Source organism: Streptomyces sp. NPDC048560 (assembly GCF_040650955.1).
Lineage (GTDB): Bacteria > Actinomycetota > Actinomycetes > Streptomycetales > Streptomycetaceae > Streptomyces.
Map to the genome: position 1 here is coordinate 385,029 of NZ_JBEZIJ010000001.1, position 56,786 is coordinate 441,814.

At 71.3% G+C, this 56,786-nt stretch carries 49 protein-coding genes and 1 tRNA gene (2 of these 50 cut by a window edge); 29 read left to right on the forward strand and 21 right to left on the reverse strand.

Annotated features, from left to right (window positions below; translation table 11 throughout):
* The 7 genes from rho to AB0C82_RS01665 form a co-directional block, all read right to left on the reverse strand.
* Nucleotides 1-1,184 carry the 5' portion of a transcription termination factor Rho gene (gene rho / locus AB0C82_RS01635; protein ID WP_362835187.1) on the reverse strand. It extends 910 nt beyond the left edge of the window, so only the first 1,184 of its 2,094 coding nucleotides appear in the window; its start codon is at nt 1,182-1,184; its stop codon lies off the left edge, out of view.
* Nucleotides 1,185-1,574: 390 nt separating this feature from the next.
* On the reverse strand, nt 1,575-2,492 hold the full coding sequence (gene thrB, locus AB0C82_RS01640) for a homoserine kinase (RefSeq protein WP_362835189.1): 918 nt from the start codon (nt 2,490-2,492) through the stop codon (nt 1,575-1,577).
* Nucleotides 2,493-2,836: 344 nt separating this feature from the next.
* Entirely contained in the window at nt 2,837-3,907 is a 1,071-nt protein-coding gene (thrC, locus tag AB0C82_RS01645) for a threonine synthase (RefSeq protein WP_362835191.1), read from the reverse strand.
* Between the two features lie 6 nt (nt 3,908-3,913).
* On the reverse strand, nt 3,914-5,215 hold the full coding sequence (locus tag AB0C82_RS01650; protein WP_362835193.1) for a homoserine dehydrogenase: 1,302 nt from the start codon (nt 5,213-5,215) through the stop codon (nt 3,914-3,916).
* Between the two features lie 95 nt (nt 5,216-5,310).
* Nucleotides 5,311-6,702 (reverse strand): diaminopimelate decarboxylase, encoded by a 1,392-nt coding sequence (gene lysA / locus AB0C82_RS01655; RefSeq protein ID WP_362835195.1) that lies wholly within the window; start codon nt 6,700-6,702, stop codon nt 5,311-5,313.
* Nucleotides 6,703-6,726: 24 nt separating this feature from the next.
* Nucleotides 6,727-7,788, reverse strand: a complete 1,062-nt coding sequence (gene nrtL / locus AB0C82_RS01660; protein WP_362835197.1) for an ArgS-related anticodon-binding protein NrtL — start codon at nt 7,786-7,788, stop codon at nt 6,727-6,729.
* Nucleotides 7,789-7,843: 55 nt separating this feature from the next.
* A complete protein-coding gene (locus AB0C82_RS01665) occupies nt 7,844-8,326 on the reverse strand; it encodes a response regulator (RefSeq protein ID WP_362835199.1) in 483 nt (160 codons plus the stop codon).
* Nucleotides 8,327-8,429: 103 nt separating this feature from the next.
* Here AB0C82_RS01665 and AB0C82_RS01670 point away from each other — a divergent pair.
* The 4 genes from AB0C82_RS01670 to AB0C82_RS01685 all read left to right on the forward strand — a co-directional run bounded on the left by AB0C82_RS01670 (nt 8,430) and on the right by AB0C82_RS01685 (nt 15,870).
* Nucleotides 8,430-8,501, forward strand: a tRNA-Arg gene (locus tag AB0C82_RS01670).
* 359 nt (nt 8,502-8,860) lie between these two features.
* Complete coding sequence (locus AB0C82_RS01675; RefSeq protein WP_362836971.1) at nt 8,861-10,966, forward strand: LamG domain-containing protein; 2,106 nt, start codon at nt 8,861-8,863, stop codon at nt 10,964-10,966.
* 449 nt (nt 10,967-11,415) lie between these two features.
* Nucleotides 11,416-15,381 (forward strand): SGNH/GDSL hydrolase family protein, encoded by a 3,966-nt coding sequence (locus AB0C82_RS01680; protein ID WP_362835201.1) that lies wholly within the window; start codon nt 11,416-11,418, stop codon nt 15,379-15,381.
* Between the two features lie 90 nt (nt 15,382-15,471).
* Complete coding sequence (locus tag AB0C82_RS01685) at nt 15,472-15,870, forward strand: hypothetical protein (RefSeq protein WP_362835203.1); 399 nt, start codon at nt 15,472-15,474, stop codon at nt 15,868-15,870.
* A gap of 25 nt (nt 15,871-15,895) precedes the next feature.
* Here the strand turns inward: AB0C82_RS01685 and AB0C82_RS01690 are convergent, their stop codons facing one another.
* On the reverse strand, nt 15,896-17,074 hold the full coding sequence (locus AB0C82_RS01690) for a P1 family peptidase (RefSeq protein WP_362835205.1): 1,179 nt from the start codon (nt 17,072-17,074) through the stop codon (nt 15,896-15,898).
* A 212-nt stretch (nt 17,075-17,286) separates the two neighbouring features.
* Between AB0C82_RS01690 and AB0C82_RS01695 the strand changes: the two genes are divergently transcribed.
* Complete coding sequence (locus tag AB0C82_RS01695) at nt 17,287-17,967, forward strand: CoA pyrophosphatase (RefSeq protein WP_362835207.1); 681 nt, start codon at nt 17,287-17,289, stop codon at nt 17,965-17,967.
* Nucleotides 17,968-18,054: 87 nt separating this feature from the next.
* Here AB0C82_RS01695 and AB0C82_RS01700 read toward each other — a convergent pair whose 3' ends face one another.
* Both AB0C82_RS01700 and AB0C82_RS01705 read right to left on the reverse strand, forming a co-directional pair.
* Nucleotides 18,055-18,900 (reverse strand): enoyl-CoA hydratase/isomerase family protein, encoded by an 846-nt coding sequence (locus AB0C82_RS01700; RefSeq protein ID WP_362835209.1) that lies wholly within the window; start codon nt 18,898-18,900, stop codon nt 18,055-18,057.
* An 8-nt stretch (nt 18,901-18,908) separates the two neighbouring features.
* On the reverse strand, nt 18,909-19,691 hold the full coding sequence (locus AB0C82_RS01705; protein ID WP_362835211.1) for a phytanoyl-CoA dioxygenase family protein: 783 nt from the start codon (nt 19,689-19,691) through the stop codon (nt 18,909-18,911).
* Nucleotides 19,692-20,168: 477 nt separating this feature from the next.
* Here AB0C82_RS01705 and AB0C82_RS01710 point away from each other — a divergent pair, with 477 nt between their 5' ends.
* The 8 genes from AB0C82_RS01710 (at nt 20,169) to AB0C82_RS01745 (ending at nt 32,040) form a co-directional block, all read left to right on the forward strand.
* A complete protein-coding gene (locus AB0C82_RS01710; RefSeq protein WP_362835213.1) occupies nt 20,169-21,617 on the forward strand; it encodes a radical SAM protein in 1,449 nt (482 codons plus the stop codon).
* A gap of 2 nt (nt 21,618-21,619) precedes the next feature.
* Nucleotides 21,620-23,044 (forward strand): aldehyde dehydrogenase family protein, encoded by a 1,425-nt coding sequence (locus tag AB0C82_RS01715; RefSeq protein WP_362835215.1) that lies wholly within the window; start codon nt 21,620-21,622, stop codon nt 23,042-23,044.
* A gap of 38 nt (nt 23,045-23,082) precedes the next feature.
* Entirely contained in the window at nt 23,083-24,192 is a 1,110-nt protein-coding gene (locus AB0C82_RS01720) for an AMP-binding protein (protein ID WP_362835217.1), read from the forward strand.
* Between the two features lies 1 nt (nt 24,193).
* Nucleotides 24,194-25,600 carry an asparagine synthase C-terminal domain-containing protein gene (locus AB0C82_RS01725; RefSeq protein WP_362835219.1) on the forward strand — a complete coding sequence of 469 codons (1,407 nt, stop codon included), beginning with the start codon at nt 24,194-24,196 and terminating at the stop codon, nt 25,598-25,600.
* Nucleotides 25,572-26,975 (forward strand): radical SAM protein, encoded by a 1,404-nt coding sequence (locus tag AB0C82_RS01730; protein ID WP_362835221.1) that lies wholly within the window; start codon nt 25,572-25,574, stop codon nt 26,973-26,975. Before AB0C82_RS01725 ends, AB0C82_RS01730 begins: the two co-directional genes overlap by 29 nt.
* Nucleotides 26,976-27,027: 52 nt before the next feature.
* Nucleotides 27,028-29,073 (forward strand): cobalamin-dependent protein, encoded by a 2,046-nt coding sequence (locus AB0C82_RS01735; protein WP_362836973.1) that lies wholly within the window; start codon nt 27,028-27,030, stop codon nt 29,071-29,073.
* On the forward strand, nt 29,070-30,533 hold the full coding sequence (locus tag AB0C82_RS01740; RefSeq protein ID WP_362835223.1) for an MFS transporter: 1,464 nt from the start codon (nt 29,070-29,072) through the stop codon (nt 30,531-30,533). The genes AB0C82_RS01735 and AB0C82_RS01740 overlap by 4 nt, the downstream gene beginning before the upstream one ends.
* A gap of 121 nt (nt 30,534-30,654) precedes the next feature.
* A complete protein-coding gene (locus AB0C82_RS01745; protein WP_362835225.1) occupies nt 30,655-32,040 on the forward strand; it encodes a LysR family transcriptional regulator in 1,386 nt (461 codons plus the stop codon).
* A 51-nt stretch (nt 32,041-32,091) separates the two neighbouring features.
* On the opposite strand, the gene AB0C82_RS01750 is transcribed toward AB0C82_RS01745, so the two are convergent.
* The gene (locus tag AB0C82_RS01750) at nt 32,092-32,763 is read right to left on the reverse strand and encodes an HAD family phosphatase (RefSeq protein ID WP_362835227.1); all 672 of its coding nucleotides are present in this window, start codon (nt 32,761-32,763) and stop codon (nt 32,092-32,094) included.
* A gap of 217 nt (nt 32,764-32,980) precedes the next feature.
* Here AB0C82_RS01750 and AB0C82_RS01755 point away from each other — a divergent pair, with 217 nt between their 5' ends.
* Nucleotides 32,981-33,775 carry a phytanoyl-CoA dioxygenase family protein gene (locus tag AB0C82_RS01755; protein ID WP_362835229.1) on the forward strand — a complete coding sequence of 265 codons (795 nt, stop codon included), beginning with the start codon at nt 32,981-32,983 and terminating at the stop codon, nt 33,773-33,775.
* The gene (locus AB0C82_RS01760) at nt 33,772-34,728 is read left to right on the forward strand and encodes a GNAT family N-acetyltransferase (RefSeq protein ID WP_362835231.1); all 957 of its coding nucleotides are present in this window, start codon (nt 33,772-33,774) and stop codon (nt 34,726-34,728) included. The genes AB0C82_RS01755 and AB0C82_RS01760 overlap by 4 nt, the downstream gene beginning before the upstream one ends.
* 60 nt (nt 34,729-34,788) lie before the next feature.
* On the opposite strand, the gene AB0C82_RS01765 is transcribed toward AB0C82_RS01760, so the two are convergent.
* Nucleotides 34,789-35,571 carry an enoyl-CoA hydratase/isomerase family protein gene (locus AB0C82_RS01765; RefSeq protein ID WP_362835233.1) on the reverse strand — a complete coding sequence of 261 codons (783 nt, stop codon included), beginning with the start codon at nt 35,569-35,571 and terminating at the stop codon, nt 34,789-34,791.
* 141 nt (nt 35,572-35,712) lie between these two features.
* On the opposite strand from AB0C82_RS01765, the gene AB0C82_RS01770 reads away from it, so the two are divergent.
* The gene (locus AB0C82_RS01770; RefSeq protein ID WP_362835235.1) at nt 35,713-36,807 is read left to right on the forward strand and encodes a hypothetical protein; all 1,095 of its coding nucleotides are present in this window, start codon (nt 35,713-35,715) and stop codon (nt 36,805-36,807) included.
* 8 nt (nt 36,808-36,815) lie between these two features.
* On the opposite strand, the gene AB0C82_RS01775 is transcribed toward AB0C82_RS01770, so the two are convergent.
* The 4 genes from AB0C82_RS01775 to AB0C82_RS01790 form a co-directional block, all read right to left on the reverse strand.
* Nucleotides 36,816-37,355 (reverse strand): DUF1697 domain-containing protein, encoded by a 540-nt coding sequence (locus AB0C82_RS01775; protein ID WP_362835237.1) that lies wholly within the window; start codon nt 37,353-37,355, stop codon nt 36,816-36,818.
* A gap of 140 nt (nt 37,356-37,495) precedes the next feature.
* A complete protein-coding gene (locus tag AB0C82_RS01780) occupies nt 37,496-37,870 on the reverse strand; it encodes a type II toxin-antitoxin system VapC family toxin (protein WP_362835239.1) in 375 nt (124 codons plus the stop codon).
* Nucleotides 37,870-38,136 carry a prevent-host-death protein gene (locus AB0C82_RS01785; protein ID WP_362835241.1) on the reverse strand — a complete coding sequence of 89 codons (267 nt, stop codon included), beginning with the start codon at nt 38,134-38,136 and terminating at the stop codon, nt 37,870-37,872. Before AB0C82_RS01785 ends, AB0C82_RS01780 begins: the two co-directional genes overlap by 1 nt.
* Nucleotides 38,133-38,768 (reverse strand): ATP-binding protein, encoded by a 636-nt coding sequence (locus AB0C82_RS01790; RefSeq protein ID WP_362835243.1) that lies wholly within the window; start codon nt 38,766-38,768, stop codon nt 38,133-38,135. The genes AB0C82_RS01785 and AB0C82_RS01790 overlap by 4 nt, the downstream gene beginning before the upstream one ends.
* Before the next feature lie 189 nt (nt 38,769-38,957).
* Between AB0C82_RS01790 and AB0C82_RS01795 the strand changes: the two genes are divergently transcribed.
* Both AB0C82_RS01795 and AB0C82_RS01800 read left to right on the forward strand, forming a co-directional pair.
* Complete coding sequence (locus tag AB0C82_RS01795; RefSeq protein WP_362835245.1) at nt 38,958-39,830, forward strand: helix-turn-helix transcriptional regulator; 873 nt, start codon at nt 38,958-38,960, stop codon at nt 39,828-39,830.
* Nucleotides 39,827-40,030: a DUF397 domain-containing protein gene (locus AB0C82_RS01800; RefSeq protein ID WP_362835247.1), complete on the forward strand. Its 204-nt coding sequence runs from the start codon at nt 39,827-39,829 to the stop codon at nt 40,028-40,030. The genes AB0C82_RS01795 and AB0C82_RS01800 overlap by 4 nt, the downstream gene beginning before the upstream one ends.
* On the opposite strand, the gene AB0C82_RS01805 is transcribed toward AB0C82_RS01800, so the two are convergent.
* Nucleotides 40,011-40,490, reverse strand: coding sequence for a hypothetical protein (locus AB0C82_RS01805; protein ID WP_362835249.1), 480 nt, complete (start codon nt 40,488-40,490; stop codon nt 40,011-40,013). The genes AB0C82_RS01800 and AB0C82_RS01805 overlap by 20 nt on opposite strands.
* A gap of 131 nt (nt 40,491-40,621) precedes the next feature.
* Here AB0C82_RS01805 and AB0C82_RS01810 point away from each other — a divergent pair, with 131 nt between their 5' ends.
* Nucleotides 40,622-42,262: a hypothetical protein gene (locus tag AB0C82_RS01810; protein WP_362835251.1), complete on the forward strand. Its 1,641-nt coding sequence runs from the start codon at nt 40,622-40,624 to the stop codon at nt 42,260-42,262.
* Between the two features lie 91 nt (nt 42,263-42,353).
* Here the strand turns inward: AB0C82_RS01810 and AB0C82_RS01815 are convergent, their stop codons facing one another.
* Both AB0C82_RS01815 and AB0C82_RS01820 read right to left on the reverse strand, forming a co-directional pair.
* Nucleotides 42,354-42,998: a hypothetical protein gene (locus tag AB0C82_RS01815; protein WP_362835253.1), complete on the reverse strand. Its 645-nt coding sequence runs from the start codon at nt 42,996-42,998 to the stop codon at nt 42,354-42,356.
* On the reverse strand, nt 42,988-43,563 hold the full coding sequence (locus tag AB0C82_RS01820; protein ID WP_362835255.1) for a hypothetical protein: 576 nt from the start codon (nt 43,561-43,563) through the stop codon (nt 42,988-42,990). Before AB0C82_RS01820 ends, AB0C82_RS01815 begins: the two co-directional genes overlap by 11 nt.
* A gap of 359 nt (nt 43,564-43,922) precedes the next feature.
* Between AB0C82_RS01820 and AB0C82_RS01825 the strand changes: the two genes are divergently transcribed.
* From AB0C82_RS01825 to AB0C82_RS01870, 10 genes are all read left to right on the forward strand, one after another.
* Entirely contained in the window at nt 43,923-44,903 is a 981-nt protein-coding gene (locus AB0C82_RS01825; RefSeq protein ID WP_362835257.1) for a GNAT family N-acetyltransferase, read from the forward strand.
* Nucleotides 44,904-45,048: 145 nt separating this feature from the next.
* Nucleotides 45,049-46,074, forward strand: coding sequence for a Ku protein (locus AB0C82_RS01830; RefSeq protein ID WP_362835259.1), 1,026 nt, complete (start codon nt 45,049-45,051; stop codon nt 46,072-46,074).
* A 183-nt stretch (nt 46,075-46,257) separates the two neighbouring features.
* Nucleotides 46,258-47,154, forward strand: a complete 897-nt coding sequence (ligD, locus tag AB0C82_RS01835) for a non-homologous end-joining DNA ligase (RefSeq protein WP_362835261.1) — start codon at nt 46,258-46,260, stop codon at nt 47,152-47,154.
* A gap of 261 nt (nt 47,155-47,415) precedes the next feature.
* Nucleotides 47,416-49,536 (forward strand): HEAT repeat domain-containing protein, encoded by a 2,121-nt coding sequence (locus AB0C82_RS01840; RefSeq protein WP_362835263.1) that lies wholly within the window; start codon nt 47,416-47,418, stop codon nt 49,534-49,536.
* Nucleotides 49,533-49,856, forward strand: coding sequence for a zinc-ribbon domain-containing protein (locus AB0C82_RS01845; RefSeq protein ID WP_362835265.1), 324 nt, complete (start codon nt 49,533-49,535; stop codon nt 49,854-49,856). The genes AB0C82_RS01840 and AB0C82_RS01845 overlap by 4 nt, the downstream gene beginning before the upstream one ends.
* 330 nt (nt 49,857-50,186) lie before the next feature.
* Nucleotides 50,187-50,600, forward strand: a complete 414-nt coding sequence (locus tag AB0C82_RS01850; protein WP_362835267.1) for an SH3 domain-containing protein — start codon at nt 50,187-50,189, stop codon at nt 50,598-50,600.
* Nucleotides 50,601-50,701: 101 nt separating this feature from the next.
* The gene (locus tag AB0C82_RS01855) at nt 50,702-52,081 is read left to right on the forward strand and encodes an FtsW/RodA/SpoVE family cell cycle protein (RefSeq protein WP_362835269.1); all 1,380 of its coding nucleotides are present in this window, start codon (nt 50,702-50,704) and stop codon (nt 52,079-52,081) included.
* Nucleotides 52,078-53,535, forward strand: coding sequence for a penicillin-binding protein 2 (locus AB0C82_RS01860; RefSeq protein ID WP_362835271.1), 1,458 nt, complete (start codon nt 52,078-52,080; stop codon nt 53,533-53,535). Before AB0C82_RS01855 ends, AB0C82_RS01860 begins: the two co-directional genes overlap by 4 nt.
* Nucleotides 53,536-53,559: 24 nt before the next feature.
* A complete protein-coding gene (locus tag AB0C82_RS01865; protein WP_362835273.1) occupies nt 53,560-54,660 on the forward strand; it encodes an amidase in 1,101 nt (366 codons plus the stop codon).
* Complete coding sequence (locus AB0C82_RS01870) at nt 54,624-55,178, forward strand: DUF3291 domain-containing protein (protein WP_362835275.1); 555 nt, start codon at nt 54,624-54,626, stop codon at nt 55,176-55,178. Before AB0C82_RS01865 ends, AB0C82_RS01870 begins: the two co-directional genes overlap by 37 nt.
* Here the strand turns inward: AB0C82_RS01870 and AB0C82_RS01875 are convergent, their stop codons facing one another.
* Both AB0C82_RS01875 and AB0C82_RS01880 read right to left on the reverse strand, forming a co-directional pair.
* Complete coding sequence (locus AB0C82_RS01875) at nt 55,179-56,072, reverse strand: hypothetical protein (protein WP_362835277.1); 894 nt, start codon at nt 56,070-56,072, stop codon at nt 55,179-55,181.
* Between the two features lie 55 nt (nt 56,073-56,127).
* Nucleotides 56,128-56,786, reverse strand: partial view of an ADP-ribosylglycohydrolase family protein gene (locus tag AB0C82_RS01880; RefSeq protein ID WP_362835279.1) — the 3' portion only. 262 nt of this gene lie beyond the right edge of the window; 659 of the gene's 921 nt are visible here — the last part of the coding sequence; its start codon lies off the right edge, out of view — the gene reads right to left on this strand; it ends in the stop codon at nt 56,128-56,130.

Genomic DNA, 56,786 nt, shown 5'->3' on the forward strand with positions numbered 1-56,786 from the left:
GCCATGCCGTTGACCGAGTCGAGGCGGACCAGCGCGTTGAACTTCTCGCGGCGCTCGCCGTCCTTGGGCTGGCGGACCGCGCCCGTGACGTGGTCACCCTTGCGCAGGCCGTTCTTGCGGACCTGTGCGAGCGAGACGTACACGTCGTTCGGACCGGGCAGGTAGCCGGAGGTCCGGATGAACGCGTAGTTGTCGAGGATGTCCAGGATGCCCGCGACGGGGATCAGGACGTCGTCGTCGGCAACCTGTACGTCGGGGGCGAAGGTGTCCTCGCGGCCACGACGCCCACGGCGGTCACGGTAACGGCCACGGCGGCCGCGACGGCCACCCTCGTCGTCGAAACCGTCGTCCTGGGGGCCGCCACCCTGCTGGCCCTGGCCGCTCTGCCCCTGGCCCTGGCTCTGGGTCTGACCCTGGCCCTGGCGCTGCGGCCGCTGGCCGCCGCCGCCCTGCTGGCCCTGGTCGTCGCCCTTGCCACGACGGTCACGCTGACGCTCACGACGGTCGCCGCGCTCACCGCGCTCACCGCGCTCACCGCGGTCGCCACGCTCACCGCGCTGGCCACGGTCCTGACGGTCGCCGCGGCGGCCCTCGGCGCTGTCGACGGCGGACTCGGCCTTGGCCTCGCCCTTCGTCTCGCCGCGGTCGTCGCCGCGGGTTTCGCTCTTCGGCTCGGCCTGCGGCTCCGCCTTGACCTCGGTCTTGGTGTCGGGGCTGCCCGCCTGCGCGGTCGCACGGCGCCGACGACGCTCGCCCGTGGGCTGGTCGTCGTTGGCCGGCTGACCGGGGATGTCGATCTGCTGCTGGGCCGTGGCCTTGCTCTCGGGCGAGGCGGCGGCCTCGTCCCCGGTGCGCGCCTTGGACGTGGCACGCCGCTTCGGCTTGCTCTCGGCGTCGGTACCGGCGGTGGCCGCAGCGGCCTTGGAGGCAGTCTTGGGTGCGGAGGAGCCCCCGGCCTGCGCCTCCTTGATGACCTCGATCAGCTGGCTCTTGCGCATCCGCGCAGTGCCCCTGATGCCGAGGCCGGACGCGACCTGCTGCAGCTCGGCCAGGACCATGCCATCGAGGCCGGTGCCGGAGCGGCGGCGCCGTGTGGTGGTGCCAGTGGCAGCACCTTCGGCGGGCGCGGCGCTGTCGACGCTCTTGTCGGCAGTCACGCCCATCAGATCGGTGGTGTCGCTCACGAAGGGTCCTTCCCTGGAGCGGACGTCGGCCTTCTGGCTCGGCGACCGGTTGTGCTGTCCGACTGCGGTCTGTGATCTTTTCGATCGCGGACCGTGCCGGGGCGGTGGTCCGCCGGGTACGGCGGAGAGATGAAATGTGCGGGGTCCGGCGCGAGATCCCCCTGCTCGGCCCACTCCTGGACATAGCGAGGGGGTGTCGTGCCGGTTCCGGAGCGTGCTCGAAACTGCTCAGGCAGGCTGCTCAGGCAGTTGGGGAGGCTCCCGGAAGAATGGTGGTCCCGGAGGGGGACACGAAGCAACGCGCCACAAAGACGTCGGTTGCAGACTTGAGGTTAACACTACCGGCTCCAACAAACATTCCCCCTCTCACTCACCGGTAATCACATGTGACTACGAGGCGAGCGGCAGTACGCTCGCGCCCGTGGCGTCGAGGGCGAGCCGGTTCGCGGCCCATCCCTCGCCCGCCAGTCGGGCGATCTTGTCGGCCGACCCCTCGTCCGCCAGTGCGAGGACCGTGGGGCCCGCACCGGAGATGACAGCGGGGACGCCGTCGGCCCGCAGACGGTTGACCAGCTCCACGCTCTCCGGCATCGCGGGTGCCCGGTACTCCTGGTGGAGCCGGTCCTCGGTGGCCGCCAGCAGGAACTCGGGGCGCCTGGTCAGGGCCTCGACGAGCAGGGCGGCCCTGCCGGCGTTGGCCGCGGCGTCCACGTGCGGGACGGTGCGCGGGAGCAGACCGCGGGCGGTCTCGGTGAGGACGGGCCTGCCCGGCACGAAAACCACCGGAACGACGGAATCCGCGGGGTCCATCCTGATCGCCCTGGCGGCTCCGCCGTCCATCCAGGCGAGGGTGAAGCCGCCGAGCAGACAGGCGGCGACGTTGTCGGGGTGGCCCTCGATCTCGGTCGCGAGCTCCAGCAGGGCCGCGTCGTCGAGGCGGGCGTCGCCGCCGGTCGTCACGGCGCGGGCGGCGACGATGCCGGCGCAGATGGCGGCGGAGGACGAACCGAGGCCCCGGCCGTGCGGGATGCGGTTGGCACAGACGATCTCGAGGCCGCGGGGCTGTCCGCCGAGCAGGTCGAAGGCGGTGCGCAGGGAGCGTACGAGGAGGTGGCGCTCGTCGCGGGGCAGCGTTTCGGCGCCCTCGCCCGCGATGTCGATGTGCAGCCCCGAGTCGGCGACCCGGACCACGACATCGTCGTACAGCCCCAGGGACAGGCCCAGGGCGTCGAAACCCGGGCCAAGGTTGGCGCTGGTCGCGGGGACGCGCACCCTGACGGCGGCAGCTCGGAACGCGGGACCGGCCATCGGCTGGACGACTCTCCTTGTAAGGCGGCGGGGATGTGGTGCGGTGGATCTACGTGCGGGGGTGTGGAACGGGGCGGCTGTGGGGGTCGTGGTGCGGGTGAGGCGAATATCCGGTGGCGGAACCGACGGCCACGACGGCAACCGCGCCGCGTCGATTACGACGGAGCGTGTGGGTACAGCTTATCGAAGGAAGGTTCTGTCGCGACATAGGGCGCACAGGAGGCGCACGATGCGTGTCGCACGCCTCCTATGCGCTCTCCGCCCCGAAAAGGGGCGGTTGAGCTGGTTCTTGCCGCTGTTCCCGCACGTGCCGTACGGGAACGGACGAGGCCCTGGGGCAGGTCCTAGACCAGGCCCAGCTTCTCGGCCGCGGTGACCGCGTCGACCGGGACCGTGACCGGCTGCGGAGCGCCCGCGACGGCCCAGTCGGGGTCCTTGAGGCCGTTGCCGGTGACCGTGCAGACGATCGTCTGGCCGGGGTCGACCTTGCCCTCTTCGGCGGCCTTCAGCAGACCGGCGACCGACGCCGCCGACGCCGGCTCGACGAAGACACCCTCCTGGGAGGCCAACAGGCGGTAGGCGGACAGGATCTGACGGTCCGTGACCTCGTCGATGAAGCCGCCCGACTCATCCCGCGCGGCCAGCGCGTACTGCCAGGACGCCGGGTTGCCGATCCGGATCGCGGTGGCGATCGTCGACGGGTCCTTGACGATCTCGCCGCGCACGATGGGCGCGGAACCGGACGCCTGGAAGCCCCACATGCGCGGGGTGCGGGCGGCCATGCCGTCCGCCGCGTATTCGGTGTAGCCCTTCCAGTACGCGGTGATGTTGCCCGCGTTGCCGACGGGCAGGACGTGGATGTCCGGGGCGTTGCCGAGCGCGTCGACGATCTCGAACGCGGCGGTCTTCTGGCCCTCGATACGGACCGGATTGACCGAATTGACCAGCGCCACCGGGTAGTTGTCCGAGAGCGAGCGGGCCAGCGTGAGGCAGTCGTCGAAGTTTCCGTCGACCTGGAGGATCTTCGCGCCGTGGACCAGCGCCTGGCCCATCTTGCCGAGGGCGATCTTGCCCTGCGGCACCAGGACGGCACAGACCATGCCGGCCCGCACCGCGTAAGCGGCGGCGGAGGCCGAGGTGTTGCCGGTGGAGGCGCAGATGACGGCCTTCGCCCCCTCCTCCTTGGCGCGGGTGATCGCCATGGTCATGCCGCGGTCCTTGAACGACCCGGTGGGGTTGGCGCCCTCCACCTTGAGGTACACCTCGCAGCCCGTGCGCTCGGAGAGGACCTGAGCGGGGACGAGCGGCGTGCCGCCCTCACGGAGCGTGACGACCGGGGTCGTGCTCGTGACCGGAAGGCGGTCCCGGTACTCCTCGATGATGCCGCGCCACTGGTGGGTGCCCTTGGTGGTCATGGGTCCTTACTCCCCTTCAACACGCATGATGCTGGCGACACCGCGCACGGTGTCCAGCTTGCGCAGCGCCTCGACGGTCGCCGAGAGGGCGGCGTCGGGCGCGCGGTGGGTGACGACGACGAGAGAAGCCTCGCCGTCTCCGTCCTGTCGGCTCTGCTGGCGGACCGTATCGATGGATACGCCCTGTTCGGCGAAGACCGTCGCGACCTGGGCGAGTACGCCAGGCTTGTCGGCCACGTCGAGACTGATGTGGTACCGCGTGACGACCTCGCCCATGGGGCTGACCGGAAGACGCGTGTACGCGGACTCACCGGGGCCGGTGGCCTCGCCGAGCTTGTTGCGGCAGACCGCGACCAGGTCGCCGAGGACCGCGGACGCGGTCGGCGCACCACCGGCGCCGGGGCCGTAGAACATCAGCTGCCCGGCCGCCTCCGCCTCGACGAAGACGGCGTTGTACGCCTCGCGCACGGAGGCCAGCGGGTGGGTGAGCGGGATCATCGCGGGGTGCACGCGGGCGGTGACGGACCGGCCGTCGGCGGCGCGCTCGCAGATGGCGAGGAGCTTGACCGTGCAGCCCATGCGCCGGGCGGACGCGATGTCCGCGGCGGTCACCTCGCTGATGCCCTCGCGGTGCACCTCACCGATCTTGACCCGGGTGTGGAAGGCGATCCCGGCCAGGATCGCGGCCTTCGCGGCGGCGTCGAAACCCTCGACGTCCGCGGTCGGGTCGGCTTCGGCGTACCCGAGGGCGGTGGCCTCGTCGAGCGCCTCCGAGTATCCGGCTCCGCTCGTGTCCATCCGGTCGAGGATGAAGTTGGTGGTGCCGTTGACGATGCCCAGGACGCGGTTGACCTTGTCCCCCGCGAGGGATTCGCGGAGCGGACGTACGAGGGGGATGGCGCCGGCCACGGCGGCCTCGTAGTAGAGGTCCCGGCCCTGGCTCTCCGCGGCGGCGTGGAGTGCGGCGCCGTCCTCGGCGAGCAGCGCCTTGTTGGCGGAGACGACGCTGGCGCCGTGCTCGAACGCTGTCGTGATCAGCGTCCTGGCCGGCTCGATGCCTCCGATGACCTCGATGACCACATCGATGTCACCCCGTTTGACCAGGGCGGTCGCGTCGGTGGTGATGAGTGCGGGGTCGATTCCCTCCCGCACCTTCGAGGGCCGTCGGACGGCGACACCGGCGAGTTCCACCGGTGCGCCGATGCGCGCGGTGAGGTCGTCGGCGTGCGTCGTCATGATGCGAGCCACCTCTGAGCCGACCACTCCACAGCCCAGCAGCGCCACCTTCAGCGGACGCGTACGCATCATCCGACCTCGTTTCTCATACATCTGATGTGTGGACCAGTCTCACTCACCGGACGGGAGTTTCTGCCACCCGTCCGGATCCTGAGACGACTATTTCATCAGCCGACATCGAGCGACAGAAGATCTTCCTCTGTCTCCCGTCGGACGATGACGCGCGCCTCGCCGTCCCGCACGGCGACGACCGGCGGGCGGAGGGCGTGGTTGTAGTTGCTCGCCATGGAGCGGCAGTACGCGCCGGTGGCGGGCACCGCGATCAGGTCGCCGGGGGCCAGGTCAGCAGGCAGGAACGCGTCCTTGACCACGATGTCGCCACTCTCGCAGTGCTTGCCGACGACACGCGCGAGCATCGGCTCGGCGTCGGAACGGCGGGAGACGAGCGCGACGCTGTACTCGGCGTCGTACAGCGCGGTGCGGATGTTGTCCGACATGCCGCCGTCGACGCTCACGTACGTGCGGAGGCCTTCGAGGGGCTTGATGGTGCCGACCTCGTACAGCGTGAACGCGGTGGGTCCGACGATGGCGCGGCCCGGCTCGACGGAGATGCGCGGGGTGGCGAGTCCGGCCGACTCGCACTCGCGGGTCACGATGTCGCTGAGCGCCTTGGCGATCTCGTGCGGCTCGCGCGGGTCGTCCTCGGACGTGTAGGCGATGCCGAGTCCGCCACCGAGGTCGATCTCGGGGAGCTCCACGCCGTGCTCGTCACGCACCTCGGCGAGCAGCTGCACCACGCGGCGCGCGGAGACCTCGAAGCCGGCCATGTCGAAGATCTGCGAGCCGATGTGCGAGTGGATGCCGATGAGTTCCAGGCCGTCGAGGGTGAGAGCCCTGCGGACGGCCTCGGCGGCCTGTCCCCCGGCCAGCGCGATGCCGAACTTCTGGTCCTCGTGGGCGGTGGCGATGAACTCGTGGGTGTGTGCCTCGACGCCGACGGTGACGCGGATCTGTACGCGCTGGCGCCTGCCGAGCCGCTGGGCGACGTCGGCGACCCGGACGATCTCCTGGAAGGAGTCGAGCACGATCCGGCCGACGCCCACGCCGACGGCCCGCTCGATCTCCGCCATGCTCTTGTTGTTGCCGTGGAAGGCGATGCGCTCGGCGGGCATCCCCGCGTCCAGCGCGGTGGTCAGCTCGCCGCCGGAGCAGACGTCGAGGTTCAGTCCCTCTTCCTGGAGCCAGCGCACGATGGCGCGCGACAGGAACGCCTTGCCCGCGTAGAACACGTCGGCGTCGCGTCCGAAGGCGTCGGACCAGGCGCGGCACCTGGCCCGGAAGTCGCTCTCGTCGAGGAAGTACGCGGGCGTGCCGAACTCCTCCGCGAGCCGGGCGACCTCGATGCCGCCGACGGTGAGCGCGCCGTCCGCGTCGCGCGTGACGGTACGGGACCAGACCTTCTCGTCCAGGACGTTCAGATCGGCGGGCGGCGCCGCGTAGTGCCCTTCGTGGAGGACATCGGCGTGACGGGGTCCGGCGGGGTGGGCGGATCGGCTCATCGTGGTGTTCTGCTCTTTCGGGTCTCAGAGGTGTCGGGGCGCGCTGATGCCGAGCACGAACAGGCCGCCTGCCAGCACCGATCCGGCGGCTTCGGCAAGGGCCAGCCGGGAGCGGTGGGCGGCCGAGGGTTTCTCGTCGCCGACGGGGAGCGGCGAGCAGGCGTCGTGGAAGTCGAAGAAGGCATGCGCCACCGTCTCCAGGTGCCGGGCGACCCGGTCGGGTGCGTGGTGGCGGGCGGCGGCGGCGAGGACGCCGGGGTAGTCGGCGAGCGCGGCGTGGAGCGCGGGTGCCTCGACGTCCTCCTCGTACGCGGCGGCGAAACCCAGCCGCGCGGCGCCACGGGTGAGCGCGTCGGCGCGGGCCCGGGCGTAACGGACGAGGAAGAACGGATTGGTCCCGCCCTGGACGAGGAGGTCGTCGCCGAGCGGGGCGCGGTCGTGCCCGGCGGGCCGCAGCAGACCCCACAGGGCGGCGTCGGCGCCGAGCCGGGTGAGCAGTTCACCGGCTGTGGCTCCGGCGGGAACGGGCCGGATCTCGATGCTCCCGGCCGCCCCGTCGTACGGGCCGACCCGGGCCCGCAGCCACTCCCAGTCGCTGTCGACGTCCTCGGTGCAGCCGGCGAGCACCTGGCCGCCCTGGGTACGCAGGACGCGCCCCACGGTCTCGGTGAACACGGCGGCCCGGACCTCGCGCCGGTGGTGCAGCCGGTGGAGCTGTCCGGTCTGCGCGGTGACACGCCCGTACCGGAGGCCCTTCTCCCGCACCTCGCGGACGACGAAGGCGCGGGCGGCGGCGTCGGCCGGGGCGTCGAGTGTGAAGTTCAGGAAGCCGGGGCCGGTGATCTCGACCCGTCCGATCCCGGGCGTACCGGTGACCCGGTCCCGGAGGATGCGCGCCACGTCCAGCGGTGGCAGCGCGGCGGGGCCGGCCAGTTGGAGGGCCACGGCGCAGGCGTAGTCGCCGCTGCCGCCGGGCCTGGTCCTTTCCACTCGCACGCGCGCGGGTACGGGCGCGCGCAAGGCATCCTCGTCGACCGCGCGCCGCACGGCGTGCAGCACGGTTCGGGAGAGCTCTGCCGGGGTCACGGGACCAGCGTATGGGAGGAGGGGGGGCACTTCGCGAACCGGTTTCGCCATGCGGTCAGCCGGCGGGACTCCCCGCCCGCCCGGCACCGTGCCTGCCGTCGACCGACGGCGGCTCCTCCCGGTGCATCAGACGGCGGACCATCCGTATGAGGTCACCGGGCTCGAAGGGCTTGGCCAGAAAGGCGTCCACCCCCGCGGCCACGCCCGTGTCCACCTCGTACGGCGTGCAGGCGCTGACGATCGCGACGGGCAGATGACTCGTCCGGGGATCGGCGCGGAGCCGGGCGGCGGTCTGCACCCCGTCGAGCCGGGGCATCATCACATCGAGCGTGATCACGTCCGGGCAGACCCTGTGCACCAGATCCAGGCACTCGGCACCATCGGCCGCGGTCACGACCTCGAAGCCCTCCAGCTCGAGATTGACCCTGATCAGCTGCCGGATGACCTTGCTGTCGTCGACAACAAGCACGCGGCCGGACGCGCCAGACACTCTCCGAGAGTAGGTCGGCGGCAAGGGCCGCGTCCGGGTTTTGCCCACTTCCGCCTGCGGGCGGACGCCGCGGGGACGCGTGAATACCTGTTCACGGACAGCCCTCGGAAGCTGGTAAGGTTTCACTCGTCGCCGCACAACACAGCGACACGCCCCCGTAGCTCAGGGGATAGAGCATCGGCCTCCGGAGCCGGGTGCGCAGGTTCGAATCCTGCCGGGGGCACTCCAGCCGGGACAACGCGATCACCTCGCCGACCAGCTGAAGTGCCAAGCATGAAGGCCCGAACTCAGTCCAACTGAGTCCGGGCCTTTGTCGTTGCGTGCCACTGATCGCGGGTGAGCGGCGAGTGGGTCCATAGCGATGTTCCGGAAGCGGAACGCACAACGCCCCTGAAGCAGCACGGGGGCTGGGCGACTGCCTGTCACCGCTGCGTGAGCTGGTTCCTGGCGAACACGAAACCCCTTAGGCGCCGTCAGTGGTCTCTGTTAGCTTCGGGCGGCTCGTGTGATCCACGAGCTCACACGCTCACAGGGGAGGGACATTTGACCAGGTTCGGAAGGGCCGGCAGATCCAGACAGGCGGTGGTGGTCGGCTGCGTGGCGGCGCTGCTGGCCGCGGCCGCCGGTACGGCGCAAGCGGTGGACAACCTGCCGCCGAAGCAGCCGTTGGTCCAGGATCTCCAGTCGGAGTTCAAGGCCTGCGCGACGGGGGACGACACGCCGTACGTCCCGGCACCGCCGCGGCTCAGTGCCGTGCTGTACGACCCGGAGGAGGACAACCAGCCCTCCGAATCCAGCCCGGTGAAGGGCGAGTTCGAAGCCTGGTGGACGGACTCGGCCGGAGTTGAGCAGCGCCGCACCAACACGACCGTCACCCTGACGTCGGGGGCGCACTTCCACTGGACGATGCCGGACGACATCCCGGCGGACACGGTCGTCAACTGGCACGTCCGCGCGAACGACGGCAAGGCGGCCTCCGCGTGGAGCGACGAGGGCGACGGCTCGGTCTGCTCGTTCGTGTACGACGACGTGAATCCTGAGAAGGCGACGATCAGCTCCCCCGAATACCCCGAGGACGTCTTCTGGGTGGACGGGGTGGGCGTCTACGGCCACTTCACCATGGACTCACCCTCGGACGACGTGGTGGCGTACACGTACGGCTTCATGGGCGGCCCCTACGGGACCGTCTCCGCCGAGCGGCCGGGCGCAGCCGTGACCCTTCCGTACCTGCCCCTCACCGCAGGGCCCAAGTCGCTGACGGTCCGCGCGATCGACCGGGCGGGCCGAAGCAGCGGACAGTCGCTCTACGACTTCAACGTGCGGTCCGGGCGTGCTCCTGTCGCCCGCTGGAAGCTCGACGACCCGGCGGGATCCCGCTCGGCCGCTGCCGAGACGGGTGCCGTCGCCCGGGCCGGTACCGGCGTGACCTTCGGCGGCCCGGCGCCCACGGGCACCGCTGCCACCACCACGGTAAGCCTTGACGGCAGCGGCCACGCATTCCTCATCCCGGACGCCCCGGCCACCGACATCCGCGAGACCTTCGCGGTGAGCGCCTGGGTGCGGCCCGCCGAATCCGGGCGTCACATGACCGTCGCAAGCCAGGACGCGGACGGGAAGCCCGGCTTCGGCCTCGGGCTGCGCAGCCAGGCCGGTGGCCCTGCCTGGTCGTTCGCGCTCGCGGGCGCACGGGTGTCCGGTGGCGCGCCCGAGACGGGCGAGTGGGCCCATCTGCTGGGGCTGTACGACGCGGAGACAGGTCGCGCGCGGTTGTACGTCAACGGCCATGAGGTCGGCGTCGCGGCGGAGGCGACTCCCGCCGAAGCGGCCGGCGCGTTCCAGATCGGACGCGCCCGTGGGACTCTCGGCTACCGCGACCGGTGGCACGGTGACATCGGTGACGTGCAGGTCCACGACCGGGTCGTGGTGCCGGACGAGGTGACCGGACTGGCACTGCGCAAGCCGAAGCTGCTCGGCCACTGGTCGCTGGGGGACGCGGCGGACGGCGCGAGCCCCGAGCAGTCGGGCGGCACGCCGCTGCGGCTCGGCGCGGGAGCTTCGATCTACCAGGGCTCCGACAGTTCCTGCATCCCGGAGATCGACCCCGACTGCACCTACGTGCCGCCGCCGCTCGTCGGCGACGGGCATCTGCGCCTGGACGGCGAGAGCGGGTACGCCGCGGCCGACGGGCCCGTCGTGGACACCGGGGACAGTTTCACCCTCGGCGCCGTCGTGCGCCTGGCGGACTCCGGGCCCGCGCACCCGATGACCGTGCTCTCGCAGGCCGGGGAGCACACCGACGCGTTCAAGGTGCGCTATGAACCGTCCACGCGCGCCTGGCAACTGGTCATGCCGGAGAGGGACGAGGCCGGAGCCGCCGAGAAGGTCGTGGCCCGGATCGCGCGCGCGGACGGCGGCGAGGGGTCCGGTCATCGTCTCGCGGTGGTCTACGACGACGGGAGCGACACGATCAAGCTCTACCTCGACGGCCAGACCAGCGCCGAGGCGACGGCGAGCCTCCCCGACGGGTGGCACAGCACGGGCGCCCTTCAGGTCGGCCGGGCCAAGGCCGGTGACGGCTGGGGTGAGTACCTCCGCGGCGATGTGGACGAGGTGCAGGCCTACTCCGGAGCGCTCCGGGACAAGGACGTGAACGGGCTGGGCTGGGGTACGGATCCCTGCCTGTGCTGATCCTGCCGTACTGAGCGCGGAAGCCCGCTCTCCCGACGGCTCACCGGAACCCAGGTTCCTGCGCGCCGTCGGGCTTCCGGCCGACGATGCTTCCTGAAAGACCCTCTGCCCGGCGGAAGCGCCGGGCAGAGGGTCTTTTCATGCCCGCGCCCCGCTCCGGAGGCAGGTGTGTACGGAGAGCGGCAGAAGAGCAGCCGCTGCCACGATGGCGCGGACGAGTTCCTCATCCGCGGTCGAGGTCACGATCTCCCGCAACCCATCCCGTTCGTCCGGACCGGGCCCCACACCCGGTCCGACGGACGGCACAAGGTCTCCGCCCCCAGGGAGCCTGCCTTCGTGTGCCTGCGGGCGCCGGCTTCCGGGTGCGGTCACGCGCCCGGTCCCGGGCGTGAAACCAGGAAAAGGACGGGAAGTTGAGACGCAGAGTATTACGACAGGCGCGTGTACCGGTGGCCGTTGTCGCCGCTCTCGCGGTGGCCTGCGGTGTCGGTACGACGCAGGCCTTCGCTGACGCCGTACCCCCGGGAGCAGCCAACGGCTGGTCCTCCCCCACCACGCCCCCGGCGGACCGGCTCGCTCCGGGTGACCAGCCCGGCGCGGTTCCCTCGAAGAAGCGTGCCGAGGTGCTGGGCGCCGGCTACAGGTCCTCCTCGGACCAGGCGTTCACCACGTCCGGTGACGGTTCGGGCTTCCACGTCATGGTGGCCGCCGAGAAGGACGGCTACCGGTGGAAGACCGCCGCCTCGCTGTCGGAACCGGGTTTCGACACGGACACGTGGATCGGTAACGCCTGTGTGACCGAGTCGGGGAGGTACGCCGCCGTGGCGTACGCCCCCCGTACGTTCACGAACAAGCCCGATCTGATGAGCCGCGGCGCGTTCACCGCCATCGTGGACCTGCGCAGCGGCGACGTACGCAAGCTGCCGTTCCAGGCCACGCTGGCGTACTTCTCCCCCGGCTGCGGTACGGGCGAGGACGTGGTGTTCTCCCAGTTCACCGACGAGAACACCTCCAAGAGGAACGAGACCCGGCTCGTCAGGGTCGCGGCCGGCACGGGCACCGCCACCAAGGCCACGGTGTCCGGCCAGGTCACCTCGGCGGTCCCCGTCGGCGGCGAGATCGTCGCCGCGCGCGGCCGTCAGCTCGTCAAGATCGACGGCTCCACGGTACGGACGGTGGCACCCACCCACGCCCCGCCGTTCCAGCTGAAGCCGGACGCCGACGGCGGTGTGACCTTCATCGACCGCCTCCCCGGTGGCAAGGCGGGCTCTTCGGCCGACGATCGGGCGGCAGTCTCCCGGGTCACCGCGGGCACGCTGCGGACCGCCACCGGCAAGGGCCGGGCCGCGAAGCTCGCCGAGGGCGGGCTCAGCCGGTTCGACATCGCGCGTACGCCCTCGGGTGCGGTGTACGTCACCGGTGAGGCGCGCAGCGAGGGCACTCTGCCCGCCGCCGTCCGCAACCCGGGCGGTATCGCCAAGGACGCGCGGATATCCAGCCTCGGGGCCGCCGCGGTGACCACCGCGTGGGCCGACGGCAAGGACTCACGGGTCGCGGCGAAGGACTCGGCATCCCCGCGCGCCGCCAGGATCACCCTGAAGGCACTCGACACGGGAAAGACGGCCGTCGTGGACGCGTCTCCGGGCAACCGGATGGGCGACGCGAGCGCCCAGCGCGCCGCGACGGCGATGAGCCCCGCCCTGCGCGTGGGCGCGAAGTCCGGCGGTGTGTCGACCATGGCCTCGCCGGTCGACGCGGACCGTACGTGCTCGGTGCCGAGGAACGACGTCAAGAAGCAGGCGTTCCAGCCGACCCCCCGGCAGATCGAGTGGGCCGTGGACCAGGCCGTCGTCGGCAAGCTCAACCTGAGCGCGACGAGGGCCGCGAACTGGAAGAACACCGGCATGGCGGGGTACGCCCCGCAGTCGATGTTCCCCCTGACGCCCCTGGCGGGCGGCAGCGGTGCGGACTGGCACGTACCGGCTCAGGTGATGCTCGGCATCACCGCGCAGGAGTCGAACATGTGGCAGGCCACCCGGTACGCGGTACCGGGCGTCTCGGCCAACCCGCTGATCGGCAACTTCTACGGCATCGCGTACTCCTCCGACGGTGAGCAGGCCGACCCCTGGCTCATCAACTGGAGCAAGTCCGACTGCGGTTACGGCGTCACGCAGGTCACCGACGGCATGAGGCTCCCGGGCAAGGGCCAGCCGACGAAGACGGTGGCGCAGCAGGAGGCCATCGCGCTCGACTACGCCGCGAACATCGCGGCGGGCGTGAACATCCTGATCGAGAAGTGGAACCAGACGCGCGCCGACGGTCTGACGATCAACGGCGGCGACCCGAAGTTCATCGAGAACTGGTTCTTCGCCCTGTGGGCGTACAACAGCGGTTACTACACGCAGGCATCGTCCGGCACCACCTCCGGCAAGTGGGGCGTCGGCTGGACGAACAACCCGGCGAACCCGCTGTGGAAGGAGAACCGCACCCCCTTCCTGGAGGACTACGCCGGCTACGACGACTACAGCCACGCCGCGCACCCGCAGGACTGGCCGTACTCGGAGAAGGTCATCGGCTGGGCGGCCCGCCCGATCTCGGCGATGTTCAAGCCCGGTGACTTCCAGCCCGGTTACCGTGCGGCGTGGTGGACGTCCACCGCGAACCGCACGACGGCCAAGCCCCCGATCGGCCTTTTCTGCGACGCGAGCAACGACTGCAACCCGTCGAAGATCGGCACGGGCGCGACGAACGACACCGGCGGCGGTCCCTGCCTGCTCCCGGGCAACGAATCCGACCCGCTGTACCTGAAGTGCTGGTTCCACAAGTCCGTCACGTGGAAGAACTGCGCCAGCAGCGCCCAGTGCGGGCACCCGCTCCACCGGTTCGACACCACCTATCCGGAACAGCCGGACGAGAACGCCTACCCGCCGCGGTGCACCGCCGGACTGCCCACGGGGACGAAGATCGTCGACGACGTCGCCAACGGCGTCACACCCGTGGGGTCGTCCGGACGATCGTGCGGAGCGGTCGCCTCCTCGGGGACGTTCAACTTCGACTTCGGCAGTGCCTCGTCCCGGATCGACCTCCATCAGATCGGGGCCGCGCACAACAACCACTTCTGGTTCACCCACACCAACAAGTCCGGGACGACGGACGCCACCCGTATGAAGACCACCGGCACCTGGACGCTGGGGACGGCGGACCGGGGCTGGATGCGGGTCTGGGCGCACGTGCCCGACCACGGTGCGCACACCCGTCAGGCCGCCTACGTCGTGGGCGGCACGAACTCCACCAGTCCGAAGCGGGTGAAGCCGCAGCGGGTGCTGGAGAACAAGTGGGTGTCGCTCGGGGCGTTCAACTTCACCGGCGTGCCGACCGTGGCGCTGTCGAACGTGACGGAGGACGGCAAGGGCACGGAGGACGTGGCGTGGGACTCGGTCGGCTTCGAGCCGCTGGGTGCCAAGCCGACCCACCAGGTCGTCGCCATGGGCGACTCGTACTCCTCGGGTGAGGGCGCGTCGGAGAACGCCGGTGACGACTACTACACCGAGTCCGACTACTACAACCCGCAGCAGCCGGACACCGAGAACAACTGCCACCGGTCCAAGTACGCCTGGTCCCGCCAGGCCGCACTGCCCGGCTACACGAAGTCGATCGGGCAGATGGCCGACGACCGTGACCGGATCATGGACTACCAGTTCGTGGCGTGTTCGGGAGCCCGGTACTACAACATCCTGACGAAGGGCCAGAACAGCGAGCTGCCGCAGATCCAGCAGGGTTACCTCGACCAGAACACCACGCTGGTCACCCTGTCGGTCGGTGGCAACGACGCCCGGTTCGCCGACATCATCAAGGAGTGCGTCACGGCCGGGACCGTGTGCAACAACAACTCCATCGGCGCCGTCGACCCCGACACCGGGAGCGAGACGGGCGGCACGACCGGCCCGCTGGACCAGTGGGCACCGAAGTGGCTCAACGAGCAGATCCGGCCGCGTCTGACCGGGATGCTCAACGAGCTTCACAAGAAGGCCCCGAACGCGAAGATCGTGCTCATGGGCTACCCGAAGCTCCTTGAGGGCGTCGGGGGTTGTGTCCTCGGTATCGGAACCGAGGAGGCGCCGTGGCTGAACAGCATGGCGGACACGCTGGCCGGCGAGATGAAGGGTGCGGTCGACGACGCCAACCGCCTGTACGCGGCGAAGGCCGTGTTCTCCGACCCGCGCGACGAGTTCGCCGGCAAGGCGATCTGCGGTGACCCGGAGACCGTCCACGGCATCGTGCTGTCCGGACACGCGAAGGCCGACGCCCGTGACCCGGACTGGCTGCCGGGCAACATCGCACCGTCCATGAAGTCGTTCCACCCGAAGATCCCGGGGGCGCGGCTGTACGCGAACAGCCTGCAGAACACTCTGTAGGAGCGGAGCGGAACCGAGACAGACGCGGAACGGCGGGGACCTGAGTACCTGTACTCAGGTCCCCTGCCTGCGCCATGAAAGGCTGAAGGTATGACGATTACGGCAGGGGTCCGTACCGCACGTGGGGTGAAGGGCACGGTCGCGGCGGCCGTGGCAGCCACGGTCTGCTACCTGGTGTGGTCGGGCGGCAGGGCCTGGGCGTCGGACGCACGGGCAGCCGATCCCGATGCCTTCCTCGCCGGCTCGGTCGAGTCGGTTCTCGCGCTGATCGCCGGGGTGGCGTTCATGCCGGTGCTGCTGTGGGCGGGGATGCGCGTGATGCGGGAGCGGGGCAACCACCTGCTCGTCCTCGTGGGCACGGCGGTGTGGTTCTTCCTCGGGGGCCATGTGGTCGAGGACACCGTGGACGGAGCCGGCACAGTGCTCTTCCTCGCGCTGTTCGCCGTCCTCGGCGGCCTGCTGGCGCTGGTACGGACGCCGGACAGGTGACGGGTCTCCGGCCCGTCGCCGGGTTTCAGCAGTAGAGCTCGCGGTACGAGGGGAAGTCGCCGCCCCGGCCGTCGACGCCCTCGGCGGCCAGGGCCGCGTGCACCACGGCCCGGGTGAGCACGTCGGCCCCCGCGGCGAGCACCTCGTTGAGTTCCATCGCTTCCACGTGCGCCGCCCAGCCGGAGCGGTCAGCGCCGGGCGCCTCCCGGCCCACCGGGCTCTCCGGGCTCTCGCGCACCAGCGGCAGCCGTCCCGTGGACAGGGCGAAGACGGTGTCGCCGTCGGTGAGCAGGTGCACCGGCCGCACCGCCCGGGCCAGACCGTCGTGGGCGGTGCCGGCCAGCTTCTGTGCCTGGGGACGGGTCAGCGCCGCGTCGGTCGCGACCACGGCCAGGGTGGTGTTGAGCGGCTGCACCGGACCGGCCTGCCGACGCCCGGTCTCCTCCTTGGCCGCGGCCAGCCGGGTCCGCGCACGGGTGTGCCGTTCCTCGTCCGGGGGCGTGGCGGGCAGTCCCCGCGCCAGGAACTCGTCGCCGAGACCCGTCCGGGCGCCGTAGAGGATCCCGTTCGCGGGATCGAGAAGCGACCCGGCCGCGTTCACCACCGCCAGTGCGGCCACGGTCGCCCCGGACGGCAGCACGACACTCGCCGTACCGACTCCGCCCTTGACGCCGCCGGCCACGGCGCCGGTGCCCGCGCCCACGCATCCCTGCGGCACCGCGGCGCCCGCCTCCGTACGGTCCGCCGCCTCGACGGCCGCGCGCCCGAGGTCCGCCCCGGGCCTCGCCCGCCACCGTCCGCCGCGCCCGAGGTCGAACAGGGCTGCGGCGGGGACCACCGGAACGACCTGTTCCGGCCCCGGCCCCACACGGAAGCCGCGTCCCCGCTCCTCCAGCCACCCGGCCACACCGCCCGCCGCGTCGAGCCCGAAGGCACTGCCGCCGGTCAGTACGACGGCGTCGATGCGCTGCACCAGGTTGCGCGGGTCGAGGGCGTCGGTCTCCCGCGTGCCGGGCCCGCCCCCGCGCACGTCGACGGCCGCGACGACGCCGCCGTCCGGGGCGAGGACGACGGTGACGCCGGTCAGCCAGCCGTCACCGGTCCGTGCCGCGTGGCCCACCCGCAGCCCCGCCACGTCCGTCAGCGCGTTCATGGGCCCGGTCATCGGCACTCCGGACCCGTCCGTTCCCTGACGCACACTCATCGGCTCTCCTCCCAGGACGCCCCTGCGGCGTGATCACCTCAACGTACCGGCCGCCGCACGGATCACGGGGGCCTCAACTCACCTGTGTGCACGGCCTGTCGGCAGTCATGACCCAGGCGCATCGCGGGGCGGCGCAAAGGGCATGGCCGATTCCCCGCCAATGCGGGCGGGGACCGGGGCCGGGGACCCGCCGCTCCCCTACGCTGGCGGCCGTGGCTCTCGATGCTGGTCCTCCGCCCGGCCCCCACGTACCCGACTGGCTGGCCGAGCTGGCCGTACGGGCCGGCCGGGACAGCGCTCCGGAGCTGGAGCGGTACACCGCGCCCGGGCCCGCGTCCGGCAGGTCCTCCGCCGTCCTGGTGCTGTTCGGCTCCGGGGATGACGGCCCCGACCTGTTGTTCCTCCGCCGTTCCGGCGCGCTGCGCGATCATCCGGGACAGGTGTGCTTCCCCGGCGGATCCGTGGGACCGCAGGACCTCGGCCCGGTGCACACCGCGCTGCGCGAGACCACGGAGGAGACCGGGCTCGACCGGACGGCCATCAGTGTCGTCACCCCGCTGCGGCCCCTGTACCTGGCCTGGAGCGGGTTCTCCGTCACGCCCGTGCTCGGCTGGTGGCAGGGCGGTACGGCGCCGGCCGGCGACGGCGGCGAGATCGTGTCCGTGCACCGGGTACCCGTACGGGACCTCGCCGACCCCGCGGGCCGGCTGCGGGTCCGGATGACGGCGGGTTACACCGGCCCCGGCTTCCTGGCCGGGGAACTGTTCCTGTGGGGCTTCACGGGGAGTCTCGTCGCCTGGCTGCTGCGGCTGGCGGGCTGGGAACGCCCGTGGGACACCACCCGGGTCGAGGACCTCGCGGACGCCAAGCGCCGTTACGGGGGCGTCGGCTGAGGCGCCCCGGGCGTACGGCCGTGCCGTCCGCCCGGGCGCACCCGCTCCGGTACGGGATCCCGCGTCCCCGCGGCGAGTTGTGCGGGGTCAGCCTGCCTCCCCGCGGCGGGCCGCCCGCTCGCGCCGGCCCTCGCGGAATCCGTCGACCGGTCCGGTGGAGCCGCGCATCAGCGCGAGGTACTCACGTGTCTCCACCGCGACGGCCTCCTCCACGGAGACCCCGAGTCCGCCCATGACGGCGGCCTTGAGATGGCGCACGCAGTCGCCCGGCATCGCGGCCAGTGTGGCGGCGAGTGCCGTGGTCTCCTCGCGCAGCCGGTCCTTGGGCACCGCACGCAGGGCGAGACCCGTCGACACGGCCTCGGCGGCCGACAGCCAACGGCCGGTCAGCAGCATCTCCATCGCGGGCTGGAGACCCATCTTGCGGACCGCGCGGTGGGAGGCGCCGGCGCCCGGCATGTGGCCGTACGGCGTGTGGACGTCACCGATCCGCGCCTCCTCCGAGATGAGCACCAGGTCGCAGCACATGGCGAGCTCGAAACCGCCCGCCCGTGCCTTGGCCTGCACCATCGCGATGGTCGGCATGGGCAGTCGCTCCAGGGCGAACGCCACCCGGTTCATCCGCGCCAGGTAGACCTCGAACATCTCGGTGTCGCCCTTGTCGCCGGCCAGCACCTCGCCCAGGAACGCCAGATCGCTGCCGATGCAGAAGGCCCGGTCACCGGCGCCGGTGAAGACCAGCACCTTGGTGATCCCGTCGTCCGCCACTCGCTCGAACGCGTCGATGAGCTCGTGGTGCATCCGCTCGGTGGTGGCGTTGAGCCTCTCGGGCCGGTTGAGGGTGACCCAGGCAATGCCGTCGGCACGTTCGAACAGGATCGTCTCGTACGTGTCCGGGTGGAGACCGGTGGGCGTGTCGGCGGTTTCGGACATCGAACGGCTCACCGGATGAGGTCGGCGGCGAGCGGGTAGTCGGTCATCGGCCGGCCGCGCACCGTGGTGTCGGCCCGCACGAAGACGAGCGAATACGCGCGCCTGGGCCGGTCGGTGAGGTTGGGGCCCGAACCGTGCAGGGTGTTGATGTGGTGCACCAGGGCACTGCCCGCCGGGATGGGGTACGGGACCGTCTCCTGGTCCGTCACGGCTTCGACGAGGACGGCGCCCTCCTCCGGGCGTATGTGCTCGACCCGGCCCAGGCGGTGGGTGCCCTTCACGTAGTGCACGCAGCCGTTCTCCGTGGTGGCGTCGTCCAGGGCCATCCAGATGGTGACGGCGTCCGGCGGGTCCAGGTGCCAGTACCGGTTGTCCTGGTGCAGCACCAGACGGCTGCGCTCGCCCTTGCCCGCGGGCTTGTAGAAGGAGTGGTCGCGGAAGAGCCGTACCGGCCCGCCGAGCAGGGCCTCCACCCGGGGCACCAGGTCGGGGCGGCGGATCTGCTCCTCGCACACGGGGTCGTTCTGCCAGATGCCTATCTTCTGGAGCAGCGCCCTCTCGCTCGGCCGCTCCGTCGTCTCGGACAGGTCGAGGACGCCTTCGGCGGGCTTGTCGCCCTCCGCGAAGAACGCCCGTTCCATGGAGGCGCGGAGCGCGATCACCTGGGAGGGCGTCAGGACGTTGTCCCAGCGGATCACTCCGTCCCGCTCGAACGTCTCGCGGTCAGCCTCGGGGTCCGACGTCACCGTCGTCACGTCCGCTGCGTCGGCCGGTCGCTGGAAAGCGGTCATCGGTACCTCTCCGGAGCGCGTGCAGGGTCACTTCGAGCTGCTGGACTCCGCAGCGATGCTGCCACAGAGCCGGCACCCGGCACAGCAGCCCTCGGCGCATCACCGTGATGCGCCGAAGGCATGGCCGAAGGCGGGTCCGGCGCCCATGCCACGGCAGTGCGGAGGCGACCCGTTAAAGGCATTGGACGGCGCCTGGGGGCCGTGGTGACCTGGAGCACACGTGCAGTCCGGCCCAGCTCTTCCAGCACCGCAGCCGATCGACCGGAGTCCTCTCCGGGCACGCCGTCCCGCCGGTCCCGACACCCGGCGGCCATCCCCCAGTCCCCGATCACCGCCGACGACCGGAGCAGGCCCACCGTGTGACGCGCGGGCCGAACGCACCACACGTTCGCAGGCCCCCGGGCCCCGTTTGCACGCGGGCCGCGGGCGGTCACCGGCCGCGCCTGATGACCGTCCACTCGCAGGAGGCAGACAAGCATGCAAGTTCTTCTCGTGAACGCTCGCCGGTCGGCGTACTCGGGGGAGTCGATCTCCGCGCCACAGTTGGGGCTGCTGTCCCTGGCCGCCGTACTGCGTGAGGGCACCTTCCACGACACCGCCGGTACCGACGTCCACTTCATCGACGACCAGATATTCGTCCTGCAACGGCCGCTCGCCACGCCCAACGAGCCGCTGCGGGGGTTCAGTCCGGACATCGTCGGCATCCAGGTGCTGACGTCCAGCCTCAAGAACGGCATCAAGCTCGCCTCCGAGGTCAGGCACCACCACCCGCGGGCACTGACCGTGCTCGGCGGTGTCGGCGCGACGCCGCTGGCCCGCCAGCTGGTCGAGGACGGCTCGGCCGACGTCGTCGTCAAGGGCGAGGGCGAGGTCACCTTCTCGCACCTGGTGCACGAGTTCGGCAACAACGGCCGCAAGAACTTCCACAAGGTGCGCGGGATCGTCTTCCGTGACGACGAAGGCAAGGTCGTCGAGACGGCCGCCGCCCCCCAGGTGATGCGCCTGGACAAGCTGCCCATGCCGGCCCGCGACCTGGCCGACATGGAGCGGTACCGGACGATCTCCCGCGGCCGGGCCGGCAACGTCGTCACCGCCCGGGGCTGCTCGTACGCCTGCGCCTACTGCTACTCCAAACACCAGTGGGGTGTAGGCCAGCGCAGGCACAGCGCGGGCCGGGTCCTGGCGGAGATACGCGAACTCGTCGAGGTGCACGGTTTCGACCGCATCCGGATCGAGGACGACGACTTCGTCGAGGACGTCCCGCGTATGCAGGAGCTGTGCCAGGCCATCGAGGACTCCGGTCTGCAGGGCAAGTTCGAGTGGGAGGCCAAGGCCAGGCCCGACCTGATCGACGACGACATGGCCAAGATGCTGCGCAAATCCGGCTGCTTCAGGCTGCTGGTGGGCGTGGAGACGCTGGACTGGTCGCTGCTCAAACGCCTGGGCCGGCCGGTCAAGGTCGCGGTGACCGAACGCGCCCTGGACTCCCTGGGCAAGGCCGGGATCGGCACGCAGGCCACCATGATCCTGGGCATCCCCGGTGAGACCGACGAGGCGATGCGCTCCACCATCACCTGGCTGCAGGCCCGGCTCGGCGAGAACCCCCACGACATCGTGTCCCCCTGCTTCTTCGTCCCGTTCCACGCGGACCTGGAGAAGGACATGGCGAAGCGGGTCGAGTTCACGGTCGAGACCAGCGACACCGACTGCTACACCGGGCACGTCCCGGTGACGTCCAGCCCGGGGGCCTCGATCGACGAGCTGTGGAAGCTCTACGACGACATGACCCCGACCCGTAAGGACGGCCAGTACAAGCGCATCGCCTTCCTCGCCAACCTCAAGACCGTGCAGACGCGCCTCGGTCTGATGGACGGTGGCGCACCGATGGCCAAGGAGCCCGCGGCCCTGGTCCCGGAGGTCCAGTGACGATGCTCACGACAGCGGCCGGGACGGCCTCCCCGGCTGTCCCGGGCTCTGCGGGCATCCTGGACGTCCCGGCCTACTCGGGCTCGCGCCCGGTGATGTCGGCACGGCCGGGACAGCTGGACGACGGTGCCGGGCGGCCTCTGGCCCGGCTCGGCAACGCCGGGCGGCTGGTGCAGTTCGGGATGGCGCAGGAGGCCGAGAAGACGGCCCGGGTCCTGCGCGGGATCGACGACGACGCCTGGTTCGGGCTGCTGCGCGCCGCGGCCGGGCGGCTCACCGCCCGGCTGGACGGCGGCGAGCTCGCCCCGTGGCTGCGGGCGCTCTCGGCGGCGACGGGCCTGCCGCTGCGCCGGGCCGAGCGCGGGGTCCGTACGGTCGCGGGCGACCTGGGCCGGATGGAGGAGATCCTTGCCGCGCAGTCGCCGGACGGGACGCTCCGCGCGTACCGGACCGGTGGCGTCGACCCTCGGTGGAGCTGGCGGCCGGCCGGGCGATCCGTGCATGTGCGGGTGCCCGACAACTTCCCCACCATCGGCGTCGAGTGGATGCAGGCGCTGGCCGCGCGCCGCCCGGTGCTGCTGAGCACCTCCGCCAGGGACCCGTTCACCGCCGTGCTGGTCACCGAGGCGCTGTACGCCGCCGGCCTGCCGGACAACGCGCTGTCGCTGGTGCACGGCGACGCGCCCGCCCTGCGCCGGCTGGCCGACCAGGTGCTGTGGCCCGGCGAGGACGTACCCGCCGACCTGCCGCCGGGGAAGGTCAAGACGTACCACTACGGCCGCAGCAGGGCGCTCGTCGGCGACGGCGTTCCCGAGGGCGCCTGGGAGCGGCTGGCGCGGGAGGCGTTCGCGGGGTGCGGCCGGCTGTGCACCAACATCAGTTCCCTGGTCGTGCTCGGCGACGCCGAGGAGGCCGCGGGGCGGCTCGCACGGGAGTTCTCGGCCCGTCCGGTGCTGCCGCTCGACGACCCGACGGCCTCGGTGCCGGCCTTCCCGGACCGTGCCGTGCGGGACGCGCTGGCGACCCGCGTCGAGCGGGAGATCGCGGCGGGTGCGGTCGATGTCACCGAGGCCGCCACCGGGGTGCCGCTGCGGGTGGACATCGACGGGGTGGCGTATCTGCGCCCCACGGTCCTGCTGCTGGACGCGGGTTCACCGCTGTTCGGTACGGAACTGCCGTTCCCGTTCACCGCGGTGGCACACGTGCCCCGCTCCAAGGCGGTCGCGGCCTGCGCGGGTTCGCTGATCGTGTCCGTGCTCGGGGAGGCGGGCGGGCTGGTCAGGGCGCTCGCGGAGGAGCCGGGCGTCGACAAGGTCTTCGGCGGCGAGGACTTCGACCGCGGCTACGACCCCCTCGATCCGCACGAGGGGTATCTGGCCGACTTCCTGTTCAAGAAGAAGGCGTTTCTGCCGGGCACCTCCGCGTGACCGGCGGCAGGAAAAGCTTCAGAGAAGAGGGAACCGCCATGCCAAGGCCGAGCGAGTCGGTGCTCCGTCCGATCACCGACGACGACGTCCGCCGGACCGTCCGCCTCCACCTAGACCCCCGGCATGGCACCCCCTACTGGCTGGAGCGGGACCGGCGCCTTGGCACCAACGCCCTGGAGAAGGTGCACGGTCTCCATGACGCGGTCACCCTGCTCGGGCTGACGGAGGGCGCCGACCAGATGCACTACGAGGAGGCGTCCCGGCGGACCCCGCTGGAGAACTTCGTCCCCCGGTCGGTGCTCGCCGAGGGCGGCGCGCTGTGGGCCGCGCAGACGGGCGGCACCACCGGACCCGCCAAGCACGGCACCTGGGGCGCCCGGTACTGGGCGGACATCCTGGAGTTCTCGGACGAGTTCCTGGATCTGCACGGAGTGCCGAGGAACACCAACTGGCTGTTCATCGGGCCGATGGGACCCCACACCACCGGCCGGCTCGTCGTCGCGTTCGCGGAGCGCCGGGGCGGCATGTGCTTCTCGATCGACCTCGACCCCCGGATCGTGAAGATCTTCGGCGAGGAGGGCATGACGGCCGCGTACGACCGGTACGTCCAGCACATCTGGGACCAGGTGGAGGAAGTGGTCCGGGCGCAGGACATCGGGGTCGTCTTCTGCACCTCGCGGCTGCTGGACATGCTGCCCGAGCGGCTGGGCACCGAGCCGCTGGCCGGGGTACGGGCCATCGTGCACGCCGGTACGACGATGGAGCCCGACGCCCACCGCCAGTTGCGCGAGGAGGTCTTCCCGGGGGTGCCGGTCGTCGGCATGTACGGCACCTCGACCACCGGCATCAACTGGCAGAAGCCGTTCGAGGCCGAGGACGGCCACCGGGTGGTCTACGTCCCCTGCCGGCCGCACGTCGCGCTGGACGTCATCGACGAGCACGGCGCCGAGGTGCCGTACGGCGAGGAGGGCCGGGTGCGGGTCTGGCGGCTCACCGACGACGCGCTGGTGCCCGGCTTCCTGGAGCGTGACCGGGCCCGCCGGGTGCGCCCGTACGGGGTGGCCGCCGAGCGCTACCCCTGGCCTTGGCTGGGAGACCCGTACTCCCCCGAATTCACCGAAGGACGACGCGTCGAAGGGGTGTACTGACATGGCCGGTTTCCTGTTGCGCTGCCACGCGGGGCTCGTGGAGTTCCGGGCCCTGGGCACGGGTCACGGACTTGGCACCCTGGTGGTGCGCGACGGCGCGGACGCGCTCGTCGTGCACGGTGACCGGCTGACCGAGGAGGCCCCGCCGGTCCACGCGCCTCTCGACGAACTGCTGTCCTGGACCGAGCGGACCCACGCGCGCTTCTGCGCCGTGCTGGTGCGCGGCGGCCGGGCCACCCTGTGGAGCGACGTGGGCGCCACCTGCCCGCTGCACTACGCGCGCGGCGCCGACGACACCCTGCTGATATCCACCTCGGCCGGAGCGGTGCTGCCGCTGCTTGCCGGGACCCCGGTGCTCGGCGGCGCGGCCCGGTCGCTGCTGCCGGGCGGACGCTTCGCGGGGGTGACTGCGGTTCCGGCCGACTGTGCGGTGACGCTGGCCGTGGACGCGTACGGTACCGATCCGGTCGCCACCCGTCAGGTGCGCGGACTGCCGGACAGGCCGGTGACGACCGACCCCCAGGAGGCGGTGGCCGCCGTCCGTGAGGCGCTGCGCGGCGCGGTGGGCCGGCTGGCCGCCGGAGTGGACGAGATGGGGGTCATGCTGAGCGGCGGTGTGGACTCCTCGACGGTCGCGGCCCTGGCCGCCCGGGAGACCTCCGGCGCGGAGCTGCACACGTACACCGTGGGCACTCCGTTCGGCGACGAGTTCGAGCAGGCCGCATGGTTCGCGGAGCGCCTGGGGAGCAAGCACCACGAGCTGATGTTCGGCCCCGAACAGCTTTCGGAACTGCTCCCCGGCATGATCCGCGCGCTGGAGACCTGGGACCTGCTGACCCTCCAGATCGCCGCGCCCGCCTGCTTCCTGCTCAACTCCATGGCGTCCGGCCGGCGTCAGGTCCTGCTCTCCGGTTACGGCGCCGACCTGCTGTTCGCCGGGCTCGGCGGCACCGGCGGCGAGGCGGACATCGAGCGTGCGGTGGTGGCGCAGACCGCGGCGACCGCCCGGAGCAACGAGTTCGGCCCCGCCTTCGCCGACGCCCGCGACATCGTCGTCCGCTACCCGTACTGGACGCGTGAGGTGATGGCGACCGCGCTGGGCATCCGGGGCCGGCTCAAGGTCCGTGAGGGCACGGCAAAGTGGGTGCTGCGCAGTGCGGCGGCCGAGGTCCTGCCCGCGGAGGTGGCCTGGCGGCCCAAGCGGGGCATCCACGAAGGCACCGCCATGAGCCGGATGTTCGCCGCCGCCCTCGGCGACGACGACGCCCGCGCCCAGTCGGAGCGGCTGCGCGCTGTCGCGACCTCCGTCTTCTGCCAGGACGGGCCGTCGGCCCGGGGCACCGGCACAGGCGACGGGACCAACGAAAGGGAGGGACTCGATGAGGGTCTTGCTGGTGTGGCCTCGTAACGAACGGGCCCTCCTCAGTGACCGGCTGAGCTGTTGCGAACCGCTGCCGCTGGAGTATCTCGGCGGCGCGCTGCGCGGCGACCACGACGTGACCATCCACGATCTGCGGCTGGACCCGTCGCTGGAGACGTACGCGCAGACGCACGAGCCCCCCGACCTGATCGGCGTGGCCATCCCGTACACGACCAGCGTGCACGTCTCGCGGGAGGTGAGCCGGGAGGCCCGTCGGCTGTGGCCGGATGTGCCGGTCGTGCTGGGCGGCCATCATCCGACCGTGTCGGCGGAGTGGCTGAACGGCTTCTCGGCCGACTGGATCGTCGCCGGTGAGGGAGGCGCCGCGCTCAGTCATCTGGCCTCCGAGCTGGAGGCCGGGCGTTATCCCTCGCCCGTGCCGGGCCTCGCCCCGTACGACGCCCGCACCGGCCTGGAGCGCGACAAGCGGCCCAAGCCGGCGGCGCTCAACAACCTTCCGATGCCCGACCGTTCGCTGCTCTCCCACCACCGCGGTGACTACTTCCACTCGGTGTACCGCCCGGTGTCGCTGATCCGCTTCACCGCGGGCTGTCCGTACACGTGCAAGTTCTGTTCGCTGTGGCGGATGACCGACCGGCGCTACCTGGTGAAGGACATCGACCGGGTGCTCGCGGAGATCGCGGACATCGAAGGCCAGAACCTGTACGTCGTGGACGACGAGGCGTTCATCCAGCCCGGCCGGATGCTGGAGCTCGCCGACGCCATCGACAAGGCAGGCTTCCGCAAGCGGTTCCACATGTACATACGGACCGACACGGCACTGCGCAGGCCCGATGTGATCGCCCGCTGGGCCGAGGTCGGCCTGGACTCGGTGCTGGTCGGCGCGGAGTCGATGACCGACGACGAACTGTCCGGCTACCGCAAGGGCACCGACCCGGGCCAGACCCGCCGCGCCCTGGACATGTTCCACGCCAACGGGGTCAAGGTGCGGGCCAACTTCATCGTGCAGCCCAACTGGCTGGACGAGGACTTCGCCCGGCTCAGCCACACCGTGGAGGAACTGCAGGTCGACATGCCGAGCTTCTCGGTACTGACCCCGCTGCCCGGAACTGATCTGTACGACGAGAGCCGGTCCCAGCTGACCAGCGACGATCCCGAGCTGTTCGACTGCTACCACGCCCTTTTCCCGACCCGGCTGCCGCTGGAGACCTTCTACCACCGGCTCGCCGACCTGCTGGCCGGAGCGAGCGCCCGCTCCGCGCCCGGGGTGACCGCGGACGCCGACCCGTCGGTCTTCTACTACTCCGACGACAACGCCTTCGACGAGATGCTCCGTGCCATCCGCGGCGGCGCGGACTGGTCGCGCCCCTGGGAACCGGAACGCGTACCCAGCACGAAGTGACCGGCCCGTGCCCGCAGTGAGAACCGTCCGATCACGAGGAGCCGTGACCAGCATGTCCGCCGAACTTCCCCGCCGCGGCCGCAAGGTGTACTTCATCGGCCTCAACGCGTTCCCGTTCCTGCCTCTGGTGGCCGGCCTGCTGCGCACCTACGCGGAGCAGGACGAGAACATCGCCGCCGCGTACGACTTCCAGGAGCCCGTGTTCCTGGTGGCCCCGGTCCAGGAGATGGCGGACGGCATCGTCGAGCCCGACGTCCTGGCCCTGTCCTGCTACGTGTGGAACTTCCGCCGGCAGATGAAGGTGGCGAGGCTGGTCAAGCAGCGCCATCCGAACGTGCTGGTGGTGGCCGGAGGACCACACGTCCCGGACCGGCCGGGTGACTTCTTCGAACGGCACCCGTACGTGGACGTGCTGGCGCACGGCGAGGGCGAGGTGGCCTTCCGGGGACTGCTCGCCGAGCGCCTGACCACGAGCCCGGACTACACGACGGTGCCGGGCGTGTCGGTGCGCAGCGGCGTGGCGGCGGTGGCCGGGCCGAAGGCCGTACGGCTGCCGCGGCTGATCGACACGCCGAGTCCGTACCTGCTGGGGGTGATGGACGGGGCCGTGGCCACCTGCCGTGAGCGGGGGCTGCGCTTCTACGCCCTGTGGGAGACCAACCGCGGCTGCCCGTACTCCTGCTCGTTCTGCGACTGGGGCTCGGCGACGATGAGCACACTGCGCAAGTTCGAGGAGGAGCGCCTGCAGGACGAGATCGACTGGTTCGCCCGCCACGACGTGGAGGACCTGTTCATCTGCGACGCCAACTTCGGCATCATGCCGCGCGATCTGGAGATCGCCCACGCCCTGGCCGACGCGCGGGCCGAACTGGGTGCCCCGCGGCAGGTCCGGGTCAACTTCGCGAAGAACTCCAACGACCGGGTCTTCGACATCAGCAAGACCTGGCACGACGCCGACCTGCTGATGGGCACCACGCTGTCGATGCAGAGCACCGACATGGACGTCCTGGAGGCCATCGACCGCAAGAACATCGGCCTGGACAACTACCGCAAGCTCCAGCAGCGGTACGCGGCGGAGAACATCCACACCTACACCGAGCTGATCCTGGGCCTGCCCCTGGAGACCGGGCGCTCGTTCCGCGACGGCATCGGCTCGCTGCTGGAGGCGGGCAACCACGAGGACCTGCGGGTCTACGAGCTGGCCATTCTGCCCAACGCGCCGCTCAACACGCCGGAGAAAATATCCCAGTTCGGGCTGCGCACGGTCCCGAAGCGGATGTACGTGGAGCGCGACGGCACGCCCGACGACGAGGCCGAGACCGTGCAGATGGTCATGGAGACCAACGCCATGCCGCGCGCCGACTGGGTCGAGTGCTTCAGCTTCATCCAGGCCGTGCAGTTCCTCCACAACGGCTGCTACACCCGCTACCTGTCGATCTTCCTGCGGCAGGAGCACGAGATCGGCTACACCCGCTTCTACGAGGGCCTGCAGAACTACTTCGCCGGCCGCCCGGACAGTGTCCTCGGCGCCCTGTACCTGCGGATGCGCAGTCTCTACCACGACTACATCGACATCCCCGCCCTGCCGCTGGCCAACCTGGTCGCGAGCCAGCCCGACATGGCCGCCGACCTGGCCCCGTACGGCAAGCGCCGCGGCTGGACCATCGACAACTGGGGCTGGCTCCGCATCGCCCGCGACTTCGACCGGTTCCACGCCGAACTGCGGGAGTACCTCGGCACCCTGGGTCTGCACCCCGACCAGGACTCCAGGCTGGACGACGTGCTGCGGTTCCAGCGGGACGTCATGCTGCGGCCGGAGTACTCCCCGGACCGGGGCAAGTCCGCGGAGTACGAGCACGACTGGCCCGGCTACTTCTCCGGGGGCGCGCTGGAGCCGCGCCGGGTACGGGTGGGCTACGGCGACCAGAGCTTCGGGGCGAACGGGCGCTACAAGCCGGTGGCCGGTGACCTCAAGGCGTTCACCATGGCGGCGATCGGCACCAGCTACCCGGTCTCCCGCATGGGCCACTACTGCCACCGCTTCGAGTCCGCCGAAGTGACGTCGCTGGCCGAACCGGTGGCCGGCGAACAGCGGTGAGCGAGGCCCACGACCGCGCGCCGTCCACCGGGCGGCGTGCGGCCCTGGCCGTCCTGGCCGGGGCCTGCGGGCTCTTCTCACTGCTTCAGCTGGGCGTCGCCACGCTGCTGCCGCAGATCCAGCACGCCTTCGACGTGTCAGGTACGGACGCGGCGTGGATCGTCTCGGGGCATCTGCTGGTCGGCTGCGTCGCCACCCCGGTGGTGGGGCGCCTCGGGGACCTCTACGGCCGGCGGGTGGTGCTCGTCGCCGTGCTCGCCGTCGTCGCGGTGGCGGCCGTCGTGGCCGCCGCCGCGCAGTCCTTCACCGTCCTGCTCGTCGCCCGGCTGGTGCAGGGTGTCGCGGCCGGGCTCTTCCCGCTCGCCATCGGTCTGCTGCGGGAGGGGTTTCCCGGGCAGTCGCTGGCCGGCCCCTCCGGGGTGCTGTCCGCGGCCTTCGGGACGGGCGGCGGGGTCGGCATCCTGCTGGTCGGTGTCCTGGGCGACGGCGCCCCCGCCTTCCGGGGACTGTTCGTCACCGCGGGCGTCCTGGCGGCCGCCCTGCTGGTGGCGGGCCTCGCGGTGCTCCCCGAGACACCGCGCAGACCGGAGACCCGGGTGGACATCCCCGGCCTGCTGCTGCTGAGCGCGGTGAGCGCGTGTCTCCTGCTGGCCCTGACCCGGTACGGCCAGGAAGGGCTCGGCTCCACCACCGGGGCGCTGCTGCTGGTGACCGGGGCGGCGGGCTGCGTGGCGCTCGTCCAGGTGGAGCGGCGGGCGGCGCAGCCCGCGATCGACACCCGGCTGCTCGGTCGGCGGCCGATCTGGACCCTCAACGTGGTGAGCCTGCTCACCGGTCTGGTGATGTTCCAGACGGGCATCCTGGCCCCGGTGCTCGCGGACGCCCCCCGCTGGACGGGCTACGGGCTGTCCGCCGACGGCGCCCTCACGGTGCTGGTGATGCTGCCGATGCAGGTCGCCGCCGTGACCGGCGGGCTGCTGTCGGGCTTCCTGCGGCAGTCCGGCCTGATGACGGCGCGGGCCGTCATGATCACGAGCACCCTGCTGTTCGCCGCCTCCCCCGCCGTGTTCGCCCTCATGACGGGGACCGCCACCGGCCTGGCGCTGGGCACGGCGCTGACCGGGCTGGGCACCGGTCTGCTGGGCGGCGCCATGGCGGAGCTGCTCACACTCGCCTCGCCGAGCGGGTCGACGGCGGTGACCGTCGGCATCAACAGCGTGCTCCGCAACCTCGGCGGTTCCTTCGGGGTGCAGGTCAGTTTCATGGTGCTGGCCGTGACCACGAGCACGCGCGGATATCCGGCCGCCTCCTCGTACACGACCGTGTTCGTGGGGGCCACCGTTCTGGCCGGCGCGGGCGTCGCCGCGGCGCTGGCGTTCCCGCGTACCGCGGGGCGGCCGGAGCCGGAGGCTCCGATCAGCTCCGGTCGGGTAACCCCTCCGATCCGGCCAACTACCTGACGGCAGCCCCTCGGAGCCCTCGGACGGCCTTACCGTGGCGAGACGTACGTCACACGAGGCCCGCGCCGTCCCTCCTGCCACGACGGCTGGGCGGGTCCGGTCCGAGGGGGAGGAGTGCTCGATGTTCGATCTTCGACGTTCGGATGTGGCCCTGCTGCACGCTGTCTCCGACCACGGGAGCCTGCACGCGGTGGAGCGGGGCGGCCGGATGACGCAGTCGTCGGCGAGCCGCCGTCTGATCAAACTGGAGCGGCGGCTGCGCACCCCGCTCGTGTCGCGCAGTTCCACGGGGACCGAGCTCACGGAGGCCGGTCACGCCCTGCTGCACGCGGGGCGGCGGCTGGTGGGCGCGATCGACTTCGCGATGGCCACGTCCCACCACCGCGCCGATACCGAGGAGCGGCTGCCTGTCGTGCAGTTCGCGGTGGGCACGGAACGGGCCTACGGCATGAGCCGTGATCTGGCGGATCGTTTCCCCGAAGCGGTGTTCGACGTGGTGCCGGGCGACAGCCGTGACGTCTGGCAGCGGTTCGAGCGGTACGCGGTCGACGCCGCGTGCGGCTGGGAGACCACGCGCAGGCCGGGGCTGCGGCGCGGCGAGGCGCTGGTGCGCACCGTGGTGGACGAGCCCCAGTGGGTCGCGCTGCCCCGGGACCATCCGCTCGCCCGGCGGGATGCGCTCGATCTGCACGACCTGGCCGACGCGGAGTGGGTGGCCACGGTGGGCGGCGACACGTGCGACGACCAGGGCTGGGCCTTCTCCCTCCTGTCGCCCGCTCCCCGGGTCAGCTTCACGGTCCGCTCGCAGAGCGCGGCCCTGGAGCTGGTAGGCCGCGGCTACGGCGTGGCGCTGGTCTCCCCGCTCTCCCCGGGGCCGGAACACGAACTGAGCCTGACACTGCGGCCGTTGCGCCAGCGGCTGGTGCGCCGGCTCACGCTGGCCGTGGACCCGCTCGTCGTACCGCTGACGCTCGCCCACGAACTGTGCACCTGGCTGCGGTACGGCTACGCGCAGCGCGCGGCGAAACGCAATCCGCTGTACGCCGCCTCCGCCTCCTTCCCTCCGCTCACCGAGGGGCCGGGGCGGCCGATACGGACCAGGCCCGAGGTCGACGCCTCGTCGCCCGGAGCCCGCGGACCGCTGCCCGTCCTGCTGTCCGAACTCCACTGGGGCGGTCCTGACCCGGACAACCGTTTCGAGGCGGAGCATCTGCACCTGCTCCGGGCCATCGACCGGATCGGCAGCCTGAACCGCGCGGCCGCCAGCCTGCTGGTCACCCAGCCCGCCCTGACCCGGCGTATCCACCGGCTGGAGAAGGGCTGCGGACTGCCGCTCGTCTACAGCACGGCGCGCGGCACCTCGCTGTCGGCCGCCGCTCGCCGGCTGCTGGACTGTACGGGGCCGGCGGAGAGCCGGCTCGACGAACTGGTGGGCCGTATGCGGCGGATCGCGGCGGCGCAGCCGATCGGCGCCCAGGCGGCCCCCCGGGCCTCGGCCTGCGCTTAGGGCGCGGCCTTTCATCTGAGCCGGCCGGTTCAGGGAGGACCGGTCTGCCGTTCAGGCCGGTCCGGCGAACGAGGACAGGCCGGATATCCGCCCGGCCAGGGCGTCCTCGGTCTCCGCCGCCGTGCGGTGGTGGACGGTCGCCATACCGAGCGCGGACGCGGCGCGCACGTTGCGGCCCAGGTCGTCCACGAACACGCACTCCTCGGGACGGCGGTCCAGCAGGCGGGCGGTGTGCCGGAAGATCTCCGGCTCCGGCTTACGCATCCCCACCTCGGTGGAGATCACCACCACGTCGAACAGCTCGTCCCAGCCCTCCCGGTCGTAACGATGGCCCCAGGAGTTGGACAGCAACGCGACCGGGACCCCGGCACCACGCACCCGGCGCAGCAGCTCCGTCATGACCGGGTCCATCGCGAAGGCCGCGAACATGCGCTGGACCAGGCCCTCCGCGGGCACCGGCGTCCCGTCGGTGCGTCTCAGGAGCGCGGCCAGCGCGGACTCGAAGTCCGCCACCGCCAGCTCGCCCCGCTCGACCTGGTGGAAGGGATTCGGCCCGCCGTCCCGCACCGCGCCGGGCCCCAGCAGCCTGCCCAGGACCGCGTCGAACTCCCCTGCGTCCACTCCCTCGGCGGCGGCCCACACGGCGACCGCCTCGCCGAAGGACTGCGTCAGCACGCCGCCCCAGTCCACGATCAGCGCCGGGACGGTCGCCGTTCCTCCCATGTGCGTCCTCCAGCTCCCCGGTGGCGTCACTCCACCCTAGAGGCCACAGCACCACCTCCGGAGCCCACCAAGTCCGTTGTCCCCTATGCCATTTGGGGCCTGTCCCGAACCGTCCGCGGCCGTTCCGTTGCCGGTGCGCGGGCGGCTTGCACATAGTCGAGTCACACACAGAGTTCTTGACGCCGCACACCCGTGCGCGTACAGAAAGGTGGAGCCGATGCCCCTGAGCCCGTCGATCGAGGACCTCGCCGGCGAACTGGAGGAGCGCGGCGTCATCCAGCTCGACGACCTGGTGTCCGGACCAGCCCTCGACCTGATGCGCCGCGGCTGCTCGGATCTGATCCGGCGGACCGAGGACATGCGCTACAGCACCTTCGGATGGCAGCTGGAGTCGGACGGCGAGGGCGGCGGATGGGCCGCGCGCGCCGCGGGCAAGGAATGCATTCCGGGCAAGGTACGCGTCGTGGGCATGGCCCATGAGCACTCCCCCGAGCTCGCCGCGGTCCCGGAGATGATCAACCTCAACGAGGGGCTGGTCAGGCCGCTGCACGGGGTCGCCGGCGACTTCTACAACACCTACCTGTGGGCGAAGCCCTCCCAGGTCGGCTCGGAGAAGCCGTGGCACCAGGACGCCCTCTTCCTCAAGGAGGAGTTCTACGAGAAGTACGAGGACGTCTACACCATCTGGATCGCGGTGGACGACGCCCGCGAGGACAACGGCTGCCTGCAGTTCCTGCCCGGTTCGCACCGGGAGCGGATCGCGTACAAGCCGGACGGCATCGACCAGGACGACCTCTTCGCCTCGCCGCGTGAACCCACGCTGGACATCAAGCGGCTGTGGCCGGAGCTGACCCCTGTGACGCTTCCCCGGCGCGCCGGATCGGCGGTGCTGTTCGGCGGCTTCACCGCACACACCTCGGCCCCCAACCGCACCGACGACGAGCGCCGGGCGGTCAGTTACGTCTACTCCCTCCCCCGGCGGGACAGGGGCGGCGCGGGCGCGGCCCGGTGACGGCCCCCGCCCGCCGGGTCCGGGAGACGCTCGTCCCTCTCGACCCGTGCGCCCACACGGACACCGTCTGGCAGCTCGCCCGGGACCGCGACCTCGCCGCGCTGGGCAGGGCCGAGACGACCCGCGCCTGGATCGCCGGCCGGCTGACCGCGCCCGGCCTGGACGCCCGGAGCGAGGGCAGGCTGCTGCCCGGCCCCGACGGCAGCCCTGTGGGCGCGGTGTGGGTGAGCAGTACGTCCGGTGTGTCGGGGTGGACGGCGGAGCTGGTGCTCGGGCCGGACGCATCCGTCGACGACGGGGCGCTGCTCCTGGACTTCGCCGAGCGGCGCTGCGCCGCACTCCTGGCCGGGGACGAGGGCGAGCTCTCGTGCTTCGTCTCCGAGGGCGAGAAGGCCGCACGCGACGCCCTGCGCGCACGCGGGTTCGGCTCCCCCCATCCGTACCACCGCATGGCGGTCACCCTGGACGGCGGGCTCCCGCCGGTGCCCCGCGTGCCGGGCACGGCGGTGCGCCCGCTCGCCGGCGAGCAGGACCTGCGTACGTTCCACGAGGTGAAGAACAGGGCCTTCGCCGCCGAGGAGGCGGGCAAGAGCGAGGACGGCTTCGACACCTGGCTGGAGTGGTGGCGCACCGACCCGGGCGTCGATCCGGCCCAGTGCGCGCTCCTGGAGGCGGACGGCAGGGCCGTCGGCTTCGCGAACATCACCGACCGCATGGCGCAAAGCCGTCAGGCGGCGTACGTACGGCAGATCGGTGTCGTGCCGCAGGCCCGGCAGCGCGGCCTGGGCAGCCTGCTCCTGCTGTCGGTGATGCACGCGTCCATGAGCCGGGGGCGTACGGCGATGGTCCTGACCGTCGACGCGGACAACGCGCCCGCGCTCGCCCTCTACCGGCGTCTCGGCTGGCAGGTGGAGGCCCGCTTCGACGACTTCCGCCGGACGGTGACGCGGTAGGGCACGGGGCCGGCTGACGGTGGTCCCCGGACCACCGTCAGCCCTGTCTCAGCCCCCGCCTCAGCCCTGTCCGATGATCCGGCGCATCCTGACCTGCGCCTCGCCCGCTGCGAACGCCTTGCGGTGAGAGTCCTTGGCCTCGGCGCGGAGCCGCTCCAGCCCCTCCACGAACGGGGCGTTGACCCGTCCCCGGGTGCCCTGCACCGCTTCGGGGGTGTAGCGCGCCACGGTGCGGGACAGTTCCAGGGCGCGGCCCAGTGTGTTGTCCACGGGCTGCACCTCGTGGAGCAGCCCGTCGGCCAGCGCCCGGTCGGCGGGCCACTCCTCACAGGTGTAGAGCATCCGCTGCATGACGGTGGTGCCCACCGTGTACCGCAGCATGAAGCCACCGAAGTTGCAGGCGATGCCCACCTTGAACTCCGGCATGACGAGCCGGGCGTTCTCGCTGCCCACCCGGTAGTCGCAGCACAGCGCGATCTGGAGGCCGACCCCGATGGCATAGCCGTCGATGGCCGCGACGACCGGCTTGGAGATCCCCGCGATCGTCGCGTACAGATCGGTGATGTCGTCGATCCAGTCGCTCACCTCGTCGCCGCCGGTGAACATCGAGACCTCGTTGAAGTCGCCGCCGACACCGAACGAGCGCCCGGGACCGCCGTACAGCAGGACGCACCGCACCTTGTCGTCCGCATCGATGTCCCGCATGAGCGCGGTGAGTTCCCGCATACGGGCCCGGCTGAAGGGATTCTGTTCGTGCGCGCCCGAGAATTCCGCGAGGAGGACTCCGTCGTCGTCCTTGGAACACGCTATGGACTCGTTGGCCTGCGACGCCTGATTCACCATCGGACTCTTTTCCGTCGGAGCTCGGGGAATTCTAAGGAGGGCCGCAAGCTCCGGTCAACGCCCAATACTCGGTCAATCCCCTTTAAATTAAACGGAGTTTCTCCGATAGAGCCGGAGGAGAGAATGGGAAGAGAAAGGGGAATGACGATCTCCCTGCGCGCGGATCCCGCCTCCGCCGCCGGAAGGAGCGAGCAGATGGCGCCACTCACCATCGTCCTGGGCACCGGCCGCTGCGGTTCCACCATGCTTTCGGATCTCGTGAACGAACACCGCGAGGTGCTCAGCCTCAGCGAGTTCTTCGCGTGCCTGGATCCGTGGGGATTTTCGGCCGGCGAGCTCGACGGCCCGGCTTTCTGGCACCTGCTCAGCACTCCGCGGCTGAAGCCCAACACGCTGATGCGCAAAGGTGTCACGGTCCCCGAATACCGCTACCCGCTCGGCTCCGGCCGCTACGCCGCGGGAAGCGTTCCCGCGCTCTCGGTCATGACGCTGCCCCCGCTCACGGACGACCCGGACGCCATGCTCGACAGCATCCGGGACGAGGTGACCGGCTGGCCGGTGGCCCCGCTCCCCCGGCAGTACCTGCGGCTCTTCGTCTGGTGGGCCTCGTTCCTCGGCCGGGAGGTCGTGATCGAGCGCTCGGGTGCCGCGCAGCGCTTCCTTCCCGATCTGCTCACGTACTTCCCCGAGGCGCGCTTCGTCCACATGTACCGCCACGGCCCGGACTGCGCGGTGTCCATGAGCCGGCACCCCATCTTCCGGCTGGCGGTGAAGATCAGGGAGATGCGCAAGATCCTGGGAGTGGACCCGTACGCGGTCCACGACCCGGGGCATCCGGATCGTCTTCCCGAGGAGCTGCGCGTGTTCGCGCCGGACACCCTGGACGCTTCCGCGCTCGCGGGCGCCGACCTTCCGCTGGAGCGGTTCGGGACGATGTGGTCGTACAGCACCGGCGCGGTCAAGCACCTGGCCGGCCTCCCGGAGCACCGGCTGCTGCACATCTCCTACGACCGGATCGTGGCCGACCCGGTCCCGGAACTGACCCGCTTCGGCCGCTTCACCGGCATCCCGGAACCGGCCGCCTGGGCCGTCCGGGTGGCCGGCCGCGTGGACGCGGGCCGGACCGGTGCCGCCGCAGCGCTCTCCCTCGAACAGACCGAGGAGCTGCGCCGCTCGTGCGCTCCCGGCATGGACCGCCTCGCCGCGTTCGTGGGCGGGAGGCCACCGGCCGCCTGAGTCAGGCCTCAGCCCTTCTTCGCCGCCGCGAGGATCTTGCCCACCGTGTGGAAGAAGCGCGTCGTCGCGTCGTGCCCGAGCACCCGCTCCTGGAAGCCCTTGGCGTTCGGCGCCCTGCCCTTGATCAGGTACCAGACCACGAACGCCTCGTAGGGCGCGGTCGCGATGATCTCGATGTCCTTCTTGGGAGACATCAGAGGCAGTTCGAGCGCCGGATCGATGCGCTCGGTCGTGAACACGACGCAGCTGCGCATGTCATCGGTGACGGTGACGTCCTTGAAAGGATCGCGCGCGAGAAGGGCCTCAAGCTCCGGCACCGTACGCAGGCAGACGGCCACCTCGTAACCGAGGGCCTCCCGCAGCGCCGTACGAATGACTTCGCCGAGTACGTCCCGGTCCTCCTCCTCGGATTCGAAGAAGACGTTCCCACTCTGGATGTAGCTGCGGACGGACTCGAAGCCCATCCCGGTGAAGAGCTCACGCAGATACTCCATCTTCACCGATCGGCCCGGAACATTCAGGCCACGCAGAAGCGCGATGTAGAGCACACCCAACCACCTTGCCCACCGTGGGAAACCGTCGTCGCCGACGCTACCGCCCGCCTCCGACAACCCGTACGAGCACGGCCCACGCGTCGCCGCGCCGAACACCGCCGCCGAACCCTCGGCACGTCCGGTGGCGACGCGGATCAGACCGCCATGACCCCCACGTCGTACCGCGATATGTGCGGGCTGCGGGTGACCAGCGCCATCCCCTCGGCCTGCGCCTGCGCGATCAGCATCCGGTCGAAGGGGTCCGTGTGCAGCATCGGCAGCCGTCCGGCCCGCACTCCGTGCGCGGCGGTGACCGGCAGGCTCGCGAACGGGACGTCACGTACCTGTTCGGCCAGATCCCCCGGACCCTCGGCCGTGCCGAGGTACTGCTTGACGGTGATCTCCCACGGCGACACGGCACTGACGTACACACCGGGCTCGGTGTCCAGCAGCGCCCTGACCTCCGGGGACAGTTCCGGCGAGTCGTCCAGCCACCACACGACCACCCGGGTGTCGAGGAGAAGTCGCATCAGCGCACTCCGAACGCTTCGAGGACGGTGGCGGGCGGCTCGTCGAACGACGCGGCCAGACGGACACGCCCCCGGAGGGAGCCACGGCCGACACGCTGCACCTTCCGCCGCGCGGGCGGCGCCGGGCACACCTCGAACACCGGCTCACCTGCCCGGCCGACCACGACGAGACGCCTCTCGATCAGCTGCATCAGGGTGCCGGTGAAACGCGGCGGCGCGGCACTGCGTGCGGCACGCCGGCGGAACCTCTCCCAAAGCCTCCTCATGACGCGGCCACCGCCCCTGCGGTCCGTACCGTCACCGGTTCCGCCGCGTGCAGGCGCAGAGCCGGACCACCGTCGTCCAGGGTGATGACGACGCCGAGCCCTCCCGACGCGTACCGCTCCCTCCGGACGGCCCGCACCGTGTGCCAGGCGCCCCAGGCGCGTACGCACTGACCGGGAAGGACGGCCCTGGCCGCGATCTCCGGTTCCGGGAGTGCGGAGCCGGCGGCCCACAGTTCCGCCCAGACGGTCTTCCCGATCCCGGCGGGACGCTCCTCCACACCCCAGCGATGGGCCAGGGCGGCGACCAGCAACAGCCCCCGTCCGGCGGCATCCGTCTCCCGGGGCCTGCGCACCTGCGGCCGCCCCGGCCCGGCGTCACTGACCTCCAGGCGCAGGCGGGCCCCGTTCTCCCAGCACGCGATGCGCACGCCGACCTGCCGGTCACCGGGGACGGGGACCCGCAGGGCGTTGGTCACGAGCTCGCTGAGCACCAACTCGGCGTCCGCCAGGGCGCCGTGGCCTGCCCGCCACTCTCCGAGCTTGGCCCGCAGTATCGCTCGCGCCTCGGGAACGCTGCTCGGGCTGCGCACCAGCCGGAAGCCGGCTTCGCGAAGGTCGGAGTGCTCTGTCATTCAGGCTCCCATGGATCGGCGACGTCACAGCAAGTGGTCGTGAGGGGCGCCGGATTGGCGCGGATGGAACAGCCTCAGACTGCCCGCGCACTTCGTACTGGCGCAACGTTGAATGGGTTCCTGATGCGCAATTCACCCGTTCGTGCATCCTGGGCACGGAAGCTGCCCGGTGCTGATAGGGAGTGACGTATGCCATCCGTAAAGCCATCAACCGTTCTGGGGCGCCAACTCGGCGATGAGCTGCGCCGATTCCGTGAAGGCGCGGGCCTGTCCACCGCTGAGGCGGCCGAGGTACTCGACTGCACAAAAGGCAAGATCAGCCGGATCGAGAACGGTCATGTCCCAGTCCGAACACCAGATCTGGTCGCACTCATACATGCCTACGACGTGACAGATCAGGAGGCTCGCGACCGTCTGACATCCCTCGCTCGCACGGCCAACCGCCGTCGGCGCGAGGGATGGTGGCACCAGTACGGGTCCGTACTCGGTGATGCGTATCGCGACTACATCGAGATGGAAACGATCTGCGCCGGTATCAAGACCTTCCAGGTGCAGCTGATCCCGGGCCTGCTCCAGACACCGGAGTACGTGAGAGCCGTCACCGTCGCCTCCCGTGCGTGGCGGACCGCAGAGGAGATCGACCAGTTCGTGCAGGTGCGACTCGCGCGCCAGGAACGCCTCTCCGGCGATGACCCGCTGGAGCTCTGGGCCGTACTTGCAGAGGGCGTCCTCCACCAACAGGTCGGCGAGAACGCCGTCATGGACCGCCAGCTGGAACACCTGGCCAACATGGCCGAGTTGCCCAACATCACCGTCCAGGTGCTGCCGTTCTCACGCGGGGCGCACCCGGGTATGTTCGGTCCCTACCTGCTGCTGAGCTTTCCGCGGGTGTCAGCGCTCGATCTCGTACTGACTGAGACTCCGACCGGCAACACCTGGATGGAACGGGAGTCCGAAGTTGCTCGTTACCGCGATCTCTTCGACGATGCTCGCACCTCGGCGTTGCCACCGACGGAATCACTCGGCCTGATCCGACGCATCGCCAAGGAGCGCAAACCATGACCCAGGACCGCCGCCCCCTCCCTGACCTCGCTGGAGCCCAGTGGCGCGTGAGTAGCTACAGCGGCGGACAGGGCGAGTGCGTCGAGGTCGCCCGCGACCTCCCCCACCTCGTCCCCGTCCGCGACAGCACGCGTCCCGCCGGGCCCGTCATCGGGTTCGGGCGCGACGCCTGGCGGGCGTTCATCGGCGATCTGGGCTGAGTTCCCCCGGCGACAGCGCGAGTGCCTGGATGCGGGACGTGGCGAAGCCGCCGCCGCAGGCGGGGCAGCCGCGGACCAGCCGGTGCGCCGACAGCTGCCCGCCGAAGAGCGGAAGACCCGTGTCCGGGTAGACGGCCTGGAAGCGTGCCGCGCAGACGTGGCAGGTCAGGGACCGGACCTCCGCGAGGACGACGCCTTCCAGCTCGCGCGGGTCCGGCCGGGCCACGCCTGTCGCGACGCGTGCCGGGGCCGGCCGGTCCGGCGGCCAGACCGCCGCGTAGGCGCCACCTTCCGGCCGACGGTGGAAGCGGAGCAGGGCCGGACGGAAGCGTTCTTCCAGACGGGCGAGAACGGCGGCCGTCGAGCGCAGGGACTCCGGTACCCGGCCGTCGGCGAAGACGTCGAGGTCGCCCCAGGGCAGGGAGAAACGCCACGTCGGCTGTGGTGTGCGGTCTTCCATCGGTCAGCCTGTTCTCTTGCGCGCGCGGACACGCACCCGGACCGCACATTGTGCCGATTCGGGGCATGAACCGTGAGGAAAGCGGGCAGCTACGGGGGGACTTGGGCGGGTTCGACGGTCGGGGGGACCGTATGACAGCGGGGGATCATCAGCAGTTCGGGCCGGAACCGGGGCCCTGGCGGGTGCCGGACGGATCGCCACCGCCTCCGGCCGGGCCGCCTGCGGTCGGGCCGCCGCCTCCGGGGGCGGCGCTGCGGTCCGCGGCGGTCGCGTTGCTCAATCTGACCGGCCTCGGGCTCGGTTATGTCCTGATGCGGCGCTGGCCCAGAGCGGCTCTGTGCTGGGTGGCGACGGGCGGGCTGCTGCTGGCCGTGCTCCCGGCGGAGCCCGACGGGGTGCCGGCGGGGATCGTCATCAGTTATCTGCTCGTGCTCGTGCTCGCCGCCGCCGACGGGGCGTGGACCGCGCGCCGTACGGCCGTGGGGGGTTCGTGGCGGCCGCTGGTGGCGGCCGTCCTGGGCCTGCTGCTGCTGGGGGTACCGGCGGGCGGGGTCGCGGTGTACGCCTCCGAGCGGGACGAGGCCGTCGAGCAGATGCTGCTCGACCGGCTGGAGAAGGGGGACCGGGCCGTCGCAGCCGCGGCGAAGCAGTCGTTCGCCGGCGGCAAGGCGGAGTACCGCTCCGCGCTCGACATCTACCGCGAGCTCGGTGAGGACCATGCCGGGTCGCGGGCCGGGAAGCTCGTGCCGTCGCGGCTGAAGGCGTACTACGAGGCGGTGTCGGCCCCGTACGAGGCCAAGGACCACTGTGCGGCCGTGGAGCCGCTGACCTATCTGCGGACCGTGCCCGACTCGGTCGACGCCAAGCTCCTCGGGTCGCTGGCCGGGTGGCCCGACGAGCCTCTCGCCGAGTCGCTGTACGGGTGCGGGGTGTCCACGATCGGTGACGGGAGCGACGTGAGCGACGCCTCGGACGGCGGCGACCTGGGCGAGCTGCTGCGTACGCTGCCCGACTCCGCACCGGCCAAGCAGGTCGGAGCGGCTGTCACCGGGAAGATGGACGAACAGGTCGAGGCGGTGCGCGGCGGTGAGCCGTGCGCGGCGACCGAGGTGCTGCGGCGTATCGGCGCCACCGTGGCGGCGATGCCCGACAGGACGGTGTCCGCGCTGAGCGTGAAGGCGGACCGTGGCGTCCAGGACGGTGTCTACGCCTGCGGGGTGGACGAGTTCAAGGACAAGAAGTTCACCGAGGCGCGCGAGACGCTCACCGGCTTCGCCGACACGTACAGGAAGGACGGGCGCAGACAGCACGCCCGGGACATCTCCATCGCCGCGGAGATAGCCGAGGAGCGCCCGTCGGCCGGCAAGCGACTGCCGCCCCGGAAGAAGCCGGGTGGCTCCCGGATGGAGCTGGTCATCAGCAACGACGCGCCGACCGCCGTCGAGATCCTCTACACCGGCCCCGTGTCCGGCAGCGTGGAGCTGAAGGGGTGCGGCAGTTGCAAGCGGTACAGCGCGTCAGAAGGACCGGACCTCGCCTGCCGGTCCGGGGGCAAGAAGTACCCGAAGGCCACCCTGCGACTCCCGGCGGGTGACTACCACTTCCTGTACAAGCACGGCACCGGAGCGGCGGCGGACGTGGACAGTTACGCGTCCGGGTCGAAGGTCCAGCCCGGTTACACGTATACGAGCTGCACGTATGTGACGACCGAACTCGACTCGTATCCGGGGCTCGATCTGCCCTCCATCCCGGACGCGACCGATCCGGCGTAGGCGGGCTGCCCGGGAGCGCGGACGGAGTCATGAAGGTGCTCGGCCCGGCACACGTGGACGTGCTCACTGGCTGAGAGACGGCCGACGCTTCTCAGCCTGTGGTCGCGGCCGCCCTGCGGTGGGTCGCGCGAATCAGGGCGGCGACCAGGCCCGCGAAGTCCGCGGCGCCGGCAGGGTCGTCCGCGTACCGGGTGATCTGCAGCGGGCCCACCTGATCCAGCCGGACTCCTTCCCTTTCCAGGACGAAGGCCAGGGTCAGGAGCGCCAAGCGGGCGTTGCCATCCGGGTAGGGGTGGAAGAAGGCGACGTCCAGATACGCCCTCGCGGCGCGGGCGGCCAGAGGGGTCGCCCCGTCGGCGCTCTGATGCATGAAGTCACCGAAATCCCGCCATGTGCCCGACGTCAGCCCATAGCGCTCCCGGCCGCCCTTGGCGAAGGCGTCGCCATGCCGGAGGGAGACCGCGGGCACCCCGAGGACGAGCCGCTGCCAGCCTGCGAGCAGGGCAGGGGTGAGCGGTTCGTTCTGTCCGGCATCCGTGCGGACCAGTGCCCATGCGGCGAGCAGCCGGTCGGCGCGGTCCGGGTCCCGGCGCCGGACCGGGCCGTCGAACCAGGCCGCGAGCCCGTCGACGGCCGGCGTCATGCGCGTCGCGGTCCGGAAGCCGGTGGATTCCCAGTCGACCTGGGACCTGACTGCGCACCAGGCGGCAAGCGCGTCAGCGGTCTCAGTGGTCACGATGCGGCCGCAGGCCGGTCGCCCGGGCTGCCAGCTCCTCCCCCACCGTGCCGATCAACGCCGGCTTCGGCTCGACCCAGCTTTCGAACCGTCCGCCGATCGTGGCGTCGACGAGCCGCTTCGCCTCGTCGTGCTCCAGCCCCACGAACGAGAGAAACCACCCGAGCACCGTGTGGCAGAGCCCGTACCAGCCGCCCGAGGCTCCCGTGTCGTCCACGACCAAGGTGACCAGCCGGGCCGCCGCCCGCTCCACGTGCCAGCTGTAGTCCTCGGCGTCCGCGTCGGCCGGCGGCGCGAGCCACTCGAACCGCTCCGCCAGGTCCTCGAGCCAGTCACGCCATTCCAGCAGCGATGCGACGACTCCGGCGGCCGTCGCTTCAGGTTCACCGACCGAATGGTATGCACAGCACCAACTGGTGACGACGCCGCCGTCGCCGTGCCATCTCCATCCACAGACCCACCGGCCGTAGCGGGCCGCCAGCAAGGAGGTGACGCTGTCGACGAAGCGAATCTTCGCAATCTGGTCGGCATCGCCGGGGGGCACGATCGCCGCGATCAGCGCCATGACCCGCGCTTCCTCGGCATCGTCCCAGGCGAAGGCGTTCCGGTGCGGATCGGCGGCCGCCCACGGCAGCCAGGCCGGGGCGAGCTCATGGTCGATGGACGTGGTGCACCCCTGGAGTGGACGGGCAAGGCGACCGGCCGATGCTGCACGAGGCGTGATGGTTTGTCATGCGAATTTCGCGGGACCGACGGCCTGTGTGCGGTCCCGCGGGATCAGCCGCGCGGTACCGCCGGTCCCGTGGGCGTCACCGCGCGGGCAGTCAGGCCTGGTCACCGGCCTCTGCTGTCGGCGGATCCTTCGCATCGCCATGCGGTGCCGCTCGTGTTGTGATGAAACGGGGGTCCGAGAAGGAGAGAGCGATGACGTCACGGGGAGCGGAGCGGAAGACCGTCGCGGGCCGGGTGTCGGTCCGCCCGATGGCCGAGGCCGACCTGGATCAGGCCGATGAGATCTTCCGGGTCGCCTTCGGGACGTTCCTCGGGCTCCCCGAGCCGAAGACGTTCTTCGAGACCTCCGATTACGTCCGCACACGCTGGGCGGCCGATCCGCAGGCGGCCTTCGCGGCGACGGTCGAGGGTGAACTGGCCGGATCGAACTTCGCCGCCAACTGGGGCAGCGTCGGGTACTTCGGACCGTTGACCGTGCGTCCGGACCTGTGGGACCAGGGCGTCGGCAAGCGGCTGATGGATCCGGTCATGGACTGCTTCGACACCTGGGGGAACCGCCACCTGGGCCTGTTCACCTTCTCGCACAGTCCCAAGCACCTTGAGCTCTACCGCACGTACGGCTTCTGGCCCCGCTTCCTCACGGCCATCATGAGGAAGCAGGTCACGGGCGGTTCCCCGGTCCCCGGCCGGGTGATGTACAGCGAGCTGCCCGCCGCCGAGCAGCCCGCCGGCCTCAGTGCCTGTCGCGCACTGACCGGGGCCGTGTACGAGGGTCTGGACCTGGAACGCGAGATCGTCGCCGTGCACGCGCAGGGACTCGGGGACACCATCCTGCTCCAGGGCGGCGGCTCCGAACTCGACGGCCTGGCCGTCTGCCACTGCGGAGCAGGATCGGAGGCCGGCGAGGACGTGTGCTTCGTCAAGTTCGGCACCGTACGCCCCGGCCCGGAGGCCGCCGACCGCTTCGAGCGACTGCTCGACGCATGTGAGCAGCTGGCGGCCGAGCGCGGGCTGAGTCAGCTGGACGCCGGGATGAACCTGGGCCGCCCGGATGCGTACGGGCGCATGATCGCCCGTGGTTTCCGCACCGGGTTGCAGGGCGTCACGATGCACCGCCCCAACGAAACCGGTTACAGCCATCCCGACGCCTACGTGATCGACGACTGGCGCTGAGACCACCCGTCCGGCCACCGGGCTCCACCGCCCGGGGACCGCGCCGTCGCCTCGCCCGACCGGCCGGACAGCCTCGCGGTGCCGCCGAGTGTCGCGGCGTCCGGCCTCGGCTTAGCCTGAGGGTCCACAGGGAAGGAGCGCCGGTATGAGAGCCACCTGGAAAGGGGCCATTTCGTTCGGGCTGGTCACGATCCCGGTCCAGCTCTTCACGGCGACGGAGGAGCACGACATCCCGCTTCGCCAGGTGCACGAGAAGGACAGCTCCAGGGTCCGGCTGCGGCGCGTGTGCGAGGCCGAGGACGTCGAGATCCCCTACCAGGAGATCACCAAGGGCTACGAGGCCCCGGACGGCAGCATGATCACGCTGTCCGACGAAGACCTCGCCGACCTCCCCCTCCCCAGCAAGAAGCTCATCGACGTGCTGGCGTTCGTCGACGCCGAGACCATCGACCCGCTGATGTTCTCCAAGGCCTACTACGTCGGCACCTCCGATCGCGCGGCCGCCAAGCCCTATGCCCTGCTCAAGCAGGCTCTGACCGAGGCCGGACAGATCGCCGTCACGAAGATCGCCATCCGGTCGAGAGAGTCACTGGCCGTGCTCCGGGTGCACGAGGACACGCTGGTGCTGCAGACGTGTCTCTGGCCCGACGAGGTCCGTTCCGCCGCCGGCGTCACGCCGGAGGAGGACGTGACGATCCGGCCCCAGGAGCTGCAGATGGCCAGGTCCCTCATGGACATGCTCTCCGAGGACTTCGACCTGTCAGCGCTCCATGACGAGTACCAGGAAGCGCTCCAGCAGGTGATCGAAGCCAGGCTTCAGGGCGTCGAGCCTCCGCGCGAGGCGGAAGCCGCTCCGGCCGGCGGCAAGGTCATCGACCTCATGGCCGCCCTGGAGAACAGCGTCCGCGCGGCCAAGGAGTCGCGCGGGGAGGACGCGGGCGAGGAGACAGAGGCCGAGGTCCGGAACATGCCTGCCCGCAAGACCGCGAAGAAGGCCGCGGCGAAGAAGTCGGCGCCGGCCAGGAAATCGACGGGCTCCGGGGCCAAGAAGACCGCCGCGTCACCGAAGGGATCCGGCGGCAAGAAGACCACCGCCGCCACGAAGAGAACGGGCAAGGGCGCCGCGAAGAAGACAGCGGCCAAGAAGGCCACCAAGCGGGCCTCCGCCTGAAACCACCCCGCACACACCTGTCGCACACCGGCACGCTCACCCGATCGGCTCCGTGCGGCCCCGACATGCCCCGGATCGGTGCGCGACAGCCATGACTCACGATCCTTCCCCGATGAGCCTCATGGTTCACGCCATTCATGCCTATATCGATCGCTTGGGTCTGTTTCGTGTGATTCTTATTGAATGACGCCGATCACGGAGGTGGAGGGGCGACGGCTGACGCTCAGCAATCTCGACAAGGTGCTGTATCCGGCCACCGGGACCACCAAGGGCGAGGTGCTCCACTACTACGCGGCCACGGTCGCGGAGCCGTTGCTCACGCACCTGGACGACCGGCCCGTGTCCTTCCTGCGCTATCCCGACGGTCCGGACGGGCAGCGCTTCTTCACCAAGAATCCGCCCCCCGGGACGCCCGAATGGGTGCGGACGGCCGAGGTCGAGCGCCATGAGGCGCAGAGTTCACGCCAAGTCGTCGTACAGGACCTGGCGTCCCTGGTGTGGGCGGCCAACCTGGTGGTCGAATTCCACACCCCGCAGTGGCGGGCCGAGGCTCCCCGGATCGCCGACCGGCTGGTGTTCGACCTGGACCCCGGGGCGCCCGCGAGCGTCGTGGAGTGCTGCGCGGTCGGGCTCTGGCTGCGGGCACGGCTCGCGGCGGACGGGCTGACCGCCTACGGCAAGACGTCCGGTTCCAAGGGGCTGCACCTCCTCGTCCCGCTGGAGCCGACCCCATCGGAGCAGGTGTCGGCGTACGCCAGGGGGCTGGCCGTGGAGGCGCAGAACACCCTGCCCGAGCTGGTCGTGCACCGTATGACCCGGGCTCTGCGCCCGGGAAAGGTGTTCGTCGACTTCAGCCAGAACGCCGCGGCCAAGACGACCGCCACCCCCTACACCCTGCGGGCCCGGGCCGAACCGACCGTGTCCGCGCCCGTCACCTGGGACGAGATCGAGGACTGCGGGGCGCCCGGCGAACTGGTCTTCCTGGCGGGCGACATGGCCGCCCGGCTGGAACGCCACGGGGACCTGCTCGGCCCGCTCCTCGACCCGGAGCGGGCCCGGCCGCTGCCGGACACCGGCTAGTCCGCCGCACGGTGGACGGAAGGCACGGAGCCACTGTGGGTTCACAGCCCCGGACGCACGGTGATTTCCTGGCCGGCGGCCGTCATGGGCCTTTGGGCCCAGACCTCTGAAACGCCCTGATTACGTCCCTGTGAGTGTGTCAGGAAAGGCCACAAGTCGCGGGTGGATTGTCGGGGGCGTGGTGCACACTCTGCCCAGGGCGCTGCTTGAGACCGCGGCGTCCACCGTCGGGTACAGGGGCGTTCGCGGGGAGGGGATGGCGTGTTCGCGGGGATCGACGAGGTCGAGTGGGCTTCGATGGAACATGCCTACGGGCCGGCCGACGACGTGCCGGAGCTGCTGCGCGGCCTGGCGTCCGCCGACCCTGCCGAGCGCGAGAGCGCCCTCGACGGCATGTACGGGGCCGTCCACCACCAGGGCGACGTGTACGGGTGCACCCTGGCCTGCATCCCCTTCCTCTTCGAGCTGGTGGTGGACCCGGGGATACAGGACCGGGGGTGCATCGTCGAGCTGCTGACCAGCATCGGCGGCATCGATCTCGACGAGGACGACGAGGACGAGATCGACGAGGAGGAGATCGAGGGCGCCGCCAACTACGCGATGGCGGCGGCGGCCGTCACGGCGGGCGCCGGGGTCTTCTTCGAGCTGATCGCCGACGAGGACCCCGCCGTACGGCTCGCCGCGCCGCTGGCGCTCGCCACCCTGCACAGCCACCCGGTGCGGGTGCTCGCCCTGCTGAGGGAGCGGCTGCCGGTGGAGCCGGACGACGCCGTGCGCATGGCCCTCGTCGAGGCGGCCGGACGGGTCGCCCTGCGCCACCGCCCGCTCGCCGGGCGGGCCGCCGAGTGGCTGAGCCGGCTGTCGTCGCGGGAGTACGGGCCACGGCTGCGGCTCGCGGCCCTCGCCCAGCTCGCACGCTGCTCCCCGGACTCGCTGCCTCCCGATGTCGTGGTGGTCGTCGCGGCGCTGATGCGGGAGCTGCGGTCCGTACCGCCCACGCCCGAGCAGCCCGCCGAGACGGGTCCTCCGCCGGGCGCCGACCCGGCGGCGGTCGGCGGCATACCGACGATGGTCGGGCAGTTGCGGGCGCTGTCGGCCGAGGAGTCGGCGGGGCGCAGCGCGCCCTGGTCGGCCGATCTGCTGCGGACACTGCACGTCGGCCTGGACGACCGGGTCGCGGAACGCACGGCGCTGCTGACCGACCAGCTGCGCAGCCCGGACCGGTGGCAGCGCACGGACGCCGTGCGGATGAGCAGCGGGCTGATCAGGGCCTGGCGCGGCTCGTACGAGGAGCTGGTCGCCCTGGTCGGCACCCAGCTCGCCGACCCGGAGCCACGGCTGGCCGATGCCGCGTCGCACGTCCTCGGGGAGCTGTTCGGGCTGGCGGCCCCGGCCGCGGACGCGCTGGCCGAGCGGATGGCGGCGGATCCGGGTGCCTGGGTGAAGGAGTGGGCGAGCGGTCCGCCGGGGCTCAGCCCCACGATCAAGGCGCTGGCCCGGCTGGGTGACGCCCGGGTGGTGCCCGCACTGGCCGCCGCGCTGGAGCGGCCCGAGCTGCCGCACGACGTGGGTTCCGCCATCAAGTACCTCGGCCCGGCGGCGGCCCCGCTCGCCGGGACGCTGCGCCGCAGGCTCGCCGAGGTCCGGCTCGACGAGAGCGCGTACGACAGGGCGAGTCCGCTGCTCGGAGGGCTGACCGCGCTCCGGGCCGGTGAGGCGGCGCCGGAGGTGCTGCGGATGCTGCGGGGCGCGCCGGAGTACCGCGGCGAGTGGCTGCGTACGGCGGCGCTGCGTGCGCTCGGCTCGTTCGGGCCCGCGGCGCACTGCGCGGTCCCGGATCTGCGTGCGCTGCTGCGCCGGCCCGGCACCGCGGTGGCGACGGAGGCGGCCGAGGCCCTGTGGGCGGTCGACGGGGACGCCGATACCGTCCTGCCGGTCCTCGTCGAGGGCCTGTGGGCGGCGCAGGTGAACGACCGGCGGGCGGCCGCGAGCGCGCTGGGCAGACTGGGCGAGCGTGCCGCGCCTGCCGCGCCGAAGCTGCGGGCGCTGCTGCGCCACGAGGAACTGTGGCTGCGGGTGGACGCCGCGATCGCCCTCTGGGAGGTCACGGCGCGGGCCGGTGACGTGGTGCCCGTACTCCTTGCGGCGTGGGAGCAGAACCGTCACGTCAGGGTCCGGGTCGCGGAATGCCTGGCGCGGATGGGGGCTGCTGGTGCAGGGTCGGAGGCAACACGCGCGCTGAGCGCCGAGCTCGCCTCCGTACGCCGTCACAACGCGATGGACGGCGGGTACGGCAGTCATGACACGTATGAGGACGAACAACTGCTGGCACTGTGCCGGCGGACGTTGCACGGGAACACGGGGAAGGGAACCACACCATGATCATCTTCGGTACGAAGGGGTATCTGTACCAGCTGGCCATCCTGACGATGGTGTGTGGCTGGTGCGGGAATCCCGCCGCTCACACGCTGCGTAAGCGGGTCACGAAGTTCACTCTGTTCTTCGTGCCGCTCTTCCCCTTCTCCACGAAGTTCACGACGCAGTGCACGTTCTGCGGCGGCGAGCGGAAGATCCCGAAGGAGGAGGCCGAGCAGCTGCTCGCGCAGCACGCGTCGGACCAGGACGGTAACCCGTTCGGCCAGGGGCAGCAGCAGCCGGGGTACGCGCCTCCCGGCCAGGGCCAGAACCCCTACCAGCGCTGATCCACCCACCACCCGCCCCCGCTACCCCGTAACCGCGTTCCCCGCATCAGGGTCGCGGGCGGGGGTGCGCGCCGGCCCGACGCCGTGGCCGCGAGCCCGGCAGGGCGGCGCGCGGGCGCGGCTCACCCTCCCGGAGTACGTGCCGCCCGGCGACGTACCGGCGGCCCGGGGCGGTCCCGTGAACGGTCCCGGGCGCCCGGCAGCCCCGCAGGAGCCCCCACCGCAGAGAGTGACCGGTTGCGGACGTCACGTGGCGAACTAGCGTGATGCGCACGAGCCGCGGGCACCCCCCACGGCCCGCACCGCCCGTTCCTTCGTCTTGGAGGCAGCATGTCCGCTCAGCCCCGCCCGGGATTCCGCCGCATAGCCCTCTGCGTCGCCGCCGGCACCCTCGCTGCCCTCTCGACCGCGGCCCCGGCACTCGCCGCCGGTCCCGGCGTACCGCCGCCCGCACCGAAGGCGGAGGCGACGGCCCCGGCCGCCGGACAGGGCGCGGCCGCCGACCAGGGCGACTACCTCGGACGTGTCACCTCCAGGGCCGGGCTGCTGCTGCGCGACCGCCCCACCCGGAGCAGCCGGATCATCGGCCAGGTCCCGTACAACACGGTGGTCCACATCTTCTGCAAGACCACCGGCGACAACGTCGACGGCAACAACCGCTGGTATCTCCTCACCGACGGCACCTGGGCCTGGGGCTCGGCCCGCTACATCGCGAACATCGGTACGGCCCCCCGCTGGTGCTGACCGCCCGGCACGTCACAGCGCGTCTGCCCCGATTCGTCCCCCGGGACAGGCGCGCTAGGACATAAGGGAAATAAGTCCCACCTCTTGCTACGTTGCGTGGCATGACCGCAACGAGGGCGGACGCTCCCCCGCCCGAGCTACGCCTGCCCAAGCGGCGCGGGGTGGAGCTCTGCCTCCTCGTCGGGGCCGTCCTCATCTCCGTCTACGGATACGTCGCCGTCGGACTCGCCAGGAACGGCGCCGTACCGCCCGATGTCGCCGGCTACGGCGCCGGGCTCGGGCTGCTCGCGCTCGTCGCCCATCTCGCGGTCCGATTCCGCGCCCCGTACGCCGATCCGCTGCTGCTCCCGATCGCCGTCCTGCTCAACGGCCTCGGCCTCGTGCTGATCTACCGGCTCGACCTGGAGACCCCCAGGGACCAGGCCGCCCCCACGCAGCTGATCTGGTCCACACTCGGCGTCGCGCTCTTCATCGCCGTCGTCGTCCTCCTGCGCGATCACCGGGTGCTCCAGCGGTACGCGTACCTGTCGGTCGCCGCGGCCCTGGTGCTGATGATCGTGCCGATCTTCTTCCCAGCGGTGAACGGCGCAAAGATCTGGATCAGGGTCGGCGGCTTCTCCTTCCAGCCCGGCGAGTTCGCCAAGATCCTCCTCGCGGTCTTCTTCGCCGCGTACCTGGCCGCCAACCGCAACGCCCTCGCCTACACCGGCCGCAAGCTGTGGAAGCTCCAGCTGCCCACCGGGCGGGTGCTGGGGCCGATCGTGGCGATCTGGCTGCTGAGCGTCGGCGTGCTGGTCCTCGAACGCGACCTGGGCACCTCGCTGCTCTTCTTCGGGCTCTTCGTGATCATGCTGTACGTGGCGACCGGCCGGACCGGCTGGATCGCCGTCGGCATGGTCCTCGCCGCCGTCGGCGCCTTCGTCGTCGGCTCGTTCGAACCCCATGTGCACAGCCGGGTGGAGGACTGGCTCGATCCGTTCGCGTCCATCGACGCGGGGCAGGGGCCGGGCCAGCTGGCCCAGTCGCTGTTCGCGTTCGCCGCGGGCGGGATGCTCGGGACCGGCCTCGGCCTCGGCCACTCGATCCTCATCGGCTTCGCCGCCAAGTCCGACTTCATCCTGGCGACGGCGGGCGAGGAACTGGGCCTGTCCGGGCTGACCGCCGTGTTCCTGCTGTACGCGCTGCTGGTGGCCCGCGGTTACCGGGCCGGCCTCGCGCTGCGCGACCCGTTCGGACGGCTGCTCTCGATCGGTCTCGCCTCGATCCTCGCCCTCCAGGTCTTCGTGATCGCGGGCGGCGTGATGGGGCTGATCCCGCTGACAGGCATGGCGATGCCCTTCCTCGCGCAGGGCGGTTCGTCCGTCGTCACCAACTGGATCATCGTCGCTCTGCTCATCCGGGTCAGCGACGTGGCCCGCACCCCGCACCCCGGTCAGGCGGAGACGGGAGTGATCGCACCGGTCCTGGAGGACGAGTCGTGATCCGCTACATCCGCCGGGCCGCGGCCTTCTGCCTCCTGCTGCTCGTGGCCCTGCTCGTGAACGCCGCCCGCATCCAGCTCTTCGAGGCCGACGAGCTGGACAGCAACTCCGCCAACCGCCGGACCACGATCGACCGTTACGACCAGCCGCGCGGGAACATCCTCGTCGGCGACGAGTCCGTCACCGGCTCCAAGGACACCGGCGAGCAACTGGCGTACGAACGCACCTACAAGCACGGCCCGCTCTACGCGCCGGTGACGGGGTACGCCTCACAGACGTACGGCACCACCCTCATCGAGAACGCCGAGGACGACATCCTGTCCGGCACCGACCCGCTGCTCGCCCCGCTGCCCCTGTGGAACGACATCACCCGCAGCCGGCAGCCCGGCGGGAACGTCGTCACCACCATCAGGGATTCGATGCAGCGCGCCGCGTACGACGGACTCGGCGGGCGGCGGGGCGCGGTGGCCGCCCTCGAACCCTCCACCGGCAAGATCCTGGCCCTGGTCTCGACCCCCTCGTACGATCCCGAGCGGCTCTCCGGTACCGGCTCCGCGGTCACGGACGCCTGGGCCCGGCTCACCACCTCCAAGAGCCAGCCGATGCTCAACCGGGCCATCCGCCAGACCTATCCGCCTGGCTCCACCTTCAAGATCGTGACGGCGGCCGCGGCGCTCGACTCCGGTGTCGTGGACGACCCGGACGAGCCGACCGACACTCCCTCGCCCTACGTCCTGCCCGGCACCTCCACCGTCCTGCCCAACGAGGCGAGCGGCTGCGGCAAGGCATCGCTCTCCGAGGCGATCCGGGTGTCCTGCAACACCGTGATGGCCCATCTGGGGGTGGAGGTGGGCCTCGACGGGATGGTGGAGGCGGCCGAGAAGTTCGGCTTCAACGACACGGGGCTGAAGATCCCCTCCGGGGTGGCCAGGAGCAACTTCGACACGGAGATGAGCGACGACCAGCTCGCCCAGTCGTCCATCGGGCAGTTCGACACCACGGCGACCCCGCTCCAGATGGCGATGGTCGCCTCGGCCGTGGCGAACGGGGGCGACCTCCGGTATCCGCATCTGGTGGACCGCACGACCACTCACGACGGCGACCCGGTCCAGCAGCAGGGGTCACGCTCGTACCACCAGGCGATGAACCCCACGACGGCGATGCGGCTGCAACGGATGATGGTCGACGTCGTGGAGAACGGTACCGGGACGAACGCCGCGATCGACGGGGTGACCGTCGGCGGCAAGACCGGCACCGCCCAGCACGGCATCGACAACTCCGGTACGCCGTATGCCTGGTTCATCTCCTGGGCGCAGGAGAGGAACTCGGGCCGGCCGGCCGTGGCGGTCGCCGTCGTCGTGGAGGACGCCACCGCGGACCGTGCCGACATCAGCGGCGGCGGCAGCGCCGCACCCATCGCGCGGGCCGTGATGCGCGCGGCGCTCGACGGCTGAGCGGACGCACGGAACACTGGCGGCATGACGCACGCATCGGCGGTGGCACGGTCGCTGGACCGGATCGCCCGGCTCGATCCCGGACTCGGCGCGTTCGTCGAGGTGTGGCCGCGGGAGGCGCTCGCACGCGAGCCGGCGGCCCGCGCCCTCCCGCTGGCCGGAATGCCGTTCGCCGTGAAGGGACGGTCCGGCATCCGGTCGTACGCCGCCCGCCGGCTGATCGCGGCGGGCGGGGTCCCGGTCGGCGCGACGTCCGTGCCCGGTCCCGGCACGGTCTGGCAGACCTGGGGGCAGGGGGCACACGGCCCTACCGTCAACCCCTGGCGTCCGGACCGCACCCCGGGCGGCTCGTCGGCGGGATCCGCCGTGGCCGTCGCCGCGGGCCTGGTGGAGCTGGCGACGGGCAGCGACGGGGCGGGCTCCGTACGCATCCCGGCGGCGTGGTGCGGCGTGTTCGGGCTGAAGACGACGAACGGCCTGCTCCCCTCCCCCGACCGTTCCGGGCTCGCGGCGCCCGGGGTGCTGGCCCGCTCGGCCGCGGTGGCCGAGACGTATCTGCGTCATGTCCTGGACGGGTACGAGCCGTTCGAGGCCCGCCTGCCGGTGCCAGCGGTCCACAGCGAGGACCTCGGGTACGTACAGGTGGACCCGGAGGTGGCGGCGGTCGTACGGCGCGCCGTGGAGCGGCTGGCCGCCTCCGGGGTCGTGCGGCTCACCACCGGCGGCTGCGAGCTGCTCGATCCGGGACAGGCGTGGCAGGAGGTGCGCGGCGGCGCCCCGTCCACGGCCGCCGCCGCGGTCCGCGCGGAGAACGACCGCAGGCTGGACGCCTTCTTCGCCCGTACACCGCTGCTGCTCACGCCGGTCACCCCCAACCGCCCCCATGGGCACGAAGGTCCTGGCGAGGTCTACTCGACGGCGTCGACCTGGGGGTTCAACCTGAGCGGGCATCCGGCGGCGAGTGTGCCCGCCGGCTTCACCTCGGACGGCTGCCCCGTCGGGCTTCAACTGGTGGCGGGGCGCGGGGCGGACGTCTCGCTGCTCGGAATGGCCCGCGTCGTGGAGGAGGCGTTGCCTACTGTGCCGCCATGGACACCACAGACGCACAGGGCGCCGACGCGCTGAACGCCGGGAGAGCGGGCTCCGAGCTGGCCCAGGTGAACATATCCCGGCTGAGGTTCCCGCTGGATTCCCCGGAGCTCAAGGACTTCGTGGACGGCCTCGACCCGGTGAACGCGGTCGCGGACGCCGCCGACGGGTTCGTCTGGCGGCTGCAGGCCGACTCCGGCAACGCCACGGACGTGGTGATCTTCGGGGACGTCTGGCTGGTCCTGAACATGTCCGTGTGGCGGGACGTGGACGCCCTGACCACGGTCATGTACGCGGGGCGGCACCGGGAGCTGATGGCCCGGCGCCGCGAGTGGTTCGCGAAGGTGGAGGAGTCGATGACCGCCCTGTGGTGGGTCCCGGCGGGCAGCCGCCCCTCGGTGGGCGATGCCGAGGAGCGCCTGCTCCACCTGCGCGAACACGGGCCCACCGAGCGGGCGTTCACCCTGCGGACCCGCTTCCCGGCACCCGCCGCCACCGGCGCGGCCGGTGCGGCCGGTGCGGCCGGTGCGGTCGGTGCGGTCGCGACCGGCTGATCAGCCGAGCGGCTTGCGGATCTCGGAGCGGACCTTCGCCGTCTCCGCGGCGACCTTGTCCAGGTCGATGGACTGGGCGTCCTTCACCACGTCCTCGGCCCGGACCACGGCGATCATGGCTGCCGTGTTGGAGTCGCCCCAGGCGCACATGGGGATGTTGACGGTCATGCCGCTTTCCTTCGACGCGACGACCTGGCACTCCACCGTGATGTCGTAGCCCTCGGGCTTGAACTCCTTGGCGGGCACGACGAGCTTCGAGCCGTCCGCCGTCGCCGCCCCCTCCATGATCTTGCCGCGCATGAAGCCGGGGGTGGCGAGCCGCCCGTACATGCCGGAGAGCACGAGGGCGTTGGTGCCCTCGGTGTACTGCGCCACGACGGCCTTGCCGTCCCGGATGCTGGCGTCGGGGGTGTCCTCGATCTCCTTGCCCTCGGTCTCGGACATGTCCTGGGCGAGGGTGAACTCCTCGTCGAGGACCTTCTCGGCCACCACGAGCTTGTACTCGGCCTTCGGGAACGCCGCGTCGGCCCCCTTGCCGACGAGCTGGGCGACGCCGAAGGCGATGCCCCCGGCGACCACCAGCGAACCGACGACGATGCCGACGATCAGCCCCGTGCGCTTCTTGCGCGGCGGCGGCTGAGGCGGCCAGCCGCCCGGCCCGGGCTGCATTCCCGGCTGCATCCCGGGCTGCCCGGGTATACCGGGCTGCCCCCACGCACCCTGCTGCCCGTAGGGCTGCTGCGGCTGCTGCGGCTGCTGCTGCTGCTGCTGCGGGTAGCCGTAAGGCTGCTGCGGCTGGCCGAACGGCTGCTGCCCGTACGGGTTCTGCGGAGGCGGGGACTGCGGCTGGGGAGGCCCGTAGGGGCCCTGCGGCGGCTGAGGCGGCATGGTCATGCGCTCACCGTACGTGACAGTTGCGAACGTAATTTCGACAAAGGCCGTTTCGGTATCAGGTCGAGAGAGAACCGGAACGCCCGAGCGGCTCCCGGCGCCGCATCCACGCGTCGGGCACCCCACCGGTACCGGTGGCCGCACCCACGACCCCGCCGGTGATGGCGCACGTCGTGTCGACGTCCCCGAGCCCTTCCGCCGTCGCCCAGAGCGCGGCCTCCAGATCGTCCGGGTGGCGGGCGGCGGTCCACAGGGCGAAGGGGACCGTGTCGTCGGCGCGGATGCGCTGTCCGTTGCCGAGCAGATCGGCGGCCTTCCACGGTTCCGTGGTGAACGGCACGTCCACGGCGCGGCGCAGCCCGTCGCGTACGGGCCCTTCCGGCGTACGCTCCGCGACGGCCGCGAGGGTGAGTTCACCGCGCACCGAGAGCGCCGCAGCGACCGCGACGGCGACCGCGCCCGCGATGCCGACGGGGTGCGCGTGGGTGACCTCCGCGGAGAGGGCGGCCTGTTCCGCGGCACGGCCCAGGTCGTCGTGGAAGCGGGCGCCGAGCGGCGCGACCCGCATGGCGGCGCCGTTGCCGAGACTGCCGCCCTCGAACAGCCCGGGCGCCAGGGTCCGCCAGTCGGCCGGCGCCGTCAGCAGCTGGGGCAGCAGCAGGTGCATCCCGTGGCCGTAACCGCGTGCCTGGTCCGCGTCGAAGGCGAGGGCGAAGA

Excerpts from the sequence above, each read along its gene's own strand:
- thrB (WP_362835189.1), bottom strand. The coding sequence starts at position 2,492 with ATGGCCGGTCCCGCGTTCCGAGCTGCCGCCGTCAGGGTGCGCGTCCCC.
- thrC (WP_362835191.1), bottom strand. The coding sequence starts at position 3,907 with ATGACCACCAAGGGCACCCACCAGTGGCGCGGCATCATCGAGGAGTAC.
- AB0C82_RS01650 (WP_362835193.1), bottom strand. The coding sequence starts at position 5,215 with ATGATGCGTACGCGTCCGCTGAAGGTGGCGCTGCTGGGCTGTGGAGTG.
- lysA (WP_362835195.1), bottom strand. The coding sequence starts at position 6,702 with ATGAGCCGATCCGCCCACCCCGCCGGACCCCGTCACGCCGATGTCCTC.
- AB0C82_RS01685 (WP_362835203.1), top strand. The coding sequence starts at position 15,472 with ATGACGATTACGGCAGGGGTCCGTACCGCACGTGGGGTGAAGGGCACG.
- AB0C82_RS01690 (WP_362835205.1), bottom strand. The coding sequence starts at position 17,074 with ATGAGTGTGCGTCAGGGAACGGACGGGTCCGGAGTGCCGATGACCGGG.
- AB0C82_RS01700 (WP_362835209.1), bottom strand. The coding sequence starts at position 18,900 with ATGTCCGAAACCGCCGACACGCCCACCGGTCTCCACCCGGACACGTAC.
- AB0C82_RS01705 (WP_362835211.1), bottom strand. The coding sequence starts at position 19,691 with ATGACCGCTTTCCAGCGACCGGCCGACGCAGCGGACGTGACGACGGTG.
- AB0C82_RS01710 (WP_362835213.1), top strand. The coding sequence starts at position 20,169 with ATGCAAGTTCTTCTCGTGAACGCTCGCCGGTCGGCGTACTCGGGGGAG.
- AB0C82_RS01715 (WP_362835215.1), top strand. The coding sequence starts at position 21,620 with ATGCTCACGACAGCGGCCGGGACGGCCTCCCCGGCTGTCCCGGGCTCT.
- AB0C82_RS01720 (WP_362835217.1), top strand. The coding sequence starts at position 23,083 with ATGCCAAGGCCGAGCGAGTCGGTGCTCCGTCCGATCACCGACGACGAC.
- AB0C82_RS01725 (WP_362835219.1), top strand. The coding sequence starts at position 24,194 with ATGGCCGGTTTCCTGTTGCGCTGCCACGCGGGGCTCGTGGAGTTCCGG.
- AB0C82_RS01730 (WP_362835221.1), top strand. The coding sequence starts at position 25,572 with ATGAGGGTCTTGCTGGTGTGGCCTCGTAACGAACGGGCCCTCCTCAGT.
- AB0C82_RS01735 (WP_362836973.1), top strand. The coding sequence starts at position 27,028 with ATGTCCGCCGAACTTCCCCGCCGCGGCCGCAAGGTGTACTTCATCGGC.
- AB0C82_RS01745 (WP_362835225.1), top strand. The coding sequence starts at position 30,655 with ATGTTCGATCTTCGACGTTCGGATGTGGCCCTGCTGCACGCTGTCTCC.
- AB0C82_RS01750 (WP_362835227.1), bottom strand. The coding sequence starts at position 32,763 with ATGGGAGGAACGGCGACCGTCCCGGCGCTGATCGTGGACTGGGGCGGC.
- AB0C82_RS01755 (WP_362835229.1), top strand. The coding sequence starts at position 32,981 with ATGCCCCTGAGCCCGTCGATCGAGGACCTCGCCGGCGAACTGGAGGAG.
- AB0C82_RS01765 (WP_362835233.1), bottom strand. The coding sequence starts at position 35,571 with ATGGTGAATCAGGCGTCGCAGGCCAACGAGTCCATAGCGTGTTCCAAG.
- AB0C82_RS01770 (WP_362835235.1), top strand. The coding sequence starts at position 35,713 with ATGACGATCTCCCTGCGCGCGGATCCCGCCTCCGCCGCCGGAAGGAGC.
- AB0C82_RS01780 (WP_362835239.1), bottom strand. The coding sequence starts at position 37,870 with ATGCGACTTCTCCTCGACACCCGGGTGGTCGTGTGGTGGCTGGACGAC.
- AB0C82_RS01785 (WP_362835241.1), bottom strand. The coding sequence starts at position 38,136 with ATGAGGAGGCTTTGGGAGAGGTTCCGCCGGCGTGCCGCACGCAGTGCC.
- AB0C82_RS01790 (WP_362835243.1), bottom strand. The coding sequence starts at position 38,768 with ATGACAGAGCACTCCGACCTTCGCGAAGCCGGCTTCCGGCTGGTGCGC.
- AB0C82_RS01795 (WP_362835245.1), top strand. The coding sequence starts at position 38,958 with ATGCCATCCGTAAAGCCATCAACCGTTCTGGGGCGCCAACTCGGCGAT.
- AB0C82_RS01800 (WP_362835247.1), top strand. The coding sequence starts at position 39,827 with ATGACCCAGGACCGCCGCCCCCTCCCTGACCTCGCTGGAGCCCAGTGG.
- AB0C82_RS01805 (WP_362835249.1), bottom strand. The coding sequence starts at position 40,490 with ATGGAAGACCGCACACCACAGCCGACGTGGCGTTTCTCCCTGCCCTGG.
- AB0C82_RS01810 (WP_362835251.1), top strand. The coding sequence starts at position 40,622 with ATGACAGCGGGGGATCATCAGCAGTTCGGGCCGGAACCGGGGCCCTGG.
- AB0C82_RS01820 (WP_362835255.1), bottom strand. The coding sequence starts at position 43,563 with ATGGCGCTGATCGCGGCGATCGTGCCCCCCGGCGATGCCGACCAGATT.
- AB0C82_RS01825 (WP_362835257.1), top strand. The coding sequence starts at position 43,923 with ATGACGTCACGGGGAGCGGAGCGGAAGACCGTCGCGGGCCGGGTGTCG.
- AB0C82_RS01830 (WP_362835259.1), top strand. The coding sequence starts at position 45,049 with ATGAGAGCCACCTGGAAAGGGGCCATTTCGTTCGGGCTGGTCACGATC.
- ligD (WP_362835261.1), top strand. The coding sequence starts at position 46,258 with ATGACGCCGATCACGGAGGTGGAGGGGCGACGGCTGACGCTCAGCAAT.
- AB0C82_RS01845 (WP_362835265.1), top strand. The coding sequence starts at position 49,533 with ATGATCATCTTCGGTACGAAGGGGTATCTGTACCAGCTGGCCATCCTG.
- AB0C82_RS01850 (WP_362835267.1), top strand. The coding sequence starts at position 50,187 with ATGTCCGCTCAGCCCCGCCCGGGATTCCGCCGCATAGCCCTCTGCGTC.
- AB0C82_RS01855 (WP_362835269.1), top strand. The coding sequence starts at position 50,702 with ATGACCGCAACGAGGGCGGACGCTCCCCCGCCCGAGCTACGCCTGCCC.
- AB0C82_RS01865 (WP_362835273.1), top strand. The coding sequence starts at position 53,560 with ATGACGCACGCATCGGCGGTGGCACGGTCGCTGGACCGGATCGCCCGG.
- AB0C82_RS01870 (WP_362835275.1), top strand. The coding sequence starts at position 54,624 with ATGGACACCACAGACGCACAGGGCGCCGACGCGCTGAACGCCGGGAGA.
- AB0C82_RS01875 (WP_362835277.1), bottom strand. The coding sequence starts at position 56,072 with ATGACCATGCCGCCTCAGCCGCCGCAGGGCCCCTACGGGCCTCCCCAG.